The following is a 54131-nucleotide window of genomic DNA, read 5'->3' as shown; positions in this document are numbered from 1 at the left end:
CGGGTCGGCTGCAGGGTGAAGCGGTCGCCGGCAGCCGGGAGCTGGTCGAGGGTCAGGTTGAAGCCCTGGTCGACGCCGTTGGCATCCTTGAACGAGAGGGTGTAGGGACCGGTACCGCTGACCGTGACCTGCATGCTTGCGTCGTCGCCCAGGCGCCGCGCGGTGAAACTGGTGCCGTCGAAGTCCAGGCGGAAATCGCTGGAATTCAGCTTGCTGGTATCGGTGATGTTCAGGTTGGCGTGGACATTACCGGTGTTGCCGTTCTTCGCCAGGACCCGCAGCGCGGTGATGTCCGGATCGTTGATGTCGCCGAACAGGTTGGCGCCGGCCTTGCCGGCCAGGTCGAGGCCCTGCCCCAGCTGCTTGTTGATGGTATCGGCGAGGGTGATCGCCAACTGCCCGAGCTTGTTGTAGCTGCTGTCCAGGGCGCTGTTGCGGTAGGCCAGCAAGCCACCCATCTCGCCGCCGGACACCAGGCCGGTGACGTTCTGTATGGAGTTGCCGTTGCTCAGTTGCACCTGGTAGCGGGTCGGGTCATCCAGCCCGGGCACCACGCTCAGGGTCGACACAGTATTGCCCACCACCAGCGGCTGGCCGCTACCGATGAACAGGCTGACGCTGTTGTCGTCCTGGGTGACCGCGGTCACCCCGATCATCTCGGACAGCTTGCGCACGGCTTCGTCGCGCGCATCCATCAGGTCGTTGGGCACCGCGCCCGCCGACTTGGCCTTGGCGATGGCATCGTTGTAGCTGGCCACGCTCTGCGACAGATGGTTGACCTGCGAAGCCAGCGCGCCCAGTTGCTGGTTGATCAGGCTGTTCTGCTTGTCCAACTGGTCGTAGAGGGTATTGAAGGTCTTGCCCAGCCCCTCGGCCTGGGCAAGCACTGCCTCGCGCGCTTCGGTCGAGGAGGGATTGTTGGCGGCGGCCTGCAGTGCGGCGAAGAAGCGCTGCATGGCCGGGCTGACGCCGGTGGTGGTGTTGGACAACAGGCCGTCGAGCTGCTCGATCTGGCTACGGAATGCGCTCAACTCGCTGTTCTGGCTGGTGGCGTTGCGCAACTGGCCGGTGAGGAAGTCACTGGCCAGGCGGCGCACGTCGACGATCTGGCTGCCCGAGCCCATGTAGCCGGCACCGCTGAACTGCGGGACCTGGGTCTGCTGGATGGCATCCTGGCGGCTGTAGCCCGGCGTCTTGACGTTGGTGATGTTGTGCCCGGTGATGGTCAGCCAGGTCTGGCTGGTGCCGAGGCCGGACAGGCCTATCGAGAGTAGGTCGGACATGGGTCAGTTCCTCCTTGCTCAACCCAGAGGCGGCGTGCCGGCGGCGGCCACGGCCTGGTAGGTCTGCATCTGTCTGGCGATCTGCGCCACCTTGCGGGCGTACTGCGGATCGGTGGCGTAGCCGGCGCGCTGCAGTTCCTGCATGAAGCGCTCGGGGTTGGCGGCGCTGTCCAGGGCATTCTGGTAGCGGTCGTTGCCCTGGAGGAAGCTGACGTAGTCGTGGAAGCTCTGCTCGAACGACGAGTAGGAGCGGAACGCCGCGACTTCCTTGACCGCCTTGCCGCCTTCGTATTCGGTGGTGAGGGCGCGCGCCGAGGCACCATCCCAGCGGCTGCCGGTCTTGATGCCGAACAGGTTGTGGCTGCTGCCGCCATCCTGCTGGCGGATGATCGATTTGCCCCAGCCGGTCTCCAGCGCGGCCTGGGCCACCAGGTAGCGGGCATCGACGCCGATCCGCTCGGCGGCCTTCTGGGCCATCGGCAGCATGGTGGCGATGAATTCGTCGGCCGAGGCGAACATCGACTTGCCCCTGGCCAGCGGCGGCTGGGCGATGCGCCGGCTGCCCTGGCTGTCGACGCCATCGGTGGAGAAACCGCGGCGGCTCGCCGCCGGGTAGCTCTGCGCCGGCAGGTAGCTGTCCTGGCCCAGGCTCTGCATCTGGCTGGCGGCCGGCGAGGCGGAGGGAACGATGCCGGCGAGCATACGCTCGGCCAGCTTGCCCGGCAGCGCCAGGCGCCGCTGGTTGAGCAGCTTCGAGTCGTCGCGCCCGGCTTCCGGCATCGGCAGGGCCTTGCCGGCCTGCGCGCCGGGGTTGCTCGGCCAGCGACCGGCGCCGTTCTCGGCGACCCGGGCGAACGGGTTCTCGCCGTTGCCCCTGGAGCCTTGCTTCATCTTCGACAACTGGCGCACCAGCACGTCGGCCAGGCCGATGCCGCCGGCATTCTTCGACAGGCTCACCGACAGTTGCTGGTCGTACATGTCCTGGTACTGCTTGGTGGTCTGGCTGTTCATGAAATTGCCGTCGCCCAGCGCTTCGTTGGCCGAACGCATGGACTTGAGCATCTCGTTGAGGAACAGCGATTCGAATTCCTGGGCGACCTTGCGGATGTTCGCCTCGCCGTCGCGGTCCTTGCCGACCTTGAGCTGGTTGAGGCGGTTGAGATCGGTATAGGAGCCGCTGTCGGGGCCTGCGCCGATACCGCTGAGCAAACGGGAATCCATGGCGTCGTCCTCAGATCACGATCAGGTCGGCCTGCAACGCGCCGGCCTGCTTCAGGGCTTCGAGGATCGCCATCAGGTCGCTCGGCGCGGCGCCGACCTGGTTCACCGCGCGGACGATGTCGTCCAGGGTGGTGCCGGGGCCGAACTTGAACATCGGCTTGGTCTCCTCCTCGGCGTTCACCCGCGAGCGTGGCACCACCGCGGTCTGGCCGTTGGAGAAGGCACCGGGCTGGCTGACGATCGGGTCTTCGGTGATGCTCACGGTCAGGCTGCCGTGGGTGACGGCGGCCGGCGATACCTTGACGTTCTGGCCGATGACGATGGTGCCGGTGCGCGAATTGATGATGACCTTGGCCACCGCCTCGCCCGGCTGCACGTCGAGGTTCTCCAGGATCGACAGGTAGTCGACCCGCTGGTTCGGGTCGAGCGGCGCGCTGACCCGCACCGAGCCGCCGTCCACCGCATGGGCGACGCCCGGACCGAGCAGTTCGTTGATGCGGTCGACGATGCGCTTGGCAGTGGTGAAGTCCGGGCGGTTGAGGTTCAGCGTCAGGCTGTTGCCCTGGTCGAAGCCGCTCGGCACCGCGCGCTCGACGGTGGCGCCGGCCGGGATACGTCCGGCGGACGGTACGTTGACGGTGATCTTCGAGCCGTCGCGGCCTTCGGCGTCGAAGCCGCCGACCACCAGGTTGCCCTGGGCGACCGCGTAGACCTGGCCGTCGATACCTTTCAGCGGAGTCATCAGCAGGCTGCCGCCGCGCAGGCTCTTGGCGTTGCCGATGGACGACACGGTGACGTCGATCGGCTGGCCCGGCTTGGCGAACGGCGGCAGGTCGGCATGCACCGATACCGCGGCGACGTTCTTCAACTGCACGTTGCCGACGTTGGCCGGCACCTTGATGCCGAACTGCGCCAGCATGTTGTTGAAGGTCTGCAGGGTGAACGGCGTCTGCGTGGTCTGGTCGCCACTGCCGCTCAGGCCGACCACCAGGCCATAGCCGATCAACTGGTTGGTCCGCACGCCCTGGATGCTGGCGATATCCTTCAACCGCTCGGCCTGGGCCGCGCCGGCGGCCAGGAGCAGCGCGGCGAGGGCCAGCAGGTGCTTGAACTTGGTCATCGCGAGCGTCCTCAGAACGGCCACAGCGGGCTGAGGAAGAAGCGGTCCAGCCAGCCCGGCTGACTGGCATCGGCGAAGGCGCCGGTGCCGGAATAGGTGATCCGGGCGTCGGCCACGCGGGTCGAGGACACGGTGTTGTCGGTGGCGATATCGTCGGCGCGGACCAGGCCGGCGATGCGCACCAGCTCGTTGCCGGTGTTCAGGGTCATCCACTTCTCGCCGCGCACGGAGAGGATGCCGTTGGGCAGCACCTCGGCCACGGTCACGGTGATCGAGCCGGTCAGGCTGTTACTCTGCCCCGCCTGGCTGTCGCCCTTGGCGTCGCGCGAGCCGCCGTATTCGGCACTGAGGCTGAGGTCGCCGCCGCCGATCGGGTTGTTGGTGGTCATGCCGCTACCGAACAGCGAGGTCAGCCCCATCTTGGTCTTGCTGTCCTTCTGGATATCGGAGTTGGCTTTCTTGCTCGCCTGGGTCTTCTCGTTGAGGGTGATGGTAATGATGTCGCCCACGCGGAAGGCCTTGCGGTCGTCGTAGAGGTTCTGCTCGAAGCCGGCCTGGTAGATCGCGCCGTTGTTCTGCGCGGCGGGCAGCGGGGTGCGCGGCAGCACCGGCGCGTAGTACGGATCGTTCGGCTTCGGCGGTGGGCTGACGCACCCGCCCAGGGCGGTGGCGATGCCAAGCAGGGAGACGATCATCAGCCGGTTCATATCAAGCTACCTCGCGGCGTACAGCCAGGGCCCGGTCAGGGCCCGTCAAAGATTCTGGGTGACGAAGGACAACATCTGGTCGGCGGTGGAGATGACCTTGGAGTTCATCTCGTAGGCGCGCTGGGTGGTGATCATGTTCACCAGTTCCTCGACCACGTTGACGTTGGAGTTTTCCAGGGTGTTCTGGGCAACCGTGCCGAGGCCGTTGAGACCCGGCGTGCCGACCTGCGGCGCGCCGCTGGAGCCGGTTTCCAGGAACAGGTTGTTGCCGATGGCCTGCAGGCCGGCCGGGTTGATGAAGTCGGCGGTCTGGATGTTGCCGATCACCTGCGGCTGGGCGTTGCCGGTGGTGGTCACCGAGACGGTACCGTCCTGGCCGACGGTGAAGGTCTGGGTCTCGTTGGGCACCACGATCGCCGGTTCCAGGGCGAAGCCGTTGGAGGTGACGATCTGCCCGTCGGAGTTCAGGTGGAAGCTGCCGTCGCGGGTGTAGGAAACGGTGCCGTCCGGCAGCAGAACCTGGAAGAAGCCGCGCCCGTTGACCGCCATGTCCAGCGGCTGCTCGGTGGTCTGCAGGCTGCCCGGGGTGAAGATCTTCTGGGTGCCGACGACGCGCACACCGGTACCCAGCTGCAGGCCCGAAGGCAGCTCGCTGTCCTGGGTCGACTGGCCGCCCGGCTGGCGCCGGATCTGGTACAGCAGGTCCTGGAACTCCGCGCGGTCGCGCTTGAAGCCGGTGGTGGATACGTTGGCCAGGTTGTTGGAAATGGTGGTCAGGTTCATGTCCTGGGCGGACAGACCGGTCTTGCTGACCCACAGTGCCGATAACATCGTCGTGCTCCTCGGGTGCCGGTTTTATGGCACCACGCTCAAGTGATTAGCTGATTTGCAAAACCCGCGCCATGGCCGCCGAATCGTCCTCGGCGGTGCGCATCATCTTCACGTGCAGCTCGAATTGACGGGACAGCGAGAGGATCGCGGTCATCTCTTCCACCGCGTTCACGTTGCTGCTTTCCAGGAAACCGGAGACCACCTTCACGTTGGCGTCGGCCAGCGGCGCCTGCTCGCCCGGCTGCGGCTTGTAGTGCAGCAGGCCGTCGGTACCCTTCTCCATCTGCTTCAGGTTCGGGTTGACCAGCTTGATCCGGTCCACCACGGCGACCACGTTGGGGTTCTCGCCAAGGGCGCGGATGCTGATGGTGCCGTCCTGGCCGATCTCCACCTTTTCCTCCGGCGGCACGGCGATCGGTCCGCCGTTGCCGAGCACCGGCAAACCGTCGCCGGTGCGCAGCATGCCGAGGGCGTCGATGTGCATGCCGGCGGTACGCACGTAGGCCTCGCTGCCATCCGGCGCCTGGACCGCGACGAAGCCGTCGCCGTCGATGGCGATATCCAGCTCGTTGCCGGTTTCCTGGAGGCTGCCATGGCTGAAATCGGTCCCCGGCCGCTCGCTCATGGCGAATACCCGCGCCGGGAAGCTGTCGCCGAACACCTGCATCGAACGCGCCTGCTCGAAGTCGCGACGAAAGCCGCTGGTCGAGATGTTCGCCAGGTTGTTGGCATGAGCGCGCATCGCCAGGGTGTTCTGGCTGGCCCCGCTCATGGAGACGTACAGCATCTTGTCCATCGAATCCTCCAGGCACCGGCACAATCCGCCGGGCTTTCTTGCAGGTTATCCAGCAAGCGCCGTGCCAGAATTCGAAAAACAAATTAAGTTATTGATTTAAATGGATTTTACAAAAAAGAAAGCCTCCTTTCGGAGGCTTCGGGGGCAACCCCTGGCCAGGGGTTGCCGCTGGCGGCAAGGGCCTTGCCGGTGCCCGGACGGCACCGGCTCGCCGTCATCAGCGCAGGTTGATGATGGTCTGGGTCACCGCATCCTCGGTCTGGATGGTCTTGGCGTTGGCCTGGTAGTTGCGCTGGTGGACGATGAGGTTCACCAGTTCGTTGGAGATGTCCACGTTGGACGCTTCCAGCGCGCCGGATTGCAGCGCCCCCAGGGTGCCCGAGCGCGGCGCGCCGACCGCCGGCTCGCCGGACTCCGCGGACTGCACCCAGGAGGTCTTGCCGATCGGCGTCAGACCCTGGATGTTGGCGAAGTTGGCCAGCACCACCTGGCCCTGCACCTTGGACTGGCCATTGGTGTAGCGGGCGAAGATCACCCCGGTGTCGTCGATTTCCAGGCCTGCCAGCTGACCGGTGGTGTAGCCGTCCTGGATCGGGTTGCTCTGGGCGAACGCGGTGGAGTACTGGGTGGTCTTGCGCATGTCGAAGGAGATGCCGCTGGCGGCACCGGTCGCGCCGTTCCAGGCGTAGGTCGGCGGGGTCTTGCCGTCCGAGGCCGCCGGAATCCAGCCGGTGCCGGGAGTCGGCGGATTGCCGGTGGCCGGGCTGAACTGGATCACGTTGGTGGTCGCGTCGATGCTGAAGCCCGGCCCGCTGGTGCTGCCGTCCGGCGCCCGTACCGAGGTCATCTGGCCGCTGGCGTCGAAGGTGACGTTGAAGCTCATCGGCGTCTTGTTCGACGGGTCGAGCGGATTGACCCCGTCGATCAGCACTTTCATGGTCCAGCTGTTCTCCGGAATCGGCGGGGTCGCATTCGGATCCGGCTCGTTCTTGATGAAGAACTGGCTCATGGTGTGGGAATTGCCCTGGCTGTCATAGATGCCCAGCGAAGAGGACGAGTTGTAGGTGGCGGCGTCGGACGGATCGAACGGCGTCACGGTCGGCGGCTTCAGCGTCGAGTTGAGGTTGTACGACTGCTGGATGCTCGAGGTGGCCTGCGGCGCCTGGTTGGCGCGCTCGACCTTGAGGTCGGTGACCACGCCGTTCTGCAACTGGCCGTTCGGCCCGACGGCATAGCCCTGCAGGCGGTAGCCGTTGTTGTCGACGATGAAATCCTGCTTGTCGGTATTGAAGTAGCCGGCGCGGGTGTAGCTGATCGCCCCGTTGTTGCTGGTGACGAAGAAGCCGTTGCCGTTGATGGCCAGGTCCAGCACGCTGTTGGTCGAGTCGATGTTGCCCTGCTTGAACATCTGCGAGACGTCCGAGAGCAGCACGCCGCTGCCCTGCGGGTTGCTGCCCGAACCCAGCACCGAGGCGGCGTAGACGTCGGCGAACTCCGCGCGGGATTGCTTGAAGCCTACGGTGCCGGCGTTGGCGATGTTGTTGCCGGTGACGTTCAGGCCGCTGGAGGCCGCCTGGATGCCGCTCAGGCCGATGTTGAAACTCATGGATAGCTCCTTGCCGGAAACGCCGGCTTACTGGCCGATGATCTGTACTTTGGACAGCGCGATGCTGCCCAGGCCTGCGAGGTTGAGCATCAGCTCGCCGCCGTTCTGCCCCAGGGTGACGCTGTCGACGTTGGCCGGCAGGTAGGTCTGGAGCCCGTAGGTCTTGCCGTCGATCGAGGTCTGCGCCTCGAACTTGTAGGTGCCCGGCGGCATGATGTTGCCGCTGCTGTCCTTGCCGTCCCACATGAAGCTGACGCTGCCGGCAGCCTGCTGGCCGAGGTTGATGCGGTTCACCACGGTGCCCTTGTCGTCGTAGACGTTGACCCAGACGTTGCTGCTGGAAACCGGCAGGTTGAGGGACGCCTTGAAGGTGTCCTTGGTGTCCACCACCGACTTGTCGGTCGCCACGATGACCTTGCGCCCCACCAGCGACGAGGCTTGCAGGGCCTGCGACGACTGGTAGTTGGAGAGAATGCTCTCCATGCTCTTGTTCAGCGACTGCACGCCTTCCACGGTGCTGAACTGGGCCAGTTGGGCGATGAACTCGCCGTTCTGCTGCGGCGACATCGGGTCCTGGTTCTTCAACTGGGCCACCAGCAGCTTGAGGAATTCGTCCTTGCCCAGGTTGCTGCTGCCCTTGACGCTCTGCCCGGTCTCGGTGGCGCCGCTGCCGGCGGCGCGATTGCTGCCGTTGACGTTGCCGGTGTTGCTGCTGGTGCCGCTGACGTTATCGATGCTCATGCTCTACTCCGCTCACTGACCCAGGGTCAGGACCTTCTGCATCATCTGTTTGGCGGTATTCATCATTTCCGCGTTGGTCTGGAAGGCACGGCTGGCGGAAATCATGTCGGCCATTTCCTCGACCACGTTCACATTGGGGTAATACACGTAGCCGTTGGCATCCGCGGCCGGATGGTTCGGCTCGTAGCGCGGCATCAGCGAACTCTGGTCCTCGACGACGCCCAGCACCTGCACGCCGGCGCCGGAGCTGTCCTGGTCGGCGAACAGCGAGCCGCTGTCGCCCTGGGCCTGCTGGAACATGGTGGAGAACACCGGATGGCGGGCGCGGTAGGTCTTGTCGACGCTGGAGGAAACCGTCTCGGCGTTGGCGATGTTGCTGGCCACGGTGTTCAGGCGGGTGCTCTGGGCGCTCATGCCGCTACCGGCAATGTTGAAGACACTGGCGAGGGACATGGCGGTTACTCTCCACGCAGGGCGCTGACCAGCCCTTTGAATTTGCTGTTGAGGAAGGTGAAGGACGCCTGGAAGTGCATGGCGTTCTCGGCGTAGTTGGCCTGCTCGATCTGGGCGTCGACAGTGTTCTGGTCGATCGACGGCTGGACCGGGATGCGGTACTGCAGGCTGCCCTCGCCCATGCCGAAACCTTCGGCGGCGATATGCCGCTCGTTGGTGATGCGGGTGGCGAAGGTACCCTTGGCGGCCTTGTCCTTCTGCTCGGCGAGAACCGCGGCGAAGTCCAGGTCGCGAGCCTTGTAGTTCGGGGTATCGGCGTTGGCCAGGTTGTTGGCCAGCACTTCGGCGCGCTGGGCGCGGAAGCTGAGGGCCTGCTGGTGGATACCGAGTGCTCTGTCGAAACTGATGCTCATGGCTGCGAACCTGTTTGCCGGTGTGGCTTTCGTCGCCAACACTTCAGCAAGGCCCGTGCCAGATTATTAAAATCCTTTATATTCAATAACTTGAGTTTATTTCAGGACAACCCGGAAGCGGCAAGCGGCAAGCCGTTTCCGCTTGCCGGCAAGGGTGGCAAGCCCCTGGAACGGCTTCTCCGGCAAACGAAAAAAGGCCCGATATCGTCGATATCGGGCCTTTCCCATGCTTCCGGCCGCTGGGGACTCGGCTCACTCGTGGCGAATGATCCGCTCGAGATCCACCGGTTCGCCGGGATGGGCATGCAGCTTGGCGCGAATGTCCTCGAACATCGCATCGTATTCCTTGTGCACCCGGGTGATCGCGCCGAACTTCGGGTGCAGGCCGTGCTTCTGGGCGACCCGCGTGGCATCGCTGGCGAAGTTGAAGGCGGTATCGCGCGGCAGCTCGAAGGAGTCGCTGAACGACTTGCCATCGATCTCGCCGTCCATGTCGAAGTGCACATAGGCGCCGGATTCGGCGTTCTGCCGCACCTCGTAGCGGATATGGATATTGATGTCCTGCTGGTCGAGGCCGGGCAGGCTGACCAGATGGAGGTGGCCTGGTTCGAACATGACGAATCTCCTGGTGGGAATCGGAATCAGTCTAGCCAGGGTCGAGCGAAAGAAAACCGCCCTGGATCAGTGCAACGTCGCTTTTTCCGCGCGTTCCTGAATGACCACCCAGGGCGCCACCACCACCGCCCAGAGGGTCGGGTCGCGTTCGAGGAAGTCCTTGGCCGCGTCCTCCCCGACCTTGCTCAGGCCGCCGCCGGAAAGCCAGGCGGCGACCTTCTCGCGGGCGTCCCCGGCCAGGGCCTCGGCGACTTCCACCAGGTCCAGCGCGGCATCGACCTGGAGCAAGGCGCCACGGGCGAAGAACGGTTGCAGCTCGGCCCAGGAAATGACCGCGGTCTCGCCGAGCAGCTTGGCATAGAGGGTGCTAGTTTGTTCTGTCATGGGATCTACCTGGATTGCATGGGCGCCATGATAACGCCCGCCGGTAGCCCACGACAGCCGAAGGGAAACCGGGCCCAGGGAGGTGAGGCAGGTCCGCGCCGTTTTTCTATACGTTTATGTCAACCAGGCGACACGACTCACGGGAGCTCGCCGTGCCGTGCTTTTCAAGCGACGAAGCGCCGCTCTACACTGTACCGGTACAGTTCCCGGGGTCCGTCCATGACGATCACCCGGTCTCCTCCGGCCCCCGCGGCCGCGAGACTACAACAATGACAACACACAAGAAGAGTGGAGCACTATGAAGAAGGGTACTCAGCGTCTATCCCGCCTGTTCGCCGCGATGGCCATTGCCGGGTTCGCCAGCTACTCCATGGCCGCCGACACCATCAAGATCGCCCTGGCTGGCCCGGTCACCGGTCCGGTAGCCCAGTACGGCGACATGCAGCGCGCCGGTGCGCTGATGGCAATCGAACAGATCAACAAGGCAGGCGGCGTGAACGGCGCGCAACTCGAAGGCGTGATCTACGACGACGCCTGCGATCCCAAGCAGGCCGTGGCGGTCGCCAACAAGGTGGTCAACGACGGCGTCAAGTTCGTGGTCGGCCATGTCTGCTCCAGCTCCACCCAACCCGCCACCGACATCTACGAAGACGAAGGCGTGCTGATGATCACCCCGTCGGCCACCGCCCCGGAAATCACCTCGCGCGGCTACAAGCTGATCTTCCGCACCATCGGCCTGGACAACATGCAGGGCCCGGTGGCCGGCAAGTTCATCGCCGAACGCTACAAGGACAAGACCATCGCGGTACTGCACGACAAGCAGCAGTACGGCGAAGGCATCGCCACCGAGGTGAAGAAGACCGTGGAAGACGCCGGCATCAAGGTTGCCGTCTTCGAAGGCCTGAACGCCGGCGACAAGGACTTCAACGCGCTGATCAGCAAGCTGAAGAAAGCCGGCGTGCAGTTCGTCTACTTCGGCGGCTACCACCCGGAAATGGGCCTGCTGCTGCGCCAGGCCAAGCAGGCCGGGCTGGACGCGCGCTTCATGGGCCCGGAAGGGGTCGGCAACAGCGAAATCACCGCGATCGCCGGCGACGCCTCGGAAGGCATGCTGGCGACCCTGCCGCGCGCCTTCGAGCAGGATCCGAAGAACAAGGCCCTGATCGACGCCTTCAAGGCGAAGAACCAGGATCCGAGCGGCATCTTCGTCCTGCCCGCCTACTCCGCGGTCACTGTGATCGCCAAGGGCATCGAGAAAGCCGGCGAGGCCGATCCGGAGAAGGTCGCCGCGGCCCTGCGCGCCAACACCTTCGAGACTCCCACCGGGAACCTCGGGTTCGACGAGAAGGGCGACCTGAAGAACTTCGACTTCACCGTCTACGAGTGGCACAAGGACGCCACCCGGACCGAGGTCAAGTAAGCATCGTTGCAGTACGGAGCCCACGTCACCCACCGTGGGCTTTGTTTTAGTACCCGCATGATTCCGCGAGCGGCGGCCCGGCAAGGGCAGGCGAAGACCGGCAGCGTTCACTCCTGGTGGACGGGAGCGCGGCTTTCCCCTGCCTCCCGCCGGCCCGCCGCGCGCCGGATCGTGACGGGTCTCAGCAGCGTTCCGGCCCCACACCCGCGAGCCGAACGTCTACCTGCCGTACAACGGCGGGCGTTTAGCGAGAGAGTCCCATGCCCGAGATTTATCATTACCTACAACAATTGGTTAACGGCCTGACCGTCGGCAGCACCTATGCGCTGATCGCGATCGGCTACACCATGGTCTACGGCATCATCGGCATGATCAACTTCGCCCACGGCGAGGTGTACATGATCGGCTCGTACATCGCCTTCATCGCCATCACCCTGCTGGCGATGATGGGGCTGGACAGCGTTCCGCTGATGATGCTCGCCGCGTTCGCCGCCAGCATCATCGTCACCAGTGCCTTCGGCTACAGCATCGAGCGGGTCGCCTACCGCCCGTTGCGCGGCGGCAACCGCCTGATCCCGCTGATCTCCGCGATCGGCATGTCGATCTTCCTGCAGAACGCCGTGATGCTCTCGCAGGACTCCAAGGAAAAGGCCATCCCGACCCTGCTGCCCGGCAACTTCGTGTTCGGCGAAAGCAGCATGAACGGCGTAGTGATCTCCTATATGCAGATCCTGATCTTCGTCGTCACCTTCCTGGTGATGTTCGGCCTCACCCTGTTCATCTCCCGCTCCCGCCTGGGCCGCGCCTGCCGCGCCTGCGCCGAGGATCTGAAGATGACCAACCTGCTGGGTATCAACAGCAACAACATCATCGCCCTCACCTTCGTCATCGGCGCCGCCCTGGCCGCCGTCGCCGCGGTGCTGCTGGGCATGCAGTACGGCGTGATCAACCCCGGAATCGGCTTCCTCGCCGGGATCAAGGCGTTCACCGCCGCGGTGCTCGGCGGCATCGGCAGCATCCCCGGGGCCATGCTCGGCGGCCTGCTGCTGGGCGTCGCCGAAGCCTTCGGCGCCGACGTGTTCGGCGACCAGTACAAGGACGTGGTGGCCTTCGGCCTGCTGATCCTGGTGCTGCTGTTCCGACCTACCGGCATCCTCGGTCGTCCGGAGGTGGAAAAAGTATGAGCCAGTCCCTCAAGCGCGCGCTGTTCAGCGCCCTCCTCGTGATCCTGGTGTCCTATCCGATCCTCGGCCTGAAGCTGCGCACCGTCGGCATCAAGCTCGAGGTCCTCGGCGCCGATGCGCAGACCCTCTGGACCATCGCCGCGGCCGCCCTGGCCATGTTCGTCTGGCAGCTGTTCCGCGACCGCATCCCGCTCAAGCTGGGTCGCGGCGTCGGCTACAAGGTCAACGGCAGCGGCCTAAAGAACTTCCTCAGCCTGCCATCGACCCAGCGCTGGGCGGTCCTCGCCCTGGTCGTGGTGGCTTTCGTCTGGCCGTTCTTCGCCTCGCGCGGGGCGGTGGACATCGCCACCCTGATCCTGATCTACGTGATGCTCGGCATCGGACTGAACATCGTGGTCGGCCTGGCCGGCCTGCTCGACCTCGGCTACGTCGGCTTCTACGCGGTGGGTGCTTACACCTACGCGCTGCTCGCCGAGTACGCCGGGTTCGGCTTCTGGACCGCGCTGCCGATCGCCGGGATGATGGCCGCGCTGTTCGGTTTCCTCCTCGGTTTCCCGGTGCTGCGCCTGCGCGGCGACTACCTGGCGATCGTGACCCTCGGCTTCGGCGAGATCATCCGCATCCTGCTGCGCAACATGACCGAGATCACCGGCGGCCCCAACGGCATCGGCTCGATCCCCAAGCCGACCCTGTTCGGCCTGACCTTCGAACGCCGCGCGCCGGAAGGCATGCAGACCTTCCACGAGTTCTTCGGCATCGCCTACAACACCAACTACAAGGTCATCCTGCTCTACGTGGTGGCCCTGCTGCTGGTGCTGCTGGCCCTGTTCGTGATCAACCGGCTGATGCACATGCCGATCGGTCGCGCCTGGGAAGCGCTGCGCGAGGACGAAGTGGCCTGCCGCGCTCTCGGTCTCAACCCGACCATCGTCAAGCTCTCCGCCTTCACCATCGGCGCCAGCTTCGCCGGTTTCGCCGGCAGCTTCTTCGCCGCCCGCCAGGGCCTGGTGACGCCTGAGTCCTTCACCTTCATCGAGTCGGCGATGATCCTTGCGATCGTCGTGCTCGGCGGCATGGGTTCGCAGCTCGGCGTGATCCTCGCCGCGGTGGTGATGGTGCTGCTCCAGGAAATGCGCGGGTTCAACGAATACCGCATGCTGATCTTCGGCCTGACCATGATCGTGATGATGATCTGGCGTCCCCAGGGACTGCTGCCGATGCAACGCCCGCACCTGGAGCTGAAGCCATGAGCCGACCGATTCTCGAAGTGAGCGGCCTGACCATGCGCTTCGGCGGCCTGCTGGCCGTCAACGGCGTCAACCTGAAGGTCGAGGAAAAGCAGGTGGTCTCGATGATCGGCCCGAACGGCGCCGGCAAGACCACCGTGTTCAACTGCCTGACCGGCTTCTACCAGCCCACCGGCGGCCTGATCCGCCTCGACGGCGAGGAGATCCAGGGCCTGCCCGGTCACAAGATCGCTCGCAAGGGCGTAGTGCGGACCTTCCAGAACGTCCGCCTGTTCAAGGAAATGACCGCGGTGGAGAACCTGCTGGTCGCCCAGCACCGCCACCTCAACACCAACTTCCTCGCCGGCCTGTTCAAGACCCCGGCGTTCCGCCGCAGCGAGCGCGAGGCCATGGAGTACGCCGCGCACTGGCTGGAGGAAGTCAACCTTACCGAGTTCGCCAACCGCAGCGCCGGTACCCTCGCCTACGGCCAGCAGCGACGCCTGGAGATCGCCCGCTGCATGATGACCCGCCCGCGGATCCTCATGCTCGACGAGCCGGCCGCCGGCCTCAACCCGAAGGAGACCGACGACCTCAAGGCGCTGATCGCCAAGCTGCGCAGCGAGCACAACGTGACGGTATTGCTGATCGAGCACGACATGAAGCTGGTGATGAGCATTTCCGACCATATCGTGGTGATCAACCAGGGCGCCCCCCTGGCCGACGGGACGCCGGAGCAGATCCGCGACAACCCGGACGTGATCAAGGCTTATCTGGGGGAAGCGTGAGCATGCTGAGTTTCGACAAGGTTTCCACCTACTACGGCAAGATCCAGGCGCTGCACGACGTCAGCGTGGAAGTGAAGAAGGGCGAGATCGTCACCCTGATCGGCGCCAACGGCGCCGGCAAGTCGACCCTGCTGATGACGCTCTGCGGCTCGCCGCAGGCGGCCAGCGGCAGCATCCGCTACGAAGGCGAGGAACTGGTCGGCCTGCCCTCCTCCACCATCATGCGCAAGAGCATCGCGGTGGTCCCGGAAGGCCGCCGGGTATTCTCCCGCCTGACGGTGGAAGAAAACCTGGCGATGGGCGGCTTCTTCACCGACAAGGACGACTACCAGGTGCAGATGGACAAGGTGCTGGAACTCTTCCCGCGCCTGAAGGAACGCTACGAACAGCGCGCCGGGACCATGTCCGGCGGCGAACAGCAGATGCTCGCCATCGGCCGCGCGCTGATGAGCAAGCCAAAGCTGTTGCTGCTGGACGAACCTTCGCTCGGCCTGGCGCCGATCATCATCCAGCAGATCTTCGAGATCATCGAGCAACTGCGTCGCGAAGGCGTCACCGTGTTCCTCGTCGAGCAGAACGCCAACCAGGCGTTGAAGCTCGCCGATCGCGCCTACGTGCTGGAGAACGGCCGGATCGTCATGCACGACACCGGCGCCGCCCTGCTGACCAACCCGAAGGTGCGCGACGCCTACCTCGGCGGCTGAGCACCGTCCCGCCGTAGACTTCAGCGCCTACGAAAACGGCCCTCACGGGCCGTTTTTTTATACCGAGGCGTACCGGCTACAGGCCGTAGCGCTCGATAGCGTCCAGGTGCGGCTGGGTGTCGACCTCCGCCGCTTCCGCCAGGCGCAGCCAGCACATGCGGTGCGGCCATTGCCCGGTGGCCTCCTGCAACGCCTGGTGCAGGTCGCGCGGCGCCTGCTGCGCGGGTGTCGCGACGGTGAAGTAGATCGCCCGCAGTTCCTCGCCGCTGCTGGCATCGGTGACCTGGTAGTCGCGGTTGCTGTGCACCCAGACCTTCCAGCCGCGCGCGTCGAGCGTTTCGCGGAAGGCGTCGAAGGCCTCGTCGCCCGGATAGACGCCGTCCACCAGCCAGCTCGGCGAGTAACCACCGCTCTCGAGGACGTGCACCACCGCATAGGTGGGAACGAAACGCTTGCGCTCCTCCTCGTCTTCCGGAGCCGGATAGATCAGGCCGGCGTCGAACACCACCCAGTCACCGACCCGCTGGCTGCGATTGCCCGGCGCGTTCTCGAGGACCCGCGCGGTCACCGGGCCGGTGCGCCGGGCGTAGTAGTCGAGCGCTTCGCCATCCTCGATGTAGCGGACGATCACCCAGCCCCAGTCTTCCTCGATCGGTCCGTCGCCGGCGGCGAACTCCATGCCCATGCCGGCGGCGACCTCGCGCAGCATCGTCCAGTCGCGCGCGGCGCTGGCGGCGGTCATCTGGTCCCACTGCACCGACTGCGGTTCCTCCAGCTTGCCGGCCAGTCGCTGGTAGGCCAGCGCCGCCTCGGCGAAGCGATCCTGCTCCATCAGCGCCTTGCCCAGCAGGCTGTGGGCCCCCAGCGAGCCGGGAGAAATCTCCAGCACCGATTGGCAGGCGCGCTCCAGCTCCGGCCAGTCGTTGAGCTTCTCGGCCAGCTTGACTTCGCTCCACAGCGCGATCAGCGGCACACTGTCGGCGTAGAGCCGGCCGAGGCGCTTGACCTGGTCGTACTCGCCGCGCGCCAGCAAGGCATTGAGCAGGTAGTAGGCCAGTTGCTGCTCCTCGTCGGTATGGCGCTCGACGTATTCCCAGAGCAGGTCGATGGCCTCGTCGTCGGCGGAGCAGGCCTGTAGCGCCGAGGCGGCCACTTCGCGCAAGGCGGTGTCGTCGGGCCGCTCGGCCAGCGCCTGGAGCAGCCACTGCACTTCTTTTTCCGGGTTGCGCGGCGCGTCTTCGCTGCCCTGCGCAGCCAGCCAGTCGAGCAACTCCGCAGCCGGCACCGGCAGCTCCTGCTGCTGCGGCGCGGCATCGATTTCGGCCCTCAACCCGGCGAGCAACTGGCTGGCGCCCCGATCACGCTGCAACTGCTGCGCATGCTGTTCGGCCAGCGCCAGGTGGCGCCTGGCGCTCCACACCGAACCGCGTTGCAGCGCGAGGCGGATGGCCTGGCTGGCAACATCGATGACCACCCGGTGCGCACCCTTCTGCGAATAGTGTTCGAGCATCTGCTGCAAGCGCCCGCCGAAGTCCCAGGTGTTGCGCTCAGGGGTCCGTTGCAGCAGCAGGTAGACCGCGCGCAGCCAGATCGTACGGTAGCGCGGGGCAATCTCGGAGAACGGCAGCAGCGCCTCCAGGGCCTCCTCGTCGCGCCCCAGCAACGCCAGGCCGTGGGCCTTGTACAGACGCCGCGGCTGGCTGATGTTGTTCCACTCCGCGCCCTCGACCTTCTCCTCCATCTCGCCGATCAGGGCCAGCGCCTGTTCCGCGCGCCCCAGGTTCAGCAGGATCGCCACGCGCATCTCCAGGAGGCTGTCGAATACCTCCTCGCCGGCGGCGAGGATCTTCTTCTCCTGTTCGGCCAGGAAGGCCAGGGCATCTTCGCCGCGCCCGTCGTCGAGCAGCGCCTCGGCCTTCTCGTTGCTCAGGCAGTGGAAGCAGGCCCAGGTCGGGTCGATCCGCGCCAGGGTCTCGTCGCACACCTCGATGCGTTCCTCCACCCAGCCCGGGCCGTCGACGTTGGCGTAGCACGACGCCAGGTCCTGGGTCACGCAGACCGACTGCGGGCAGGCCTGGGTGTCGTCGCGGTTGGCCAGTTCGAACAGGGAAACGGCGTCGGCCAGGGCGGTCTCACCCTCCAGCTGGTTGCCGACCCGGTTACGCATTTCCCAGTGGCGGACGAAGATTTCCAGCCACGGGTTGTTCAACGTCCGGCTCAGCGCCTTGACCTCCGGCAACAGCGCCTCGGCGCGCTCCACCTCGAGGTCGCAGACGTACGCGGTGAGTTCGTCGATCAGCCGCGCACTCTGCTCCTGGCCGGCCTCACGCAGGTCGGCGCGGAGCTTCTCCACCCAGTTCCAGATATCCATATGCTTCAGTCTCCATCAGGCGTGTTGCGAATTTTCTTATTGCCCCAGCAGGCGCTTCACCGAATCGGCGAGTCCGGCCAGGGCCTGGTTCAGCGAGGTCGCGGGCTGGCCGCGTCCCTGTCCGGCGATGATCACTTTGAACGAGCGCAGCAGCAACGCTGCATGGGCCGCTTCGCCGCGTTCCTCGCCGACGGCCGCGAGCAGCGCCTGCACCGCCGGATTGTCGAGGTTGACGTAGAGCCGGCTCGGCTGGCGATTGTCGAGCTTGCGGGTGAACTGCCGGGCCAGGCGCAACGCCGCGGTGGAAATACGCTTGTCGGCCTCGTCGTCCTCCAGTCGCCGCTTGAGTTCGGCGTCGCGGTCGGGCACCACCACAAGCGGCAATTCCTCGGGGCTGAAGCGGGCGATCACCAGTTGCTCCTCGGCGCCGCCCAGGTGTTCGGCCAGCCAGCCGGTCTCGCGCTCGGGCAGTCGGTCGAGGCGGAACAACTGGCGGTTGCCCTGCTCGGTGCCCAGCTCCACCAGGCGCATCCCCTTGGCCTGCGCCCAGCGACGGAGGAAGGGTACCACCGCATAGCGATTGCCATGGGCCACCGGTACGCCCATGGCACGGAACAGCATTTCCTCGAAGCCGCTGTCGTTGTCCAGCAGCACATGCACCGCTCCGCGCGAAAGGAGTTCGGAAGCCGGGAGGTCGCCCTGGGAGGTGGGTACGCGCAGGCTGTCCATCATCAGCGTGAACAGACGCTCGTCGCACAACGCCGCTCCCAGCAGGGCCTCGTTGTGCCGCAGCAGGACCCGCCGCCAGGCCTCCGGCTGCTGCCGCGCCACCTCGCCGAGCCCGGCGATCAGCGCCTCGGCCAGCGCATGCTGGATCGCCGCGTAATGGTCGTCACGCTGCAGGTCCTCGCGGCTGGCGGTGGGCGTCAGGCGGTTCGACTCGATCACCCCGCCGACGAACCCGGCCCAGGACGGCAGCAGGTCGCGGGCGTCATCGTCGAGCAGCATGCCGCGAAGGAATACCGAGAGATTGCGGTTGTCGCTGGTGCCATAGGTGCCGCCGTCCTGGATCCACAGCAGACCCTGCACGTCGACCCGCTCGTCCGGGCGCACCGGCAGGCAGCAGATCGGTTCGAAGTCATGTTCGAAACGCGCGGCGAACTCCAGGTCGCGGCGCTGCCGTTGCAGCGGGTGCAGCGCGGCGTCGGCGGCCAGCCGCCACGGCGGCGGCTCCGGGTTGATCGGCTGGGCGTCGCCGCCGACGTGGATCGGCTCGCGCAACAGCACGCAGTAGCGTTCGAGGATCTCGCGCAGGCGCGCGGCCTGGGTCAGCGCACTGTATTCGTCCTGCAGTTCGAGGGTGATCTCGGTGCCTACCGGGCGCGCCGGCATCGGCGTCACGCTGTATTGCTCGGCGTTGCTGGAGACGTAGCAGAAGCCCAGCTCCGGCTGCTGGTAGGACGTGGTCCGCACGCTGACCCGGCGGGCCAGGACGAAAGCGGAGAGGAAGCCCAGGCCGAACATGCCGATCAGCCCGCTGTCCTCGTGGCCGGACTGGCGCAGTCCGCGGGTGTAGCCGACGCCGACGGTGGCCAGGTAGGCGTGGATTTCGTGTTCGGTGAGGCCGGCGCCGGTGTCGACGATGCGCACGGTGTTGCTGGCGCTGTCGCCGATCACCTCGATTCGCGACGGCCCTTGCCAGTCGGGCTGCTCCAGGCGGCGACGGAGGATCGAGTCGTGGGCGTTCTGCACCAGCTCGCGCAACGCCACGGTGGGCGTGGAATAGAGGTGCTTGCTGAGCACCGACATCACGCCGTTGAGGTCGACTCCAGCGCGACGGATCTGGGGAGTGTTCGATTGCGGAAAGCTGCTTTGCATGTCCCTATCCAAGCGTTCGATGAATGGCGTCCGCTCGCGCGCGAGCGGTCCGGTGCGGGATTCTGCCACGTTCCGTCACGTTCCTTGTGCAACGGCGTGCCCGCGATGAGCTTCAGGCCGCATGGAAGCGGCCCGGAGTGCAATAGAGCCGCGTCGCGGCGAAATGTTCAACCCTCCAGGCCGATCAATTGTCGCCGGCTGCGCTCGAACCAGTCGAGCAGGTAATCGGCGAGCACCTGGGTGCGCCGCGGCAGGCCGCCCTGGAACGGATGGACGAGGAACATCGGCGTGCTGCGCGTCTGGTAGTCGCGCAGCAACCAGGCCAGGCGGCCGTCGCCCAGTTCGTCGTGGACCATGTATGACGGCAGCCGGGCGATGCCGGTGCCGGCCAGCGCGGCCTTCTTCAACAGGCTGTAGTGGTTGCTGGCGAGAAAGCCGGAAACCCGTACCCGCTCCAGCCGATGGCGGCGGTGATAGAGCCACTCCTCGTGGCCGCTGTAGTGCGAGTTCAGCAGGCACTCGCGCTCGGCCAGCTCGGCCGGGCGTTGCGGCTCGCCATGTCGCGCCAGGTAGGCGGGACTGGCGCAGGTGATTTCCTGCAGGACGAACAGCGGCCGCGCCACCAGCCGGGCGTCCTGCTCGACCCCAGAGCGGATCGCCAGGTCGAAGCCCTCGCCAACCAGGTCGCGCAGGCCGTTGTACAGGTCCAGCTCGACGCGCAGCCGCGGATGGCGCTCCTGGAAGTCCTCCAGCAGCGCGTCGAACAGGGTCTCGCCCAGCGAGACCGGGAGGGTCACCCGCACCCGTCCTTCCGCTCGCTCCTGCAGGCGCGCCACCGCCTGCCGCGCGCGCTCGGCCTGCACCAGCAAGGCCTGCGCCTCGGGCAGCAGCGCGGCGCCGGCGGCGGTCAGCGAAAGACGGCGGGTGGTGCGGTGCAAGAGGGTCACGCCGAGCTTCTGCTCGAGGACGCCAATGCGCTTCGACAGTTGGCCCTTGCTGCAACCGAGACGCTCGGCGGCGCGGGTGAAACTGCCCAGGTCGTGGAGTACGGCGAAGGCGGCGAGATCGTCCAGGTCCTTCACGATTGTTTCCCTATGAAAACGGTAGGTTGTCGATTGACAGGATTATCCACAGCAAAGGCGACTCTACACTGGAAACCACTCACCTTCACGCAACGAGAGGCCTGTATGAAAATCATCCTGATCGGCGCCAGCGGCACCCTTGGCAAGGGCATCGACAAAGAACTCGGCGAGCGCCACGAGATCGTCCGGGTAGGCCACAGCAGCGGCGATTTCCAGGTCGACATCAGCGACGCGGACTCCATTCGCGCCCTGTTCGAGAAGACCGGTCGCTTCGACGCGCTGGTCGCCGCGGTCGGCAAGGTGCACTTCGGCGCCCTGGAGGAAATGGGCGAGGCGCAATACCAGCTCGGCCTGCGCGACAAGCTGATGGGCCAGGTCAACCTGGTACTGCTCGGCCGCGAGTACGCCAACGACGGGGGCTCCTTCACCCTCACCAGCGGCGTGCTCGCCGAGCAGCCGATCCGCTTCGGCAGTTCGGCGAGCATGGTCAACTGCGCCGTCGAGGGCTTCGTCCGCGGCGCAGCCCTGGAGTTGCCGCGCGGCCTGCGCATCAACGCCGTCAGCCCGACCGTGGTCAGCGAGGCGCTGCCCGGCTACGCGCCCTACTTCCGTGGCTTCAAGCCGGTTCCGGCGGCGGACGCCGCGCTGGGCTACGCACGCAGCGTGGAAGGCGCGCAGACCGGCCAGGTGTACCGCATCTGGTAAGCGATATTTCTCAGGAGAGGCGGTCGGCGTAGCAGGTCGGCGAACTGCCCGGCTGCTGGCGGTCCAGCTCCTCCTCGAGGAACTCGGCCAGCACCACGGCATTGTTGTGCTGCTGGTCGTGGGCGCCGTAGAGCAGCGTCAGGGTGCCCTCGCGAGCGCAGTCGAGCAGGCCCCACCAATGTTCCGGGTGCGCCTGCAACTCGGCGCGGTAGTGTTCGCGGAAGCTGTCGAAGAGTGCCGGATCGTGGCAGAACTGCTTGCGCACCTCGTTGGAGGGCGCGACTTCCTTCAGCCAGTCGTCCATGGCCAGGGCTTCCTTGCGGATACCGCGCGGCCACAGCCGGTCCACCAGTACGCGCCGGCCATCGGCGGGCGACGCCGGTTCGTATACACGCTTGCATTGGATCATCGATCGACTCCCTGGTTGCGATGAAGTCCGATCCGGACTTGAGCTAGGCCCGGACGCTCGGTAACGTGGGCGCATTTTCGATGGAGTCTTCCCTATGCGCCCTGCCCGTCTGCTGGTCTACAGCCTGCTCCCCTTGTTCGCCGCCTGCCAGGTGTGGAAGCCCGAATCGCCGAGCACCAGTGTAGACACCCGCTTCCAGGGCGAACTGGTGAAGATCAACGGCGCGCTGCAATTCCGCCCCTGTACCGAGAAGCGCCTGTTCAGCATCGAGGACGTGGCCAATACCGGCCTGCGCCGCGAAGCCGACAGCCTGTTCGACGACGGCGCCCAGGGCCTGTTCGTCGACCTGCGCGGCACCATGGGACCGGCCAAGGTCCGCGGTACCGACGGCAAGCTGGAGGTCAGCCGACTGTACCGCGTGCAGAACGAGGGCCCCGGCTGCGACGACCCGAACTTCAAGCTGCTGACCTTCGCCGCCAACGGCAACGAACCCTTCTGGAGCGCCAGGGTGAACAACCAGGGCCTGCGCCTGGACCGCCCGGAACACGAAACCCTGGCCTTGCCTTACGTCGCCGAGGAACTGCCGAACGGCAGCACCAGCTATTCCAGCGAGGCGAACGGCAAGAAAGTCGAACTGTGGATCGCCCCGTCGTCCTGCACCGACAGCATGAGCGGCGCCTTCAGCAGCTACTCCGCCGAACTGCGCATCGATGGCGAGACGCTGCGCGGCTGCGCCTATCCGGGCGCACTGGGCAAGTGAAGCGAGGGGCCGCGCGACGGCCCTTTCCCTACAAGAGCAATCCGGCCTGCTCCAGGCGCCGCCGCAGCGCCGTCAGGCCGCCCTCGTACTCCCAGTAGGCGACGCGCCCGTGGGAGGCGCTGACCAGCAGGTATTTCTCGCTGATCGACTGGATCCGTTCGATGCGCAGCAGTTTCTCGACGAAGCGTTCCTCGCCGATCTGCTCGACGATTTCCCGGTTGTCCGCGTCGTAGCCGTGGACCATGAAGGCGGCGCGCACCTTGAGGCGGATGAAACTCATCGCACGGCTCTGCGCTGGAGGGAAAGATTGCGATGGCACACTGTCGAGCGCCCCGAGCCGTTCGGCCGCCGCGCCGGATTGGCGTAGGTCTCCAGCTCGACGAAGCCGGCCTTGCGCATCATTCCCGCCGACGCCAGGTTCTCTTCGTGACGATCGATATAGACGTCCTCGATGCCTTCGTCGGCCAGTTGGGCCAGCACCGCCTCCAGCAACGCGCTGCCGAGCCCCTGGCCGGCCGCCGCCGGATGCACTACCGCCTCGCAGATGTAGGCCCGCGGCGCATCGGCACGCTGCGGCTGGTAATGGGCGAAATCCTCGGTGCGGCGGAAGCTGGCGAACCCCAGCAGCCGATCGTCGCGCTCGGCCAGGACGGCACGTACCTCGCCGTCGGCGATGGCTCGCAGATGCGCACGCACCCCCTCCTCCGGCAAATGGTTCCAGGGATTCGGCCCGTGGCTCAGCAGCAGGTCGGTCATGGCCTCGATATCGCCGGTTTCGGCAGCTCGCAAACGGTGCATATCCACTCCTTCAAAGTCCAACCACCAGCAGCCCGTCGGGCAACGCCACGCCGCGCTCGACGCAGGCAGCCAGCGCCTCGACCAGGGGTTCCAGTGCATAGCCCTGCCTGGCCAGCCAGACCGGATCGTAATAGGTGGTCGCATAGCGTTCGCCGCCATCGCAGAGAATCGCCACCAGCGAACCCTTCTCGCCGGCCGCGACCATTTGCCGTGCGGCCACCAGGGCGCCGATCAGGTTGGTTCCGCTGGAACCGCCGACCCGCCGCCCCAGGCGCCGGGCCAGGTAATGCATGGCCGCCAGCGACCAGGCGTCCGGTACCTTGACCATCGCGTCGATCACTTCCGGCAGGAAGGACGCCTCGACCCGCGGCCGGCCGATGCCCTCGATCCGCGAACCGCAATCCAGGGTCAGGCCACGGTCGCCGCTGACATAGGCGTCGAAGAACACCGAACGCTCGGCGTCGGCGCAGAGCACCCGGGTGCAGTGCTGGCGATAGCGCACGTAGCGGCCGAGGGTCGCCAGGGTGCCGCCGGTCCCAGGGCTGGAGATCAGCCAGGTCGGGGTCGGGTACGGCTCGTGGCGCATCTGCTGGAAGATCGACTCGGCGATGTTGTTGTTCGCCCGCCAGTCGGTGGCGCGCTCGGCATAGGTGAACTGGTCCATGAAATGGCCCCCGCTCTCCCGCGCCAGGCGTTCGGACTCGGCGTAGATCTGGGTGGGGTCCTCCACCAGGTGGCTCTGGCCGCCGTAGAAGGCGATCTGGGCGATCTTTTCCTTCGAGGTGCTGGCCGGCATCACGGCGATGAAGGGCAGGCCCAGCAGGCGTGCGAAATAGGCTTCGGAAATCGCCGTGGAGCCGCTCGATGCCTCGATCACCGGCGCGGCCGGCCTGAGCCAGCCGTTGCACAGCGCATAGAGGAACAGCGAGCGCGCCAGGCGATGCTTGAGGCTGCCGGTGGGGTGGCTGGACTCGTCCTTGAAGTACAGTTCGACGCCAGGCAGGCCGGGAGTCTCCAGGGGGATCAAATGGGTATCGGCGCTGCGCTGGAAATCCGCTTCGATGATGCGGATCGCCTCGCGGGCCCATTGGCGTTGGTCGACGGTCATGGAAACTCCTTCAGTTCAGGACGCCGGCCGGAGGCGGCGGCGGAGCGCTGCGCCACTGGCTGATGGCGACGCCGATGAAGACCAGGCCGGCAGCGAGCATCTGCGGGCCGTTGAGGGTTTCGCCGAGGAACAGCGAGGCGAATACCAGGGTGAAGACCGGGATCAGGTTGATGAATCCCGAGGCCTGGCTGGCCGGCAGTCGACCGACGCCGAAGTTGTACAGGCCGTAGGCGCCCACCGTGACCACCACGCCGAGATACACCACCGCCTGGATCCCCAGAGCGCTGGGCTGGCTCGGCAGGTCGGCGCTGGCCAGCGCCAGCGGCAGGAAGAACAACGTGCCGACGAATGCCTGCATGGCGGTCAGGGCGAATGCCGAGTAGCGCGCCGACAGGTGCTTCAGCAACAGGGTATAGCCGGTGGCGCAGAGCATCGCGAGAAGTTCGAAGAAGTTGCCCAGCAGCGGCTGCGGCGCGTGCAGGTCGGGCTCGCCGGCGAGGCTCAGCCAGATCGAACCGAGCACCGCCAGGCCGAAGCCGATCCAGGTCATCCGGCCGATCCGTTCGTGCAGCAGCAACCAGGCCCCCACCGCCACCAGCAACGGCAGCAGCGCGGTGATCATCCCGGCCTGGGCCGCGCTGGTGTATTGCAGGGCGAAGGATTCGCAGAGGAAGTACAGGCAGGGTTCGCAGACGGCCAGGCCGAGCAGGTACTTCCAGTCGCCCGGGCGGTAGTCGATGCGTCCCCGCCAGCGCCAGGCGACGAGGAACACCAGGCTGCCGAGGGCCATGCGACCGAAGATCACCCAGAGCGGCGGCAGTTCGCGGAAAGCGACCTTCAGCACCACGTACGAACTGCCCCACAGCGCCATCGCCAGGATCAGGCAGGCCAGGGCGAACCAGCGCGTCCGAGTCAAGGGAATCTCCACCACGGGCGCCGTCGCGGCGCCGGAAAAAGGACTCCCAGTATAGGCAGCCGACTAGCCGCGCCGACAGGCACAGAAAGCGGGCAAAACTGTTGCGCCGTGCCTCACTGCTCCCAGGGCTTGCCGCGAGTCTTCTTCTCCAGCGGCAACTGCTGCAGCACCGCGGCCTTGGCCAGCATGTAGGCGCTGACCGGAGCGCTGATGAAGAGGAACAGGCTGATCAGCAGCTCATGCAGGCTGATGCCCGCCTGGCGGTTGGAGAAATAGATCAGCGAGGCGACGATCACCCCGCCGACCCCGAGGGTGGTGGCCTTGGTCGGCCCGTGCAGGCGCATGAAGAAGTCCGGCAGGCGGTACAGGCCGATCGCGCCGATCAGGACGAAGGCGCTGCCCAGCAGGAGGAACGCCGAGACGAGGATTTCCACCCACAGGCTCAGGGGTTCGCCAGTCATTCGATGATGTCTCCGCGCAGCATGTATTTGGCCACCGCCACCGTACCGACGAAACCGAGCACCGCGATCAGCAGCGCCGCCTCGAAGAACAGGTCGCTGTCGCGCCAGATGCCGTACAGCACCAGCAGGGCGATGGCGTTCACGTAGAGGGTGTCCAGCGCCAGCGCCCGGTCCGGCAGGCACGGCCCCTTGACCAGGCGCGCCAGGGTCAGCAACAGGGCCAGGCCGAGCAGCGCCAGGCACAGCGGGATCACGTAAGCGAGCATGGGAAGATCTCCTTCAGCGGCGCTTCGTAGCGTTGCTTGATCTCGGCGATCAGCGCCGCCTTGTCCGGCACGTCGAGGCCGTGCACCAGCAGGGTCTTGCGGTCGTCGCTGAGGTCCGACGACACCGACCCCGGGGTCAGCGAGACGATGCTCACCAGCACGCTGATGGCGAGGTCGTTCTCCAGCTCGATCGGCACCTCGACGAAGGCCGGACGCAAGCGCTCGATCGGTCCGAGGGTCAGACGGGCAACCTGGACATTGGCGACGAGGATGTCCCACATCACCAGCACCAGCAGCTTCAACAGCAGCAACGGATGCCACTCCTGGCTGCGCCCGACCAGCAGGCGGTTGGTCAGCAGCGGAATGCACACGCCGAGGAAGGCGCCGAGCAGCCAGTGGCCGATGGCGAAGGAATCCACCAGCAGCAACCAGACCAGCAACAGCAGGACACTAAGCACGGGATGAGGCAATACGCGAAGAAGCGGACGCGGCAACGAACGGCTGATCATGCGGCACCTCCGCGGGTGATGATCTGGCGATACAGGTCGAGGTCGTGCAACTGCGCCGCGGTGGCCTGGACGTAGGCCAGCAGCGGCTTCGCAGCGAACACCAGCAACGGGCCGGCGGAGAGCAACAGGATGCAGGCGAACAAGCGGCCGTGGTCCAGTTCGGCGCTACCGAGCACGGTATGCCCGGTGCGCCAGAACAGTGTGCTGCCGGCCCGGCTCAACGCCACCAGCGCCACCAGGCCACTGCCCAGTACCACGCTCCACAGGGCCAGCGCCTGGCTGCCGGGAGCGACCGACTGCAAAAGCATGATCTTGCCGAAGAACCCCGACAATGGCGGCAGACCGGCGACGGCGATGGCACCGATGAAGAAAGCCCCGCCGAGCAACCGAGGGTTCTGCAACGCCGGGCCCTGGACCAGGTCGCCGGCCTTGTCGCCGCGCTGGCGGGCGACCAGGTCGGCGAGCAAGAACAGGCCACCGGCGATCCAGGTACTGTGCAGCAGGTAGTACAGCGACGCCGCCAGCGCCCGCTCGCTGCCCAACGCCACGCCAGCCAGGAGGGTTCCGGCGGAGACCACCACCAGGTAGGCCAGCAGGCCTTGCAGGGTCCGCGCCGCCAAGGCACCGATCGCGCCCAGGCCGAGGGTCGCCAGGGCCAGCGGCCAGAGCCAGGCCTGCGCCAGGTTGGCCAGCTCGCCGGCGGCCTCGCCGAAGACCAGCGTGTAGACCCGCAGGATCGAGTAGATGCCGACCTTGGTCATGATCGCGAACAGCGCCGCCACCGGCGCGCTGGCCGCGGCATAGGCGCGCGGCAGCCAGAAGTACAGCGGCAACAGCGCCGCCTTCAGGGCGAACACCACCAGCAGCAGGAGCCCGGCTGCCGCCAGCAGCGGCGCGCGCTCGGCATCGGCCATGGCGATCTTCTGCGCCATGTCGGCCATGTTCAGGGTGCCGGTGAGGCCATACAGGGTACCCACGGCGATCAGGAAGAACGCCGAGCCGACCAGGTTGAGGATCACGTAGTGCAGGCCCGAGCGGACCCGCTCCGCGCCGCCGCCATGCAGGAGCAGCGCGTAGGAGGCGATCAGGAGTATCTCGAAGAACACGAACAGGTTGAACAGGTCGCCGGTCAGGAAGGCGCCGTTGATACCGAGCAGCTGGAACTGGAACAACGCGTGGAAATGCTTGCCCAGGCGGTCGTCGCCACGCAGCGCGTAGATCAGCGCGGCGCTGCCGAGCACCGCGGTGGCCAGCAGCATCAGGGCGGCGAGACGATCGAGCATGAGCACGATGCCGAACGGCGCCGCCCAGTTGCCCAGGGCATAGACGCTCAGGTCGCCGCTGGCGGCCGTGCGCATCAGCAACAGACTCAATGGGATCAGCGCCAGCGCCGCGAGCAACGACAAGCCGCGCCGCCAGCGCTCGGCCAGCGGCAACAGCAACAGGCTGCCGGCAAACAGGGGGAGCAGGATCGGCAGGATCAGCCAATGGCTCATGGGCGCGGCTCCTCCTCGTCCGGGCGTCCATCTACGTGGTCGCTGCCGAGGTCGCCGAGGCCACGCAGGGCCAGGACCACGACGAAGGCGGTCATGGCGAAGCCGATGACGATGGCGGTCAGCACCAGCGCCTGCGGCAGCGGGTCGCCATACTCGCCGGGAGTGCCGATCACCGCGACGCTGCCGCCGAGCCGGCCCATGGCGAACAGGAACAGGTTGACCGCGTAGGAGATCAGCGTGAGACCGAGCACCACCGGGAAGGTCCTCGCCCGCAGCAGCAGGTAGACGCCGCTGGCGGTGAGCAGGCCGAGGGTGATGGCGAACAGGGCTTCCATCAGAGCGCCTCCTCTTGTGCGACGGGTTCAGGCATCAGGCTGAGCTTGCCGAGGTAGGACAGGATCAGCAGCGCGGCACCGACCACGGTGAGGTACACGCCGAGGTCGAACAGCATCGCCGTGGCCAGCTCGATCTCGCCGATCAGCGGCAACTCGAAGTGGCCGAACGCGGAAGTCAGGAACGGATAGCCGAACAGCCAGCTGCCAAGCCCGGTGAGCCCGGCGATCAGCACTCCGGCGCCAGCCATGGCCGCATAGTTCAGCGGCAGGCGCTGCTCGACCCACTGCGAGCCGCTGGCGATGTACTGCAGCACCAGGGCGATGGCAGTCACCAGGCCGGCGATGAAGCCTCCGCCCGGCAGGTTGTGGCCGCGCAGGAAGATGAACACCGAGATCAGCAACGCCAGCGGCAGCAGCACCCGCGACAGGGTTTCCAGGATCAGCGGGTGCTTGGCGTGGGCCCAGTTGCGACCCTGCGGGTCGCAGGTCGGCTTGTGCAGGGCGAAACCGGCGAGCATCGCGTAGATGCCGACGCCGGCGATCGCCAGCACGCTGATCTCGCCGAGGGTATCGAAACCACGGAAGTCCACCAGGATGACGTTGACCACGTTGTAGCCGCCGCCCCCGGAGACGCTGTTCTCGACGAAGAATCCGGCGATGCTCTCGTAGGGCCGGGTCAGCACCGCGTAGGCCAGCAGCGCCACCAGCATGCCGACCCCGCCGGCCAGCGCCACGTCGCGCAAGCCGCGCAGGCTGGAGGACTCCGCCGGAGTGCGCGAGGGCAGGAAATACAGCGCCAGCATCAGCAGGACCATGGTCACCACTTCCACCGACAGTTGGGTCAGCGCCAGGTCCGGGGCCGAGAAGCGAGCGAAGGCCAGGGCCACCAGCAGGCCGGCGACGCTGAGGATCAATAGCGCGACCAGGCGCATGCGATGGAACAGCGCCGTGGCCAGGCCGCTGAAGGCCAGCACCAGCATGCCCAGGGCGGTGATACCGTCCAGCGGGGTCAGCCCGCGCGAGCCGGTCAGCCTCGCCAGCGGCGCCAGCTCGACCGCCACCACGACCAGCGCCGCGCCCAGCAGCCAGGCCAGGTAGCGCTGCAGCGACCCGTTCTCCAGCCAGGCGGTCAGGCGCGCGGCCAGGGCCACCACACGTTGCACCTGCTGCTCGAAGACCAGCTTGGCGTCCACCTCCGGCAATCCGGCATACCAGTTGAACAGCGGCTTGCGCAGGACATAGACCAGCACACCGCCAACCAGCGCCACCACGCTCATCAGCAATGGCAGGTTGAAACCGTGCCAGATCGCCAGGCTGTATTCCGGCAGTTGCCCGCCAAGGCTGGCACTGGCGGCGGCGGCCAGCAGCGGCGCCACGGTGTAGGCCGGCAGCATGCCGACCAACAGGCAGAGGAACACCAGGATCTCCACCGGTACCTTCATGTAGCGCGGCGGCTCGTGGGGCGGGAACTTCGGCAACCGGGCCGGCTCGCCGTTGAAGAACACGTCGTGGATGAAACGCAGCGAATAGGCCACCGAGAACACCCCGGCCAGGGTCGCCACCGCCGGCACCAGCCAGTTGAAGCTGCCCAGCAGGTTCTGGCTGAGGGTTTCGCCGAAGAACATCTCCTTGCTGAGGAAGCCGTTCAGTAGCGGCACCCCGGCCATCGCCAGGGAGGCGACGATGGCCAGCACCGCGGTATGCGGCAGGTACTTCCACATCCCGTTGATCAGGCGCATGTCGCGACTGCCGGTCTCGTGGTCGATGATCCCGGCGGCCATGAACAGCGAGGCCTTGAAGGTCGCGTGGTTGATGATGTGGAACACCGCGGCGACGTTCGACAGCGGGGAGTCGAGGCCGAACAGCAGGGTGATCAGGCCCAGGTGGCTGATCGTCGAGTAGGCCAGCAGCCCCTTCAGGTCATGCTGGAACAGTGCCATGCCGGCGCCCAGCAACAGCGTTACCAGGCCGCTCAGGCTGACCAGGTAGAAGAACCACTCGGTGCCGGCCAGCGCCGGATACAGCCGGGCCAGCAGGAACACGCCGGCCTTGACCATGGTCGCCGAGTGCAGGTACGCGGAAACCGGGGTCGGCGCCGCCATCGCGTGGGGCAGCCAGAAATGGAAGGGGAACTGCGCCGACTTGGTGAACACGCCGAGCAGGATCAGGATCAGTACCAGCGGATACAGGGCGTGGGCGCGGATCAGCTCGCCAGCCGCGAGGACCTCGGTGAGTTCGAAGCTGCCGGCGATGTGGCCGAGCAGCAGCACCCCGGCCAGCAGCGCCAGGCCGCCCCCTCCGGTAACGGTCAGGGCCATCCTCGCACCCTTGCGGGCGTCGGAACGGCTGCCCCAGAAGCCGATGAGCAGGAACGAGGACAGGCTGGTCAGCTCCCAGAAGAGCATCATCAGCAAGAGATTTTCCGCGAGCACCACGCCGAGCATGGAGCCCATGAACAGCAGCAGGAAAGCGAAGAAACGCCCCATCGGCTCCTGTTCGGAGAGGTAGTAGCGGGCGTAGAGGATCACCAGCAGGCCGATGCCGAGGATCAGCAGGGCGAAGAGGAAACCGAGGCCGTCCAGGCGCAGGCTGAGGTTGATGCCGATTTCCGGCAGCCAGGAATAGCTGGCGGTCAGGGTCTGCCCGGCGAACACCGTGCCGCGCTGCCCGAGCAACAGGATCAGGCCGATCAGCGGCGCCACACCGGCGGACGCCGCGCACAAGGTGCGGCCGCCACGCTCGGCGAGCAGGGGCAACAACGCCCCCATGAACGGCAGCGCGATGATCAGCGCCAGAATCATGGGCTACTCCTCTTCGGTGGCGGAGCCCCCGGCATGCCTGGCCGGCGGTGCTTCCCCGCGGTTGTCGGTGCGCGGCCGGATCGCCAGCAGCTCGAAGCCCCGCCCGCCACCGGCAGGCGCGGCGCAACGGAGCTGCGATTATCGCAATCTATCGAACGAACGTCATGGATTGAATTATTACAAAATTCAGGCGTTCCGACTGCTGGAAAGCCGAAAAAAACTCTGCAACGGCAACGACTTGAAGCTTAGCAAGACAACCCCGGCAGTGGCTCGGCGACACAACGAAAACGGCCGGCGAAGTGCCGGCCGTGGGACAACGAGGGAAGAATCAGTGAGCGACGCGGCTGGTGCCGTTGACGGTCAGGATGCGCACGCGCTCGCCGACGCGGAAGATCTGGCCCTGATCGACCTGCTGGACGTAGGCGCGGGTGCTGCCGTCGTCTTCGCGCACGGTGATCTCGACGCCCTGGGTGCGCGTCAGGCCTTCTTCGGTAGCCGCGCCCAGCAGGCCGCCAGCGACCGCGCCGATGATGGCCGCGACGTAGCTGCCCTTGCCGCCGCCCACCGCGCTGCCGGCGACACCGCCGACGCCGGCACCGGCGATGGAACCGATCGGGGTCTTGGTGCCTTCGATCTTGACCGGGCGCAAGGCCTGGATGGTGCCCATGCGTACAGTCTGCACGGTACGGGCTTCCTCACGGCTGTAGGTATCGCCGGTGAGGCTGGATTGGCAGCCGCCAAGAGCCAGGGCCATGGCGGTGAAGGAAGCAACGATCAAGGCAGACTTGCGCATAACGGCATCTCCGAAAGGGATAACTGACGAATATTAGACTCTCCCGCAGCCGCTCCTGTCACCTGGCCGGCGCGAGATAATCGAATCGATTCAGCAATGGTACAGGTTCGTTCAGTTTCGACCGAACCCTCCCGCTTTCATCGGCGGGACCGATCGGCTAGGGTGAGCGCCCGCAGAAGGAACAGCCATGGACTATTTCATCATCGTCGTCACCACCGCCGCCGGCCTGTATTTCCACTGGTGGATCTACTGGCGCATCCGCCGCTGGATGGACCGCGACCTGGCGCTGTCATTCGCCGGCGACGACCCGCAAAAGCGTGACTATCTGTTACAGCGACTGGCCGAGGCCAAGGCCAGCAAGGTGAAGCGGCGCGACCTGCCGGCCTGGCTGGAGCGCGCCGCCGCCGACTACCCTTCCCGCGAAGCCTGAGCCAGGCGCCAGAGCCGGGCGATCTGCTCGGCGCGCGCCTCCAGTTCCGCCGCCGCTCCGGCACAGGCCTGCTCCAGGCTGATCGGTCCCGGCGCCAGGCTGAACGCCGCATCGATGCCGGCGTCGTGCAGGCGCTGGTAGCCGTCGCCCAGGCTGCCGGCCAGGGCTACCACGGGAACGCCGGCCTGGCGCGCGATCCGCGCCACGCCCACCGGGGTCTTGCCGTGCAGGCTCTGCGCATCCAGGCGGCCCTCGCCGGTCAGCACCAGGTCGGCACCGACCAGCGCATCGGCCAGCCCGGCCAGCTCCGCCACCAGTTCGATGCCTGGGCGGAAACGCGCACGGAGGAATGCCCTCGCGGCGAAACCCAGGCCGCCGGCGGCGCCGACGCCCGGCACCCGGCTGAAGTCCTCGCCCAGGGTCGCCGCGACCACCTTGGCGAAGTGCGCCAGGGCGGCATCCAGTTGCGCCACCTGTTCGGCGCTGGCGCCCTTCTGCGGGCCGAACACCGCCGACGCGCCGCGCGGCCCGCATAGCGGGTTGTCGACGTCTGCGGCGACTTCCACCGCGACATCCACCAGGCGCGGATCCAGCCCGCCCAGGTCAAGACTGTGCAGGCCAGCCAGCGCGGCGCCGCCGGGCGCCAGTTCCTCGCCGTCGGCAGCCAGGAAACGCACGCCGAGCGCGCTCAGCAGGCCGGCGCCGGCATCGTTGGTAGCGCTGCCGCCGAGGCCGAGGATGATCTTCCGCGCCCCGGCGTCCAGCGCCGCACGGATCAGCTCGCCAGTGCCACGGCTGCTGCTGCGCGTGGCGTCGCGGCGGTCGCGCGGAACCAGGTGCAAGCCGCTGGCGGAAGCCATTTCGATCACTGCGGTGGCGTCGTCCAGCCAGCCCCAGTGCGCCAGGGTCGGCTCACCGAGCGGGCCTTCGACCCGGCATTCGCGACGTTCGCCGGCGGTGGCGGCGAGTACCGCATCGACCGTGCCTTCGCCGCCGTCCGCCAGTGGCCGCAGCAACACCTCGGCCTGCGGGAAGACTCGCCGCCAACCGCGGGCGATAGCCTCGGCGACGTCGGGCGCGGACAGGCTTTCCTTGAACGAATCAGGAGCAATCACGATTTTCATCAGTCACCTCACAGGGCCGGGAGTCCCCGGCCCCGCTTCAATCAGAGCAGCACAAGGCTGAGCAGCCATACCGCGAGCATACCGGCGAGACCCTGGACCAGGGTCGCCAGGGTCTGGGCGCGATAGGCAGTGGATACGGTCATGCGGCTGAACTGGGTGACCACCCAGAAGAAGCTGTCATTGGCGTGGGACACCGTCATCGCCCCGGCACCGATCGCCATGACCGTCAGCACCCGGCCCATCTCGCTGTCCAGGCCGAGCTGCGGCAGCAGCGGAGCGACCAGCGCCGAGGTGGTGACCAGCGCCACGGTGGTCGAGCCCTGCGCGGTCTTCAGCGCGGCCGCCACCACGAACGGCATGAACAGGCCGATGCCCAACGCGGACAGGGTGCTGCCCAGGTAGTCGCCGAGCGGAGTGATCTTCAGCATCGCACCAAAGGCGCCGCCGGCGCCGGTGATCAGCAGGATCGGCGCGGCCGACTGGATGCCTTCCACCACGCGCTCATGGAATTCCTCGCGCTTGCTCTGGCCCTTGAGCAGGGTGCAGGCCAGCGCCAGGCCGACCAGCAGGGCGATCACCGGTTGACCGAGGAAGTTCAGGCAGGCGAACAGTACGCCCTCGCCCAGCGGCTTGCTCGGGAATACCGCGACCGAGCCAAGGCAGATCAACAGGATCGGTACGAAGATCGGCGCGAACGCCTGGGTCGCGCTGGGCAGCTTGCCGTAGCGGGCACGCAGCTCGCTGAAATCCTCTTCGGTCTGGACGACCTGGCCGTCGTCGACCAGGGGAATGTCCTTGCCGACGAAGCGATTGGCCCACCACATGCCGGCCATCGCGGTGACGAAGGCGACCACCAGGCCGACCACGATCACCAGGCCAAGGCTGGCGTCCAGGCCGAGGTTGCCGGCCGCGGCGATCGGTCCCGGGGTCGGCGGCACGAAGGTGTGGGTGGCGTAGAGACCGGTGGCCAGGGCCACGCTCATGGCGATGGTGGATATCTTCATCCGCGCCGCCAGGGCGTTCTTCAGCGAGTTGAGGATGACGAAGCCGGAATCGCAGAACACCGGGATCGACACCAGGTAGCCGATAATCGACATGGTCAGGGTCGGGAAGCGTTCGCCGAGCAGGCGGATCACGCTTTCCGCCATGGTGATCGCCGCACCGCTGCGCTCGAGGATCACCCCAATGATGGTGCCGAGCACGATGACGATGCCGATGTAGCCGAGGATGCTGCCGAAGCCGCCGGTAACGGTCTTGACGATTTCCGCCGTGGGTACCTGGTAGGCGAAGCCGGCGATCAGCGCGGCCGCCAGCAGGGCGAGGAACGGGTGCAGCTTGAGTCGCGTGGTGGACAGGACGATAAAGGCGATCAACGCCAGCAGGATCAGGACCAGGGTCATGAGCCGCCTCCTTGTTGTTATGGGTGTGGGATGGGCGCCCAGGGGCGGGTCATTTTCGCTCCGTCGGGACCGGCCACGCCTTGTGCAACGGCCAGAGGAAGACGGCGCTGGAAGGGGAACATTTTGTGCGACTGCACAGTGAATCGATTGATCCGCCCGTTACCCGCGGCGCGGAACGAGCAATTGCAGCCCCAGCAACAATTGCTGGCGGTGCTCCAGGCGAGCGAGATCGAGCCCGCTGATCGAAGCGATGCGCTCCAATCGGTAGCGCAGGCTGTTGCGATGGATTCCCAACGCCTGGGCACAGGCCTGGGCGTGCCCGTCATGGGCGCACCAGGACTCCAGGGTAGCGGCCAGCGAACCTTGCGGATCGTGGTCGAGCAACCGCTGCAAGGGCGCCAGCAGCTGCCGCACCTGCCAACTGTCGCGCTGGCTGAACAGCAGGCTGGCGAGGCGGTGTCCGTCCAGGGTCACGACCCGCCGACCGGGCAACCGGCTGCGCGCATAGTCCAGCAGGTCGCGCGCGGCGCAGGCCGAGGCGCGCAGCTCGGCCAGGTCATGCGCCGGGTCGCCGGCACACAGGCGCGCCACGCCCCAGCCGCGCGCGTCGGCGCGCTCCAGCCAGTGCTCGAGCGTATCTGCGTGGGCTACCGGCCGGCACCAGAACACCAGGCGCTCGCCCAGCGCCGCGCTCCAGTGCTCCGCCCGGCCGCCGAGTGCCGCCAGCAGGCGAGCCTGGCAAGGCAGCGGATCGGCATGCTCGGGCAGCTCCAGGAAGACCGCCTGGCGCGGCCAGTGCATGGCCAGCCCCAGGTGTTCGGCATCGGCCGCCAGCGCCCCGAGGCCGTGGCCGGGATCGAGCAACTGGCGCAGCCAGGCTTCGTGACGCTGGCGTTGCCAGTGTCGCTCGTCCTGCATCTGGCGCTGTTCCATGAGCATTTCCGCTGCCATCCGCACCAGCTCGGCATAGGGCCGGACCACCTCCGGCGCGCCGGTGATGCCGAGCACGCCGACCAGCCGCTCGGCGTGCAGCAACGGCAGGTTCACCCCTGGCCGCACCCCGCGCAGGCAGGCGGCGGCCTGCTCGTCGATTTCCACCACCCGCCGGTTGGCCAGCACCAGTTGCGCCCCTTCGTGGCGGGTATGCAGGCGCGATGGATCGCCGCTGCCGATGATCATGCCCTGGGCATCCATCACATTGATGTTGTGCGGCAGGATGGCCATCGCCCGATCGACGATGTGCTGCGCCAGCGTCGAATCCAGTTCGAACATGGAGGACTCAGGGCGCCAGGCGTTCGCGCGACCAGCCGCCGTCCTGGCGTCGATAGTCGAGACGGTCGTGCAGGCGGCTCGGCCGCCCCTGCCAGAACTCGATGCGCTGCGGCAGGAGACGGTAGCCGCCCCAGTGCTCGGGACAGCTCGGCGGCTGGTCGGCGAAACGCCGCTCGGTGTCCGCGAGCAGCCGTTCCAGCTCGGCGCGATCGGCGATGACCCGGCTCTGCGGCGAGGCCCAGGCGCCCAGGCGACTGCCCAGCGGACGCACCTGGTAGTAGGCGGCGGATTCCTCGGGAGTGACCTTCTCGACGCTGCCTTCGATGCGCACCTGACGCTCCAGCGCCGGCCAGAAGAAGGTCATGGCCGCCCGCGGATTGGCCGCCAGTTGCTGGCCCTTGGCGCTTTCGTAGTTGGTGAAGAAGGTGAAGCCGCGCTCGTCGAGGCCCTTGAGCAGGAGGATACGGCAATGCGGATAGCCGTCGGCGTCGACGGTGGCCAGGGTCATGGCGTTGGGTTCGACCGGCAGGCGCTCGGTCTTCACCGCGTCGTCGAACCACTGGCGGAACAGGCTGAAGGGATCGCTAGGGGCGTTGGCCTCGCTGAGGCCATCGCGGGTGTACTCGCGGCGCATATCGGCCAGGGACTGGGTCATGGCGCATCTCCAGGGGGAAATGCGCCATAGCTTAACCGCAGACTCCGCCTCGCGCTTGATCCGGGACAATGGCGCCAAGCGCCCTGCCCCGGTTCGGCTCAGTTGCCCTGGGCCAGGGACAGCAGGCTGGCGCGCTGGGTATAGAGCACTTCGACGCGACGGTTCTGGGCGCGGCCGGCGGCGCTGGCGTTGTCCGCGCGCGGCATGTCGGAACCGACCCCCTTCAGGCGCAATTGGTCGCCTTTCAGGCCGCTGAGGCGGAAGATCGCCGCCACCGACTGGGCACGCTCGAAGCTCAGCTTGTCGTTGACCGCCTTGCTGCCGGTGCTGTCGGTATGGCCGAGCACCAGGATACCGCTCTGCGGATCGGCCTGGGCCATCTTGGCGACCTTGCCCAGCGGGTTGAGGGTGATCGGCATCAGCATGGTGTGGCGCTTGGGATTGAACGAGTAGTCGGCGGGGGCGATGACGATCAATGCGTTGTCGCGGCGTTCGAGGGTGAACTCGCTACCGGCGATCGCTTCGCGCAGGGCTTTCTCATGAGTATCCAGCCACTCCTTGGTGACCTTCTGCTGGACCAGTGCCGGCTTGCCCGACGCCTTGCTCGCCGAGCTGGCGCCGAACGGCCACCACCAGGGGTTGGCGGCCTTCGGCTCGGCTGCGGCGGCGATTTCTTTCTTCGCCGCGGCGATCTCGGCCTTCTGCTCCGCAGCCTTGGCGGCTACGTCCCGACCGCCTTCGTCCTTGCCGAACGGCCACCACCAGTGGCTGGAGCCGACATGCTCGGCTTCGGCCTTCTGTTCCGTGGCCTGCTTGGCGACGGTCTGTCCGTCGTCCTTGCCGAACGGCCACCATGAATGGCTGGAAGCCTGCTCGGCCGGAGCCTTGGCTGGCTGCGAGGAAGCATCCTGGGTCTGGAAATAGCTGCAGCTGGAGGCGGTCATGCAGAGAAGAAGCGTCGAGGTCTTAAGCAGTTTCATACGTCGGGGTCCGTTGGAAGTGAAAGAAGGCGAGCCCGATGGAACATTCGGCTCAACCGCCGGTCACATCGCAGCGATGCCGGAGTCGATCCACTGCCCCGGCAACGCCCTATCTCATACGACGCTTTAGATTGTGTCGCTAAGCCATTATTTGGCAATGAAATTTAGCGTCGAGCCGACAAGCGGTTAAAAGTTAACCAACGGATTACAGACACTCCCCCGCGACACGCGCCAGCTGTTGCGCCCGCGGATCCATCAGCACGTACGGCCCCAAGGCGTTGCTGACAAAGGAAAAAGCCAGGTCGCGCTCGGGATCGGCGAAGCCGATCGAGCCACCCGCTCCAGGGTGGCCGAAGGCCTTGGGGCCGAGTCCGTAGGTCGCATTGGCCACGCCCGGTTGGTCGAGCATGGTGCCGAGGCCGAAGCGGGTCCGGGTCAGCAAGGTCCGATCCTCGCCTACCGCGTGTTCGTGGGCCAACTGGCCCAGCAGTTCATCCTCCAGCAAACGTCCCTGCAACAGGCCGCTATAGAAGCCGGCGAGCGCGCGCGCGTTGCCATGGCCATTGGCGGCCGGCTGCTGCATGCGTCGCCATTCCGGCTTGTTGGTGCTGGTGAGGATCGACGGCGGATTGGTGAAGGCACGGGTGGTCAGCGCCAATGGCTCGCTCATCATGGTCTTCAGCATGCGCTGGGCGGCAGCGTCGCCGAGGCTGCCCTTGCTCCGCGCCATGTGGGCGACGCGGTCGAACTGGCTGTCGTCCAGGCCGATATGGAAATCCAGGCCCAGCGGTGCCGCGGTGCGCGCCACGATGGCCTCGCCCGGCTCGCGGCCGTCGACCCGGCGGATCACCTCGCCGAGCAGCCAGCCATAGGTAATCGGTGCATAGCCGTGCGCTTCGCCAGGCGTCCACCAGGGCTCCTCGGCGGCCAGTGCCGTGGTCATCGCCTGCCAGTCGTAGAGTGCCTCGGGCGGCATCTGCTCGCGCAGCGCCGGCAGGCCGGCGCGATGGCAGAGCAACTGGCGCACGCTGATCGCTGCCTTGCCGGCCGCGGCGAACTCGGGCCAGTAGCGTGCCACCGGCGCGTCCAGTTCGAGCTTGCCCTCGGCCACCAGTTGCAGCACGGCAACGGCGGTGAAGGTCTTGGTGCAGGAGAACAGATTGAGGATGGTGTCGCGCTGCCAGGGCTGCTCGCCGTCCTTGTCCGCGACGCCGCCCCAGAGGTCGACCACCGTCTCGCCACCGACCTCCAGGCACAACGCCGCGCCGCGCTCCTGCGGATTGTCGAAAAGCCGGGCGAAGGCCTCGGCAAGCGGGGCGAAACGGCTGTCACAGTGGCCTTGGGGCGTCATGGGCAAGTTCCGGTGGGAAAGTGGTCGGAGCATTCTTCCAGCCCTCGGCGGCCTTGTGAACCCTGACATAAGAGGGGTTCGCCGCAAGCGGGCGGCGGTGAATGCGCGCTCATGAACCGGCTGAATCCTCGCGCGGCGGCGGAGGCTCGACGGCAGGCATGGAGCTGGCCATCGCCGACAGTCGCGACAAGGCGGCAAGGTTGCTTCGGCGCACCGTGTCGACGAAACCGGCGAACGGCAAGCCCGTGATCCCGACCAGGCCAATATGACCGTTCTCGCCGTCCTGCAGGCGCCCGCTGGCCGGCTGGTCGAGGTACTGGAACCAGTGGGCGCCGACGATATACGGACGCTTCAGCGCCGCCTCCAGGAACGTTCGGTAGGAGTCGCCGCGCGCCCGCTCATTGGCCGCCTCGCTGACGCCACCCCAGAACGGACCGCGATCCCGCGAGCCGAAGTGGAACTCGCTGATCAGCACCGGCTTGTCCAGCCGCGCCAGCAGGGAGTCGTCCAGGCCCTGCCCGGGCAACGGCGTATAGAGGTTGAAACTGAGCAGGTCGCAATACCGGGCGCAGGAGGTGATCGCCTCGGGAGTGCTGACGGCGAAGCGGCCGCCGAGCAGGAGGTGGTTCGGTGCGTGCCATTGCAGGGCGTCGCGCAGGGTCTTGAAGTAAGCGTCGGCATACAGCCGGAGGAAGGCGCTGTAGTCCTCGGCGATGGCCGGATGCCCCTCGCCCGGCAGCGGAGCCGCGTAGCCCGGCGCCTCCAGGGCCTCCCAGGCGGCCAGCTCGATGCCCCAGGCCTGGGCCAATGCCTCATGGCGCAGGTACTTGGCTTTCAATTGCTTGACGAAGGCGCGCTTCGCCGGACTGTCCATGGACAGCCTCAAGGCTCCGAAAGCGAGGCCGTAGCGCGCCTGGGCCGAGCCGTCGCGCCCGGCCCAGGCCAGTTCGTTGTCGGCGTAGTAGCCGAACAGCCAGGGATCGTCGCGGTGGTCGCGAGCAGCGATGGCGATGACGCGCTCGGCGGCCATGGCGAAGCGCGGGTCGAAGGGATCGGGCATGGCTCCCCACCAGTCGAAACCGCTGCTGACCGTGGCGTAGTCGCCGGCGATCGACAGCGGCAGGCTGTAGGGCATCCGCGCCTGTGCGGCGAGCGCCGGATCGCTCCAGTTGCCGAGGCTGTTGAAACCCCATGCCGAGAGGCGCTCCAGAGTGCGCTGGCGCCATTCGCCGGCGAGCTGGTCGGCGCTCGCCTGGGGAGCGATGCGCTGGCGATTGGCACCGAGGAAATCGAACCAGCGGCCATGCCCGAAACGCCGCCCGGCCTGCGCAGCGACGCCGCGGCGGTCGTCGCCCTCACCGAAGAATGCGGCCAGCGGCTCACCCTCCGCCGGCAGTTCGGCGAACATCGGCTCGCGTCCTTCGACGTAGGTCCGGCCGTCGTCGGCGGTCACCGCATTAACGCCCAGCGACCAGAACGGATGTCCTTCCGGAGTAACCAGCCACCAGCGCCCGCCACGTTTTTCCGTGCGGAAGAAACCGCTGGCTTCGAACACCGGCCCACCCAGCAGGCCGCCGAAACGGTCGCGCGCCGGTGTCTGCCGTTCCCAGTCGCGGAGCTGTGCGGCCTCGGCCGCATAGGCGCTGCGCAACTGTTCGTCGGAACGAATCTTTTCCGGCCAGTCGGCGCGGCTGTACTGGCCATAGCGATCGATCAGGCCGGTCAGGATGCTCCGCTCCACCGCTCTCCCTGCGCGTATGCCGAAACGTCCGAGCAGGATGCTCTGGGGAGCTTGCGGCGAGCGCAGGGACAGGCTCAGCGCCCCGACCCTGGCGCGGTCCAGCGAGCCCTCCACGCGTGGCGCCAGCAGCACCCGCTGGCCTTCGACCATCTGCGGCATCGGCGGCCCCGCACGCATGCCCAGAGCCTCTGGCGAAACCGCCCGCAACGGCACCAGCAGGGTCTGCGGCGGGCCTGCCGGAAGCTCGATGGATGCCTGCAACCCCGGCGCACCCTGCTCGCCCTCGATCGCGACCTCCAGGGTCATGTCCCAGCTCATGGCGTTCTGGATGCGCAGGCTCACGTAGTCCGCTGCGGACCAGTCCCAACGGCCCTGCGCCGGACTCATGCGCAAGGTGGGCCGTTGCGCCGGGCTGAAGGTGACGCGACGGAGAATGTCGCCCTCCGGGGTGGCCTCCGCCGTCACGCTGGGCAGGTCGGCATCCTCCAGGGTGATGCCGACCACGGCCATCGGCTTGACGAAGTTGAACAGCACCTGCTGGGTGTCGTTCGCCGCCAGCGGCGCGGCCACCGCGAGCAGGCCGAGAAGCAGGGGAAGATGCCAACGCGAACGGATCATGAAGCCTGTTTTCCTTAACTCCATCCCGGCATGGACAAATGCCGGGAATTTCCCGATGCGGCTCGGACGTGAAGGCTGGCGCCCTCCGCGCAGATCAGCGCGTCAGGCGATTTCCCGCCGGAACGGCGGCAATGCATTGAGGATAGCCTTGCCGTAGCGCTGGGTGACCACGCGGCGATCCAGCAGGGTGATGGTGCCGCGGTCCTGCTCGGTGCGCAGCAGCCGCCCGCAGGCCTGGACCAACCGCAGCGAGGCGTCTGGCACGGCGATCTCCATGAACGGATTGCCGCCGCGCGCCTCGATCCACTCGGCCAGCGCCGCCTCCACCGGGTCGTCGGGTACCGCGAAGGGAATCTTGGCGATCACCACGTGTTCGCAATAGGCCCCCGGCAGGTCCACGCCTTCGGCGAAGCTGGCGAGGCCGAAGAGCACGCTGTCCTCACCGTCGTCGACTCGCGACTTGTGCTTGTTCAGGGTTTCCTGCTTGGACAGGTTGCCCTGGATGAACACCCGCTTGCGCCAGTCGCGGTCGAGACCATCGAAGACCTCCTGCATCTGCTTGCGCGAGGAGAACAGCACCAGGCTGCCGCGCGCGCCCTTCACCAGTTCCGGCAGCTCGCGAATGATCGCCGCGGTGTGCTCGGCGGCGTTGCGCGGATCCGCCTTGAGGTCGGGGACCCGCAATACCCCGGCCTCGGCATGATGGAAGGGGCTCGGCACCACCGCGGTGACCGCGTTGCGCGGCAGGCCGGCGCGCATGCGATAGCGGTCGAAGGTGCCCAACGCGGTCAGGGTCGCCGAGGTCACCAGCACGCCATAGGCGACGTTCCACAGGTTGCGGCGCAGGGTCTCGGCGGCGAGGATCGGGCTGGCGTTGGCTTCGATGTCGTAGAAGCTGCCGCTCTCGGCGAGGGTCAGCCAGCGCGCCATCGGCGGGCTGTCCTGCGGGTCCTCGCAGGTGAAGGCGGTCCACAGTTCCCAGTTGCCCTGGGCGCGCGCCAAAAGACTACCGAACAGCGGGTACCACTCCTCCGCCTGGTGGCTGGCGATGCCGCCGGCGCCTTCGCCGTCCATCGCCTCCTTGAGGATATCGGTGAGGCGGGTGAACAGGTCGGTCAGCTTGGAGAAGCCTTTCTTCAGCTCGATGCCCATCTCGCGGATATGCTCGGGGACCACCCCGCCGACGAAACGGTGACGCGGCCGCTCGCGACCTTCCATGTCCTCGCCGGCGCGGAAATCGCCGATCTCTTCGCAGGCGGTGAACATGAACTGCTGCTGGGTCTTGATCTCCCGGGCCAGCTCCGGCACCTGTTCGATCAGGCGGCCGAGGTCGCCCGGCAGCGGGTGCTGGGCGAGCAGCTTGGTGAGGTTCTTGGCGATCTGCTCCAGCCAGTCGGCGGTAGCGCGCAGGCGGGTGAAATGGGCGAAATGGCCAATCGCCTTGTCCGGCAGGTGATGGCCCTCGTCGAACACGTAGAGAGTCTCGCGCGGATCGGGCAGGATGGCGCCGCCGCCCAGGGCCAGGTCAGCCAGGACCAGGTCGTGGTTGGTGACGATCACGTCGACCTTGGTCATCCCTTCACGCGCCTTGTAGAAGGCGCACTGCTGGAAGTTCGGGCAATGTCGGTTGGTGCACTGGCTGTGATCGGTGGTGAGCTGCGCCCAATGCGCGTCGTCGATCGCCTCCGGCCAGCTGTCGCGGTCGCCGTCCCAGCGGTTGCCGGCCAGGCGTTCGATCATCTGATTGAACAGCTTGCTGCTGGTCTCGTCGACGTCGATGTTGAAACCGTCGTCGGCGAACAGTTGCGCCGTCGCGCTTTGCGCCTGGCCTTCCTGCAGCAGCACGTCGAGCTTGGACAGGCACAGGTAGCGCCCGCGGCCCTTGGCCAGGGCGAAGCTGAAGGCCAGCCCGCTGTTGCGCAGCAGGTCGGGAAGATCCTTGTGGACGATCTGCTCCTGCAGGGCGACGGTCGCGGTGGCTATCACCAGGCGCTTGCCACTGGCCTTGGCGCAGGCGATCGCCGCCAGGCTGTAGGCCACGGTCTTGCCGGTACCGGTTCCGGCCTCCACCGCGACCACCGCCGGCTCGCCCTCGCGGTGCCCCTCCTCGTCCTCCTTGATCGCGCCGAGGGCCTTGGCCACTTCGGCGATCATCAGGCGCTGGCCATAGCGAGGCTTCAGCTCCTTGGCTTCGAGAAAGCGGGTGTAGGCACCCTGGATCTGGGACTTGAGTTCGGCGCTGAGCATGGAATTCCTGGGCCCGGCGCGCAGCGGAAGGCGAATCCGCCGGCGCGCCATAGCTGGATAAATTTTCAGTGGTTCGACAGGGCGGCTATGATAACGCGCTTCGTCACAACCGCCAGCGGAGATCGCCGAATGACCCCCTACGCCCTCGTCTACGCCCTGCATGTCCTGGCCGCCCTGGTCTGGGTCGGAGGCATGTTCTTCGCCTGGACGATACTTCGTCCGGCGGCCGTCGCCGCGCTGGAGGCCCCAGCCCGCCTGGGCCTGTGGCTGGAGGTGTTCCGCCGTTTCTTCCATTGGGTCTGGGCGGCGGTGATCCTGCTACCGATCAGCGGCGTCGGCATGCTGCACCTGAGCTTCAACGGTTTCGCCGGCGCGCCGCGCTACGTACAGGTAATGATGGGGCTCTACGTCGCCATGCTGGCACTGTTCCTGCGGGTGCAGGCGCTGCAAGTGCCGGAACTGCGCCGCGCGGTGCAGGCCCAGGACTGGCCGGCAGGCGGGCAGGCGCTGGGGAAGATCCGCCGCACCGTCGGCTTCAACCTGCTCCTCGGCCTGTTGCTGATAGCCCTGGTAGCGGCACGCCCGAGCCTCTGAACCGGCGATGCGCCGGCAGCCGTGCTGCCGGCCGCTCCTCAGAAGCGCACGACGTCGAGGCTGCCGTCGCTGCCGTTGGCGCCGTTCGCGCCGTCCTCTCCGCTGCGCCCCGCACGACCGGCATCCACCGAGTAGATCCAGCAACCGGTGTCGTTATCCGCCGCACCCGGTTTGCCGGCCTTGCCTCCGGCGCCGCCGACGCCGCCTTGCAGACGGGTTTGCAAGCGCTCCAGAGGAAAATCGCCCGGCACTTCCAGACGAATCCGACCGCCCGCCCCGCCCGGACCGCCGTCGCTTCCGGATTGGCCGTCGCCACCTTTCAGCGCGCTGCCCCAGAGGCAGCCGGAGGCCTTGCCGGAAGCCCCGTCCAGGCCATCGTAGCCTGGCGCGCCGACGCCACCGCGGGCGTCCAGCAGCAGGCTTTCCACCTCCACCGCCTGCAAGCGCAAGGTCAGGTCGCGGCCGTTACCGGCGCTTTGCCGGAAGGTGCCGGTCGCGCCGGGCGCGGAAATGATGCTGCCATCGGCCAGGCGGCCGCTGACGACTTCGATGCTGATTCGCTCTTCGCCCGGCGCCACGCCGATCCGGGCGTTCTTCGCCATGTGCAGTTCCTCGATGCGCAGGACGCTGACCTCCAGCGGAATCAGCAGGGCGGCATCCTCGCCGATCTCCACTCTGCGCAGGCGCAGCTCCTGGGCCCGCTTGGGCAGGCGCATCACCGAGTTCGCCTGAACCTTCACGGTTCCGCCGATACCCTGCTGGCGTGCCGTCGGCGCCTCGGCCGAAAACGCGGCGCCAGCCCAGGCCAGGGGAACGACCAGGAACAATCCGAGCATGGCCTTACGCATGATCGTCCTCCTTGTCCTGCGGCAACTCGCTGGCCGGGCTCAGCGCCGGCAACGCAAGCATGTGGAAGACCCCGAACAGCAAGACCTGGAGACGGTCCAGCCAGGGATGCGCACGCGCTTTCAGGCGTCGTCCGAGGACGAGAATCTCGATCAGGTGGATCAACAGGATCAGGCCGCCGGCTATCGACAACAGCCAGTTCAGCGGATAGGCGAACGGATGCAGCAGATTGACCAGCACCGCGCCCCAGAACACCAGGGTCACGAGCTTGCCCAGCCCGAGAAACGCTTTCATGGAACTCCCCCCAAGACATCGTGTGCGGGGGAACATACTCGCCAGCCCGCCGCGGCGCCAGCCATGAACGAAAACGGGGGCTTCGACGCCCCCGTTCTGCTCCGTGCCGCCAGCGTCATTCGCGCTTGATGAGGATTTCCACCCGGCGATTCTCGGCCCGCCCTTCGCGAGTCTTGTTGTCGGCGACCGGCTGGCTTTCGCCCAATCCCTGCACGCCGACGATGATGCTCGAAGGCACCCCGGCATCGATCAGATAGTTCGCCACGGCATTCGCGCGCCGTTCCGACAGCTTCTGGTTGTAGGCATCGGAACCGACGCTGTCGGTATGCCCGGTGATACTCAGGCGCGTACTGGCCGCCTCGCCTTTCAGGCGTTCGGCGATGCCGTTGAGCTTCTCGCTGTCGGCGGCGTCCACCTTCGACGAATCGAAGGCGAAGTGCAGGTCGCGCACGACAATGGTTTCTTCCTTGACGACAGGAGGCGGCGGCGCGACTTCCTCGACCGGCTGCGGAGGCGGCGGCGCGACCTGTTCGCCGGCACCGTGCACCCAGCAATAGGCGGCACCGACGCCACCGCCGATCAGGGCGCCCCAGCCGGCCCAGCTGCTGCTTTCGATCGCGCCCAGGCCGGCGCCGGTAACACCACCGACCGCCGCACAGGTCGGCCAGTCGCTTTTCTGCAACCCTGCGCAACCGGTCAGCAAGCCGCTGACCAGAATCAGGGGTAAAGCGGTCCTCGTGATGCTCATTGGAACTCTCCTCGTGGATCGGTTGTAACCGACAAATAGGGAGTAAAGACCCCAGCCGAAAAAAGCGCCAGCACTAGGCCATGCAGGCGCTTCAGGCTAGTCTTGGCGAATCCCAGGAGAGTGTTTTCCCATGAGCGAACCGATTTCTCCCCGCACCCCGCAGCAGGCCCTGGCCGCGTTGCTCGCCCGCTACGCGCCGAAGCGCTTGCTGCTGGTCGGCGCCAGCCGGCTGCCGGCGGTGGAGGCCTTCATCCACAACCATCCCCAGTGCCAACTGGCGCACAGCCCGGCGGCGGCATTGCCCGCCGAACTGGCCGGTCAGCGCTTCGACCTGGCGCTGTTCGTCGATTGCCTGGAACACCTGCCGCAGCGCACCGGTCTGCAGTTGCTCGCGGGCGTGCGCAACCTGAACGCCAGCCGGGTCGCCGTACTGGTCGACCTCGAGGCCAGCGACTGGCAGGAAACCGACTTCTTCGCCCTCGCCATGCAGAACAGCGAACGCTTCCAGCGCGAAGGCCAGACGCTGACCCTGTACACCTACGACCTGTACGAGTACAAGCAGGTCCCCGATTGGCTGAACGCCAAGTTCTGGGCCAACCCGGAAAACTTCGGCAAGTACTGGTGGTAACCATGACCCAACCCACCTGCCCCTGCGGTAGCGGCGACCCGCTCGACGATTGCTGCGGCCGCTATCACCAGGGACATCCCGCGCCCACCGCGGAAGCCCTGATGCGCTCGCGCTACAGCGCCTATGCCCTCGGACTGGTGGACTACCTGCGCGACACCACGCTGCCGGCGCAACAGGCCGGCCTCGATCTCGACGGCATCCGCGCCTGGAGCCACGGCAGCACCTGGCTCGGCCTGGAGGTGGAAAACCACGAGGTGCTCGGCGGCCAGCCGGAACATGCGCGAGTCACCTTCGTCGCGCGCTGGCACGACGCCGAGGGGGAACATGCCCATCGCGAATGTTCCGGCTTCGTCCAGCGCAACGGTCGCTGGTACTTCCTCGATCCGACCGTGGCCCTGAAACTCGGCCGCAACGACCCCTGCCCCTGCGGCGCCGGCGGCAAGCTGAAGAAATGCTGCGGTCCATGGATCACCTGATGCATTCGCTCGCCAGCTATATCCGCGCCATCCATGCCCTGCCCTCGCCAGTCTCGATAAGCGATGCGCAGGTCGAAGAGCAACAGCGCTGCGAGGACGGCGTCGAGATCCACAGCTGCGAAGCGCTCTACCGTTTCGACAACGGCGTGCGCCTGCGCCAGCACTGCGAGCGCGACCTCCTGCCGAGCAGCGGGGCCTGCGAGGAATGCTGGATCGGCTACGAAGTGCTGGATTCCGCCGGGCGGGAAATCAGCCCACGCCACAAGCACTTCGTCAACGCCTGCCAGGAACGCTTCTGGTTGCGCATGCACGCCTGAGATGCAGCGCCAGGCGGCGCGGTTTGGGCGTTGACGAGCGCTCGGGTAGAATGCGCAGCCTTTTCATCCGGGCCCCATCCCCATGCTGCTGACCGTGCTCTACATCATCGCCATCACCGCCGAAGCCATGACCGGTGCGCTGTCGGCCGGCCGGCGCAGCATGGACCTGTTCGGCGTGGTGCTGATCGCCTGCGTCACCGCCCTGGGCGGCGGCTCGGTACGCGACATGCTGCTGGGCCATTACCCGCTGACCTGGGTCCGTCACCCGGAATACCTGGCGCTGACCGCAGTCGCCGCGCTGGTGACAGTGTTCATCGCGCCGCTGATGCGCCACCTGCGCTCGCTGTTCCTGGTACTCGACGCGGTCGGCCTGGTGGCCTTCACCCTGATCGGCTGCCAGGTCAGCCTGGAAATGGGCCACAGCCTGCTGATCGCGGCGATCAGCGGGGTGATCACCGGGGTGTTCGGCGGCATTCTCCGCGACATCCTGTGCAACGACGTACCCTTGATCTTCCGCCGCGAACTCTATGCCAGCGTGTCCTTCGCCAGCGCCTGGTGCTACCTGATCTGCGTGGAGCTGGAACTGCCCTCCGAACAGGCGATGCTGATCACCCTGTTCAGCGGCTTCCTGTTCCGCCTGCTGGCCATCCGCTTCCACTGGGAAATGCCCAAGTTCGTCTACCAGGACGATTTCGACCACTGAAGCAAGCGCCTGCCCCTGGTCGACGCGTTCCTCCAACCCCTCGCCTGTTCCCGATGCCACGGCCCGCGACGCGGTTATCCGCCCCACGCCCACGCTTGTCGCAGGCCGCTGCCCGCCTCAGTCCTGCAGGCGCAGGTGGCTGGTGTCCGGAGCCGGAGCCGCTGGCTCGGGGCGTGCCTGGCCCATGTCGCTACCGACCGGGGCGACGCTGAAGCGGCTCAGGTCGAGCTTCGGCGCCTCGGCTTCGGCCTTGGCGTCCTGTAGGTCGGCGCCTACCGGAGCAAGGCCGAAATCCGGCGCATCGACCTCGGCGAACGCCGCCATGTAGCCGTCCCGCGGCGCTACCTGCAAACGCCCGGAGGGCGCGCTGTCCCGCGCAGCGACGCGGGCCTGTGGGGCTTCCACGGCGGCCTGCTGCGCAGGCGGCGGCGCCATGACCACCTCCTCGATCTCCATCTCGGCGACCACGGCGATCGCTCCCGCTCGCTCCAGCACGCTGCGGTATTTTTCCGCGGAGGCGGCATCGAGGTTGTTCTTGATCACCACCCGGCGGCCGGAGAACAGCAGCTCGATACGCTGCGCGTCGGCCTGGAACAGCTTGGCCAGGTTGGCCTTGACCACCTCGGGCCGGGCGCCGGCGACCAACTGGCCGGAAAAGGCGATTTCAAAGCGGCTCATTGGCATCTCTCCGAGTGAAGGGCCGCTCGGCATGGCGGCCCTGGCGTTTCGTCGAACGATTGTACCCATCGACAGCCACGCGTGGAGTGACTGGGTCCGGCAAATTGGCCGGCGGGTCCGTTCAGGTTAGCCGAGCCGGTCACGCCAGCCGACGGGAAGACTTGCACGGGCGTACGCGCTTCTCCATGCTCCCCCGACTGCGCTACGGGAAACATATGGACACAGGCCTGTACCTGAAACATCTTTCCTCTATACAACAATAAGTTGCAGCACAATCACTGCTTGTTAAACTGGGGCGTCTCGGGGGGAATAGCATGAATTACCAGGCGCAAATGATAAGAATTATCAGCCTAATAATGGCGTGGGGAGTTCTCTCCAATCTCTCGGGCTGCAGCTGGATGACCGGCAGCTTCGAAGACCCCGACGTCAAGCTGCTGAAGGTGGAAGTGGTCAAGGCCCGCTTGCTGGAACAGGAGTTCGTGATGCGCTTCCGCATCGACAACCCCAACGATTTCAGCCTGCCGGTACGCGGCCTGCAGTACGCCGTGCAACTGAACGACATCCAGCTCGCAGAAGGCGAGTCCGGGCAGTGGTTCACGGTTCCCGCCCACGGCCACGAGGTATTCGACGTGCCGGTGCGAACCAATCTCTGGCGCCACATGAAATACATCGTCAAGCTCCTCGAGCGTCCCGAGGAGCCGATCCGCTACCGCCTGCAGGGCGAAGTGAAGACCGGACTGATGTTCGGCCGCAGCGTGCACCTGAGACGAAATGGCGAGATAATTCCCGGCGATTTCATCCCAGAATAGGTCCACCATGAGTCAGGAACCCCACGTACACGGCCCGAACTGCAACCACGACCACGATCATCATCACGATCATGGCCATGGTCATGTCCACGGTCCGCACTGCAACCACAGCCACGAGCCGGTGCGCAATCCGCTCAAGGCCGTAGGCCGCAACGATCCCTGCCCCTGCGGCAGCGAGAAGAAATTCAAGAAGTGCCACGGCGCCTGACCCTTCGCACGCGCCGGCATCCGAAGGCCCGCTGAGCAGCGGGCCTTTTCGTTGGCGCGCCACCAGCCCTGCCGGGGCGTCATGCGCGACAGCGGTTTGCATCGAACCTAGGTTCCTGGCGTAGAGTCTTCCGTTCGTAGCCCATCGACGAGCCGGAGACGCACCGATGATCGACCTGTACTACTGGACCACCCCGAACGGCCACAAGATTACTCTTTTCCTGGAAGAAACCGGCCTGCCCTACGCCATCCATCCGATCAACATCAGCCAGGGCGACCAGTTCCAGGCGGATTTCCTGAAGGTGTCGCCGAACAACAAGATTCCCGCCATCGTCGATCGCCAACCGGCCGACGGCGGCGCTCCCCTGCCGCTGTTCGAGTCCGGCGCCATCCTGCTCTATCTCGCGGAAAAGACCGGACGCTTCCTCGCCAAGGACCTGCGCGCGCGCCAGGAAACCCTGCAGTGGCTGTTCTGGCAGATGGGCGGGCTGGGACCGATGGCCGGGCAGAACCACCATTTCAACCGCTTCGCCCCGGAGAAGATTCCCTACGCCATCGACCGGTACGTCAAGGAAACCGCGCGCCTGTACGGCGTTCTCGACCAGCGCCTGGCGGACCGCGCCTTCGTCGCCGGCGACGACTACAGCATCGCCGACATGGCCATCTATCCGTGGATCGTCCCGCACCAGTGGCAGGAGCAGGATCTCGCCGACTTCCCGCACCTGCAGCGCTGGTTCGAGAGCATTCGCCAGCGTCCGGCGACGCAACGCGCCTATGCTTTGGTGGAGCGCATCAATCCGCCGCAGTAGCGAGTCCCGAGCCGGCCTGCGGACGTCCTCGCGGACGACCGCAGGCGGAGCTTGCGCAGCCCTGCGCTCCTCACTAACGTAGCGCCTCTCGACGCGACCACTCCCGCAGGAGCCCCCACCCCATGGCCTCGCCAGCCTTCATGCGTTTTCTTCCCCGTTGCGGCGCCGCCGCGGCCTTCGGCACCCTCCTGGGCCTGGCCGGTTGCCAGTCCTGGCTCGACGATCGCTACGCCGACAGCCTGCCGCCGACCTCCGGCGTGCAACCGATCAAGGGCCTGGCGCAAAACGTATCGATCCGGCGCAACGCGCTGGGCATGCCACTGATCGAGACCGGCACCTTCCATGACGCGCTGTTCGCCCTGGGCTACGTACACGCCTCCGACCGCCTGAGCCAGATGGTCAGCCTGCGCCTGCTGGCCCAGGGACGGCTGGCCGAGATGGTCGGCCCCGGCGCGCTGGAGATCGACCGTTTCATGCGTACCGTGAACCTGCGCCAGGCCGCGGAGATCCAGTACAGGAACGCCTCGCCGCGCCTGCAACGCTTCTTCGAGGTCTACGCGCGCGGGGTCAACGCCTACCTGTATCGCTATCGCGACAAGCTGCCGATGGACCTGGCCCAGTCCGGCTACCGTCCGGAATACTGGAAGCCCGAGGACTCGGCCCTGGTCTTCGCCCTGCTCAACTTCGGCCTGGCGGTGAACCTGCAGGAAGAAATCGCCTCGCTGACGCTCGCGCAGAAGGTCGGCAGCGACAAGCTGGCCTGGCTGACGCCGACCTATCCCGACGAAAACCTGCCGTTCGACGAGGCGGAAAAGCTCAAGGGCCTGCGCCTGGACGGGCAGATTCCCGGCCTGGCGGGCGTCGAGGGCGCGGCGCGGCAGGTCGCAGCGCTGAGCATGCTCGGGGTCGCCGCCTCGAACAACTGGGCCATCGCGCCACAACGCAGCCGCAGCGGCAAGAGCCTGATGGCCAACGACACCCACCTGCCACTGAGCATGCCGTCGGTGTGGAACTACGTGCAGATCCGCTCGCCCAAGTACCAGGCCGCGGGCGTTTCCATCGCCGGTCTGCCGGGCGTGGTGGCGGGCTTCAACGGCAAGCTGGCCTGGGGCATGACCATGGTCCTGGGCGACAACCAGGATCTCTACCTGGAACAGTTGCGACGCCAGGGCAACCGGCTCTATTACCTGGCCGACGGCAAGTGGCAGCCAACCCGCGAACGCCAGGAAACCTTCTTCATCAAGGGCCAGCGGCCGATCCGCGAGGTCATCCACGAAACCCGCCATGGCCCGCTGCTCAACAGCGCCCTGGGCGAGCGCAAGAACATCCTCCAGCCGCTGCCGCTGAAGAGCGGCTACGGACTGGCCTACCGGAGCATCCAGCAGGAAGCCGACAAGACCCTGGACGGCTTCTTCGACCTGTCGCGGGCCAAGACCATCGAGCAGGCCTTCGACGCCACCCGCGAGATTCGCGCGATGCCGCTGAACATCGTGTTCGCCGACGAAAAGCACATCGGCTGGCAGGTCACCGGACGCTATCCGAACCGCAAGGAGGGTCGCGGCCTGCTGCCCTCCCCTGGCTGGGACGGCCGCTACGACTGGGATGGCTATGCCGACCCGATCCTCCACCCGTCCGACCAGGACCCGCAGCAGGGCTGGCTGGGTACCGCCAACCACCGCACCGTGCAACCCGGCTACGGCGCCCAGTTGTCCAACTCCTGGTACTACCCGGAGCGCGCCGAGCGCATCGCCCAGCTCGCCGGTGCCAGCAAGAGCCACGACACCCAGAGCATGATCCGCATGCAGTACGACCAGACCTCGCTGTTCGTCGCCAAGCTGCAAGCCATGTTCGACAATCCCGGCATGGCGGCGCCGCTGCGCCAGGCCATCGACGCCTTGCCGGAGGCGCAACGCAGCCGGGCGCGGGAGGCCTACGACCGGCTGATGGCGTTCGACGGCAAGCTGACAGCCAGCTCCAGCGACGCCGCGCTGTACGGCGCCTTCCTCCACGAGAGCGCCAGGCAGATATTCCTCGACGAGCTAGGACCGGAGGACGGCCCTGCCTGGAAAGCCTTCGTCGAGACCGCCAACCTCTCCTACTCGGCGCAAGCCGACCACCTGCTCGGGCGCGACGACAGTCCGTTCTGGGACGATACCCGCACTCCGCAGAAGGAGGACAAGCCGGCAATCCTCGCGCGCAGCCTCGCCGCCGCCGTGGAGTTCTGCGAACAGCGACTGGGGAGCGAGCGCAAGGCCTGGCAATGGGGCAAGCTGCACACCTACGAATGGCAGAGCGACAGCTCGAAAATGGCCCCCTACCTGGGCGCCGGCGAGCGCGCCGGACTCGGCGCGATCAAGGGCTATCTCGATCGCGGGCCCTATCCGGCCGGCGGCGACCACACCACGCTGGACGTATCGGCCTACGGCTGGGGCCAGGACTTCGACACTTGGCTGATCCCGGCGATGCGGCTAATCGTCGACTTCGGCCAGAGCGAACCGATGATCGGCGTGAACAGCAGCGGCCAATCCGGCAATCCGGCCAGCCCGCACTACGCCGACGGTATCGACGCCTGGCTCAAGGGGCGCTACGTTAGCTTCCCGTTCCAGCCACAGAACCTCGATCGCGTTTACGGCAACAAGCGGCTGACGCTCACTCCCGCTCGCTGAACGGACGGCGCGGAACTTTCCTCCGCGCCGTGGCTCTGAACAGCCGACTTACTCCATGATCATCTTCAGGGCGTCCTTCCGGACGCCCTTCTTTTATCCCCCTCCCGGAAAGCCTCCGTTTTCTCGAAAGCCCGGGCACGGGATCGAACTGATCTCACTCCTCTCCGGCCTCTTCCACGGGCGCCACCAGCGCCCGGTCCAGCCAGTCCGTCGGCAGGCTCTTGCTGGCGCGGGCACCGAGCAGCTTGAGTTGCTCGCTGCGACTGATCAGGTTGCCACGTCCCTCGGTGAGCTTGTTGCGCGCCGCGGCATAGGCCTTGTCCAGTTGCTGCAGGCGCGAACCGACCTCATCGAGGTC

57 protein-coding genes (2 of these 57 cut by a window edge) are annotated in these 54131 nt (G+C 66.6%); 17 read left to right on the top strand and 40 right to left on the bottom strand.

Annotation, left to right across the window (positions count from 1 at the left end; all coding sequences use genetic code 11):
• From flgK to AC4OR5_RS20605, 12 genes are all read right to left on the bottom strand, one after another.
• Positions 1–1283, bottom strand: the 5' portion of a protein-coding gene (gene flgK / locus AC4OR5_RS20660; protein WP_023084524.1) for a flagellar hook-associated protein FlgK. 766 nt of this gene lie to the left of the window's left edge; the window shows 1283 of its 2049 coding nt (coding positions 1–1283); the start codon lies at positions 1281–1283; its stop codon lies off the left edge, out of view.
• Between the two features lie 18 nt (positions 1284–1301).
• Positions 1302–2504 (bottom strand): flagellar assembly peptidoglycan hydrolase FlgJ, encoded by a 1203-nt coding sequence (gene flgJ / locus AC4OR5_RS20655; protein WP_003133938.1) that lies wholly within the window; start codon positions 2502–2504, stop codon positions 1302–1304.
• 10 nt (positions 2505–2514) lie between these two features.
• Positions 2515–3624: a flagellar basal body P-ring protein FlgI gene (locus AC4OR5_RS20650; RefSeq protein WP_003082169.1), complete on the bottom strand. Its 1110-nt coding sequence runs from the start codon at positions 3622–3624 to the stop codon at positions 2515–2517.
• Between the two features lie 11 nt (positions 3625–3635).
• Complete coding sequence (flgH, locus tag AC4OR5_RS20645) at positions 3636–4331, bottom strand: flagellar basal body L-ring protein FlgH (RefSeq protein ID WP_003086407.1); 696 nt, start codon at positions 4329–4331, stop codon at positions 3636–3638.
• Between the two features lie 45 nt (positions 4332–4376).
• Positions 4377–5162 carry a flagellar basal-body rod protein FlgG gene (gene flgG / locus AC4OR5_RS20640; protein WP_003082164.1) on the bottom strand — a complete coding sequence of 262 codons (786 nt, stop codon included), beginning with the start codon at positions 5160–5162 and terminating at the stop codon, positions 4377–4379.
• Between the two features lie 46 nt (positions 5163–5208).
• A complete protein-coding gene (gene flgF / locus AC4OR5_RS20635; protein ID WP_003082159.1) occupies positions 5209–5958 on the bottom strand; it encodes a flagellar basal-body rod protein FlgF in 750 nt (249 codons plus the stop codon).
• A gap of 217 nt (positions 5959–6175) precedes the next feature.
• Positions 6176–7564: a flagellar hook protein FlgE gene (gene flgE / locus AC4OR5_RS20630; protein ID WP_003086405.1), complete on the bottom strand. Its 1389-nt coding sequence runs from the start codon at positions 7562–7564 to the stop codon at positions 6176–6178.
• Positions 7565–7591: 27 nt separating this feature from the next.
• Positions 7592–8305: a flagellar hook assembly protein FlgD gene (gene flgD, locus AC4OR5_RS20625; protein WP_003111390.1), complete on the bottom strand. Its 714-nt coding sequence runs from the start codon at positions 8303–8305 to the stop codon at positions 7592–7594.
• Between the two features lie 12 nt (positions 8306–8317).
• Entirely contained in the window at positions 8318–8758 is a 441-nt protein-coding gene (flgC, locus tag AC4OR5_RS20620) for a flagellar basal body rod protein FlgC (RefSeq protein ID WP_019395771.1), read from the bottom strand.
• A 5-nt stretch (positions 8759–8763) separates the two neighbouring features.
• Entirely contained in the window at positions 8764–9171 is a 408-nt protein-coding gene (gene flgB, locus AC4OR5_RS20615) for a flagellar basal body rod protein FlgB (RefSeq protein WP_003133966.1), read from the bottom strand.
• Between the two features lie 252 nt (positions 9172–9423).
• A complete protein-coding gene (locus AC4OR5_RS20610) occupies positions 9424–9786 on the bottom strand; it encodes a DUF5064 family protein (RefSeq protein WP_003111391.1) in 363 nt (120 codons plus the stop codon).
• 66 nt (positions 9787–9852) lie between these two features.
• A complete protein-coding gene (locus tag AC4OR5_RS20605) occupies positions 9853–10170 on the bottom strand; it encodes a DUF2288 domain-containing protein (RefSeq protein ID WP_003133968.1) in 318 nt (105 codons plus the stop codon).
• Between the two features lie 298 nt (positions 10171–10468).
• Between AC4OR5_RS20605 and AC4OR5_RS20600 the strand changes: the two genes are divergently transcribed.
• From AC4OR5_RS20600 to AC4OR5_RS20580, 5 genes are all read left to right on the top strand, one after another.
• Positions 10469–11590 carry a branched-chain amino acid ABC transporter substrate-binding protein gene (locus AC4OR5_RS20600; RefSeq protein ID WP_003086396.1) on the top strand — a complete coding sequence of 374 codons (1122 nt, stop codon included), beginning with the start codon at positions 10469–10471 and terminating at the stop codon, positions 11588–11590.
• Positions 11591–11850: 260 nt separating this feature from the next.
• Positions 11851–12774, top strand: coding sequence for a high-affinity branched-chain amino acid ABC transporter permease LivH (livH, locus tag AC4OR5_RS20595; protein ID WP_003086391.1), 924 nt, complete (start codon positions 11851–11853; stop codon positions 12772–12774).
• A complete protein-coding gene (locus AC4OR5_RS20590) occupies positions 12771–14024 on the top strand; it encodes a high-affinity branched-chain amino acid ABC transporter permease LivM (protein ID WP_058159962.1) in 1254 nt (417 codons plus the stop codon). The genes livH and AC4OR5_RS20590 overlap by 4 nt, the downstream gene beginning before the upstream one ends.
• Positions 14021–14788, top strand: coding sequence for a high-affinity branched-chain amino acid ABC transporter ATP-binding protein LivG (gene livG, locus AC4OR5_RS20585; protein ID WP_003082125.1), 768 nt, complete (start codon positions 14021–14023; stop codon positions 14786–14788). The genes AC4OR5_RS20590 and livG overlap by 4 nt, the downstream gene beginning before the upstream one ends.
• 2 nt (positions 14789–14790) lie before the next feature.
• The gene (locus AC4OR5_RS20580; protein WP_003086389.1) at positions 14791–15492 is read left to right on the top strand and encodes an ABC transporter ATP-binding protein; all 702 of its coding nucleotides are present in this window, start codon (positions 14791–14793) and stop codon (positions 15490–15492) included.
• Between the two features lie 76 nt (positions 15493–15568).
• Here the strand turns inward: AC4OR5_RS20580 and AC4OR5_RS20575 are convergent, their stop codons facing one another.
• From AC4OR5_RS20575 to AC4OR5_RS20565, 3 genes are all read right to left on the bottom strand, one after another.
• A complete protein-coding gene (locus tag AC4OR5_RS20575) occupies positions 15569–17863 on the bottom strand; it encodes a tetratricopeptide repeat protein (RefSeq protein WP_009315439.1) in 2295 nt (764 codons plus the stop codon).
• 36 nt (positions 17864–17899) lie between these two features.
• Positions 17900–19810: an ATP-binding protein gene (locus AC4OR5_RS20570; RefSeq protein ID WP_079381392.1), complete on the bottom strand. Its 1911-nt coding sequence runs from the start codon at positions 19808–19810 to the stop codon at positions 17900–17902.
• Between the two features lie 98 nt (positions 19811–19908).
• Positions 19909–20823, bottom strand: coding sequence for a LysR family transcriptional regulator (locus AC4OR5_RS20565; RefSeq protein ID WP_003133988.1), 915 nt, complete (start codon positions 20821–20823; stop codon positions 19909–19911).
• Between the two features lie 105 nt (positions 20824–20928).
• Between AC4OR5_RS20565 and AC4OR5_RS20560 the strand changes: the two genes are divergently transcribed.
• Positions 20929–21528, top strand: a complete 600-nt coding sequence (locus AC4OR5_RS20560; RefSeq protein WP_003108693.1) for a short chain dehydrogenase — start codon at positions 20929–20931, stop codon at positions 21526–21528.
• Between the two features lie 10 nt (positions 21529–21538).
• Here the strand turns inward: AC4OR5_RS20560 and AC4OR5_RS20555 are convergent, their stop codons facing one another.
• On the bottom strand, positions 21539–21937 hold the full coding sequence (locus AC4OR5_RS20555) for a DUF488 domain-containing protein (protein ID WP_003086382.1): 399 nt from the start codon (positions 21935–21937) through the stop codon (positions 21539–21541).
• Positions 21938–22031: 94 nt separating this feature from the next.
• Between AC4OR5_RS20555 and AC4OR5_RS20550 the strand changes: the two genes are divergently transcribed.
• On the top strand, positions 22032–22697 hold the full coding sequence (locus tag AC4OR5_RS20550; protein WP_003082099.1) for a COG3650 family protein: 666 nt from the start codon (positions 22032–22034) through the stop codon (positions 22695–22697).
• 28 nt (positions 22698–22725) lie between these two features.
• On the opposite strand, the gene AC4OR5_RS20545 is transcribed toward AC4OR5_RS20550, so the two are convergent.
• The 11 genes from AC4OR5_RS20545 to AC4OR5_RS20495 all read right to left on the bottom strand — a co-directional run bounded on the left by AC4OR5_RS20545 (position 22726) and on the right by AC4OR5_RS20495 (position 32180).
• Complete coding sequence (locus AC4OR5_RS20545; RefSeq protein ID WP_003082096.1) at positions 22726–22977, bottom strand: hypothetical protein; 252 nt, start codon at positions 22975–22977, stop codon at positions 22726–22728.
• On the bottom strand, positions 22974–23495 hold the full coding sequence (locus AC4OR5_RS20540; RefSeq protein ID WP_058159961.1) for a GNAT family N-acetyltransferase: 522 nt from the start codon (positions 23493–23495) through the stop codon (positions 22974–22976). The genes AC4OR5_RS20545 and AC4OR5_RS20540 overlap by 4 nt, the downstream gene beginning before the upstream one ends.
• 10 nt (positions 23496–23505) lie before the next feature.
• Complete coding sequence (locus AC4OR5_RS20535; protein WP_003086377.1) at positions 23506–24603, bottom strand: PLP-dependent cysteine synthase family protein; 1098 nt, start codon at positions 24601–24603, stop codon at positions 23506–23508.
• Positions 24604–24613: 10 nt separating this feature from the next.
• Positions 24614–25519, bottom strand: a complete 906-nt coding sequence (locus AC4OR5_RS20530) for a DMT family transporter (protein ID WP_003134004.1) — start codon at positions 25517–25519, stop codon at positions 24614–24616.
• Between the two features lie 113 nt (positions 25520–25632).
• Entirely contained in the window at positions 25633–25980 is a 348-nt protein-coding gene (locus AC4OR5_RS20525) for a Na+/H+ antiporter subunit G (RefSeq protein WP_003086373.1), read from the bottom strand.
• Positions 25977–26246: a K+/H+ antiporter subunit F gene (locus AC4OR5_RS20520; protein WP_003082079.1), complete on the bottom strand. Its 270-nt coding sequence runs from the start codon at positions 26244–26246 to the stop codon at positions 25977–25979. The genes AC4OR5_RS20525 and AC4OR5_RS20520 overlap by 4 nt, the downstream gene beginning before the upstream one ends.
• Complete coding sequence (locus AC4OR5_RS20515) at positions 26231–26755, bottom strand: Na+/H+ antiporter subunit E (protein WP_003134007.1); 525 nt, start codon at positions 26753–26755, stop codon at positions 26231–26233. Before AC4OR5_RS20515 ends, AC4OR5_RS20520 begins: the two co-directional genes overlap by 16 nt.
• Positions 26752–28251, bottom strand: a complete 1500-nt coding sequence (locus tag AC4OR5_RS20510; protein WP_003086369.1) for a monovalent cation/H+ antiporter subunit D — start codon at positions 28249–28251, stop codon at positions 26752–26754. The genes AC4OR5_RS20515 and AC4OR5_RS20510 overlap by 4 nt, the downstream gene beginning before the upstream one ends.
• The gene (locus AC4OR5_RS20505) at positions 28248–28586 is read right to left on the bottom strand and encodes a Na+/H+ antiporter subunit C (protein WP_003082068.1); all 339 of its coding nucleotides are present in this window, start codon (positions 28584–28586) and stop codon (positions 28248–28250) included. Before AC4OR5_RS20505 ends, AC4OR5_RS20510 begins: the two co-directional genes overlap by 4 nt.
• Positions 28586–31387 (bottom strand): monovalent cation/H+ antiporter subunit A, encoded by a 2802-nt coding sequence (locus tag AC4OR5_RS20500; protein ID WP_003082059.1) that lies wholly within the window; start codon positions 31385–31387, stop codon positions 28586–28588. Before AC4OR5_RS20500 ends, AC4OR5_RS20505 begins: the two co-directional genes overlap by 1 nt.
• Before the next feature lie 328 nt (positions 31388–31715).
• Positions 31716–32180, bottom strand: coding sequence for an outer membrane lipoprotein (locus AC4OR5_RS20495; protein ID WP_003082056.1), 465 nt, complete (start codon positions 32178–32180; stop codon positions 31716–31718).
• Between the two features lie 187 nt (positions 32181–32367).
• Between AC4OR5_RS20495 and AC4OR5_RS20490 the strand changes: the two genes are divergently transcribed.
• A complete protein-coding gene (locus AC4OR5_RS20490) occupies positions 32368–32610 on the top strand; it encodes a hypothetical protein (RefSeq protein WP_003082053.1) in 243 nt (80 codons plus the stop codon).
• Here the strand turns inward: AC4OR5_RS20490 and AC4OR5_RS20485 are convergent.
• The 8 genes from AC4OR5_RS20485 to dinG all read right to left on the bottom strand — a co-directional run bounded on the left by AC4OR5_RS20485 (position 32589) and on the right by dinG (position 43998).
• Entirely contained in the window at positions 32589–33734 is a 1146-nt protein-coding gene (locus tag AC4OR5_RS20485) for a glycerate kinase (protein WP_003108682.1), read from the bottom strand. The genes AC4OR5_RS20490 and AC4OR5_RS20485 overlap by 22 nt on opposite strands.
• Positions 33735–33775: 41 nt before the next feature.
• Positions 33776–35134: a GntP family permease gene (locus tag AC4OR5_RS20480; RefSeq protein ID WP_033984938.1), complete on the bottom strand. Its 1359-nt coding sequence runs from the start codon at positions 35132–35134 to the stop codon at positions 33776–33778.
• Between the two features lie 159 nt (positions 35135–35293).
• Positions 35294–36406, bottom strand: a complete 1113-nt coding sequence (locus AC4OR5_RS20475; RefSeq protein WP_003112517.1) for a CdaR family transcriptional regulator — start codon at positions 36404–36406, stop codon at positions 35294–35296.
• Positions 36407–36413: 7 nt separating this feature from the next.
• Positions 36414–37061 carry a pyridoxamine 5'-phosphate oxidase gene (gene pdxH, locus AC4OR5_RS20470; protein WP_023107023.1) on the bottom strand — a complete coding sequence of 216 codons (648 nt, stop codon included), beginning with the start codon at positions 37059–37061 and terminating at the stop codon, positions 36414–36416.
• 98 nt (positions 37062–37159) lie between these two features.
• The gene (locus AC4OR5_RS20465; RefSeq protein ID WP_491952847.1) at positions 37160–38041 is read right to left on the bottom strand and encodes an OmpA family protein; all 882 of its coding nucleotides are present in this window, start codon (positions 38039–38041) and stop codon (positions 37160–37162) included.
• 205 nt (positions 38042–38246) lie between these two features.
• Positions 38247–39392, bottom strand: a complete 1146-nt coding sequence (locus AC4OR5_RS20460; RefSeq protein ID WP_023094150.1) for a serine hydrolase domain-containing protein — start codon at positions 39390–39392, stop codon at positions 38247–38249.
• Between the two features lie 109 nt (positions 39393–39501).
• A complete protein-coding gene (locus tag AC4OR5_RS20455) occupies positions 39502–41775 on the bottom strand; it encodes a glycoside hydrolase family 113 protein (RefSeq protein ID WP_079992392.1) in 2274 nt (757 codons plus the stop codon).
• 78 nt (positions 41776–41853) lie between these two features.
• Positions 41854–43998 carry an ATP-dependent DNA helicase DinG gene (gene dinG, locus AC4OR5_RS20450; RefSeq protein ID WP_003086351.1) on the bottom strand — a complete coding sequence of 715 codons (2145 nt, stop codon included), beginning with the start codon at positions 43996–43998 and terminating at the stop codon, positions 41854–41856.
• 129 nt (positions 43999–44127) lie between these two features.
• On the opposite strand from dinG, the gene AC4OR5_RS20445 reads away from it, so the two are divergent.
• A complete protein-coding gene (locus tag AC4OR5_RS20445; RefSeq protein ID WP_003082024.1) occupies positions 44128–44592 on the top strand; it encodes a CopD family protein in 465 nt (154 codons plus the stop codon).
• A 38-nt stretch (positions 44593–44630) separates the two neighbouring features.
• Here the strand turns inward: AC4OR5_RS20445 and AC4OR5_RS20440 are convergent, their stop codons facing one another.
• The 3 genes from AC4OR5_RS20440 to AC4OR5_RS20430 all read right to left on the bottom strand — a co-directional run bounded on the left by AC4OR5_RS20440 (position 44631) and on the right by AC4OR5_RS20430 (position 46480).
• Positions 44631–45440 (bottom strand): hypothetical protein, encoded by an 810-nt coding sequence (locus AC4OR5_RS20440; RefSeq protein ID WP_024947758.1) that lies wholly within the window; start codon positions 45438–45440, stop codon positions 44631–44633.
• A complete protein-coding gene (locus AC4OR5_RS20435) occupies positions 45433–45732 on the bottom strand; it encodes a DUF1145 domain-containing protein (RefSeq protein WP_003086345.1) in 300 nt (99 codons plus the stop codon). Before AC4OR5_RS20435 ends, AC4OR5_RS20440 begins: the two co-directional genes overlap by 8 nt.
• A gap of 115 nt (positions 45733–45847) precedes the next feature.
• A complete protein-coding gene (locus AC4OR5_RS20430; RefSeq protein ID WP_003082015.1) occupies positions 45848–46480 on the bottom strand; it encodes an OmpA family protein in 633 nt (210 codons plus the stop codon).
• A 130-nt stretch (positions 46481–46610) separates the two neighbouring features.
• On the opposite strand from AC4OR5_RS20430, the gene AC4OR5_RS20425 reads away from it, so the two are divergent.
• From AC4OR5_RS20425 to AC4OR5_RS20410, 4 genes are all read left to right on the top strand, one after another.
• Positions 46611–47108, top strand: coding sequence for a DUF6231 family protein (locus AC4OR5_RS20425; protein WP_003086343.1), 498 nt, complete (start codon positions 46611–46613; stop codon positions 47106–47108).
• Positions 47109–47110: 2 nt separating this feature from the next.
• On the top strand, positions 47111–47584 hold the full coding sequence (locus AC4OR5_RS20420; RefSeq protein ID WP_003123184.1) for a YchJ family protein: 474 nt from the start codon (positions 47111–47113) through the stop codon (positions 47582–47584).
• Positions 47584–47901, top strand: coding sequence for a hypothetical protein (locus AC4OR5_RS20415; protein WP_023095976.1), 318 nt, complete (start codon positions 47584–47586; stop codon positions 47899–47901). Before AC4OR5_RS20420 ends, AC4OR5_RS20415 begins: the two co-directional genes overlap by 1 nt.
• Positions 47902–47983: 82 nt before the next feature.
• A complete protein-coding gene (locus AC4OR5_RS20410; RefSeq protein ID WP_003081997.1) occupies positions 47984–48604 on the top strand; it encodes a trimeric intracellular cation channel family protein in 621 nt (206 codons plus the stop codon).
• A 117-nt stretch (positions 48605–48721) separates the two neighbouring features.
• Here AC4OR5_RS20410 and AC4OR5_RS20405 read toward each other — a convergent pair whose 3' ends face one another.
• Positions 48722–49282: a hypothetical protein gene (locus tag AC4OR5_RS20405; protein WP_003123185.1), complete on the bottom strand. Its 561-nt coding sequence runs from the start codon at positions 49280–49282 to the stop codon at positions 48722–48724.
• Positions 49283–49596: 314 nt separating this feature from the next.
• Here AC4OR5_RS20405 and AC4OR5_RS20400 point away from each other — a divergent pair, with 314 nt between their 5' ends.
• The 4 genes from AC4OR5_RS20400 (at position 49597) to quiP (ending at position 53773) form a co-directional block, all read left to right on the top strand.
• Positions 49597–50091: an LEA/WHy family protein gene (locus AC4OR5_RS20400; RefSeq protein WP_003123186.1), complete on the top strand. Its 495-nt coding sequence runs from the start codon at positions 49597–49599 to the stop codon at positions 50089–50091.
• Positions 50092–50098: 7 nt separating this feature from the next.
• A complete protein-coding gene (locus AC4OR5_RS20395; RefSeq protein ID WP_003081984.1) occupies positions 50099–50299 on the top strand; it encodes an SEC-C metal-binding domain-containing protein in 201 nt (66 codons plus the stop codon).
• 166 nt (positions 50300–50465) lie between these two features.
• Positions 50466–51107 carry a glutathione binding-like protein gene (locus AC4OR5_RS20390; protein ID WP_003134030.1) on the top strand — a complete coding sequence of 214 codons (642 nt, stop codon included), beginning with the start codon at positions 50466–50468 and terminating at the stop codon, positions 51105–51107.
• Positions 51108–51229: 122 nt separating this feature from the next.
• Positions 51230–53773, top strand: coding sequence for an acyl-homoserine-lactone acylase QuiP (gene quiP, locus AC4OR5_RS20385; RefSeq protein ID WP_023107026.1), 2544 nt, complete (start codon positions 51230–51232; stop codon positions 53771–53773).
• A gap of 154 nt (positions 53774–53927) precedes the next feature.
• Here the strand turns inward: quiP and AC4OR5_RS20380 are convergent, their stop codons facing one another.
• Positions 53928–54131 carry the 3' portion of a DNA recombination protein RmuC gene (locus tag AC4OR5_RS20380; protein WP_003134034.1) on the bottom strand. Its footprint extends 1158 nt past the window's final position, so only the last 204 of its 1362 coding nucleotides appear in the window; its start codon lies beyond the right edge, outside the window — the gene reads right to left on this strand; it ends in the stop codon at positions 53928–53930.

It is taken from the genome of Pseudomonas sp. YA1 (assembly GCF_058680555.1).
Note: the sequence above shows the minus strand (reverse complement) of the source record. Positions and strands in the feature narration are given on the sequence as shown.

Coding starts and splice junctions, on each gene's coding strand:
- flgJ (WP_003133938.1), bottom strand. CDS start 2,504: ATGGATTCCCGTTTGCTCAGCGGTATCGGCGCAGGCCCCGACAGCGGC.
- AC4OR5_RS20650 (WP_003082169.1), bottom strand. CDS start 3,624: ATGACCAAGTTCAAGCACCTGCTGGCCCTCGCCGCGCTGCTCCTGGCC.
- flgH (WP_003086407.1), bottom strand. CDS start 4,331: ATGAACCGGCTGATGATCGTCTCCCTGCTTGGCATCGCCACCGCCCTG.
- flgG (WP_003082164.1), bottom strand. CDS start 5,162: ATGTTATCGGCACTGTGGGTCAGCAAGACCGGTCTGTCCGCCCAGGAC.
- flgF (WP_003082159.1), bottom strand. CDS start 5,958: ATGGACAAGATGCTGTACGTCTCCATGAGCGGGGCCAGCCAGAACACC.
- flgE (WP_003086405.1), bottom strand. CDS start 7,564: ATGAGTTTCAACATCGGCCTGAGCGGCATCCAGGCGGCCTCCAGCGGC.
- flgD (WP_003111390.1), bottom strand. CDS start 8,305: ATGAGCATCGATAACGTCAGCGGCACCAGCAGCAACACCGGCAACGTC.
- flgC (WP_019395771.1), bottom strand. CDS start 8,758: ATGTCCCTCGCCAGTGTCTTCAACATTGCCGGTAGCGGCATGAGCGCC.
- flgB (WP_003133966.1), bottom strand. CDS start 9,171: ATGAGCATCAGTTTCGACAGAGCACTCGGTATCCACCAGCAGGCCCTC.
- AC4OR5_RS20610 (WP_003111391.1), bottom strand. CDS start 9,786: ATGTTCGAACCAGGCCACCTCCATCTGGTCAGCCTGCCCGGCCTCGAC.
- AC4OR5_RS20605 (WP_003133968.1), bottom strand. CDS start 10,170: ATGACAGAACAAACTAGCACCCTCTATGCCAAGCTGCTCGGCGAGACC.
- AC4OR5_RS20600 (WP_003086396.1), top strand. CDS start 10,469: ATGAAGAAGGGTACTCAGCGTCTATCCCGCCTGTTCGCCGCGATGGCC.
- livH (WP_003086391.1), top strand. CDS start 11,851: ATGCCCGAGATTTATCATTACCTACAACAATTGGTTAACGGCCTGACC.
- AC4OR5_RS20590 (WP_058159962.1), top strand. CDS start 12,771: ATGAGCCAGTCCCTCAAGCGCGCGCTGTTCAGCGCCCTCCTCGTGATC.
- livG (WP_003082125.1), top strand. CDS start 14,021: ATGAGCCGACCGATTCTCGAAGTGAGCGGCCTGACCATGCGCTTCGGC.
- AC4OR5_RS20580 (WP_003086389.1), top strand. CDS start 14,791: ATGCTGAGTTTCGACAAGGTTTCCACCTACTACGGCAAGATCCAGGCG.
- AC4OR5_RS20575 (WP_009315439.1), bottom strand. CDS start 17,863: ATGGATATCTGGAACTGGGTGGAGAAGCTCCGCGCCGACCTGCGTGAG.
- AC4OR5_RS20560 (WP_003108693.1), top strand. CDS start 20,929: ATGAAAATCATCCTGATCGGCGCCAGCGGCACCCTTGGCAAGGGCATC.
- AC4OR5_RS20555 (WP_003086382.1), bottom strand. CDS start 21,937: ATGATCCAATGCAAGCGTGTATACGAACCGGCGTCGCCCGCCGATGGC.
- AC4OR5_RS20550 (WP_003082099.1), top strand. CDS start 22,032: ATGCGCCCTGCCCGTCTGCTGGTCTACAGCCTGCTCCCCTTGTTCGCC.
- AC4OR5_RS20545 (WP_003082096.1), bottom strand. CDS start 22,977: ATGAGTTTCATCCGCCTCAAGGTGCGCGCCGCCTTCATGGTCCACGGC.
- AC4OR5_RS20540 (WP_058159961.1), bottom strand. CDS start 23,495: ATGCACCGTTTGCGAGCTGCCGAAACCGGCGATATCGAGGCCATGACC.
- AC4OR5_RS20535 (WP_003086377.1), bottom strand. CDS start 24,603: ATGACCGTCGACCAACGCCAATGGGCCCGCGAGGCGATCCGCATCATC.
- AC4OR5_RS20525 (WP_003086373.1), bottom strand. CDS start 25,980: ATGACTGGCGAACCCCTGAGCCTGTGGGTGGAAATCCTCGTCTCGGCG.
- AC4OR5_RS20520 (WP_003082079.1), bottom strand. CDS start 26,246: ATGCTCGCTTACGTGATCCCGCTGTGCCTGGCGCTGCTCGGCCTGGCC.
- AC4OR5_RS20515 (WP_003134007.1), bottom strand. CDS start 26,755: ATGATCAGCCGTTCGTTGCCGCGTCCGCTTCTTCGCGTATTGCCTCAT.
- AC4OR5_RS20510 (WP_003086369.1), bottom strand. CDS start 28,251: ATGAGCCATTGGCTGATCCTGCCGATCCTGCTCCCCCTGTTTGCCGGC.
- AC4OR5_RS20505 (WP_003082068.1), bottom strand. CDS start 28,586: ATGGAAGCCCTGTTCGCCATCACCCTCGGCCTGCTCACCGCCAGCGGC.
- AC4OR5_RS20500 (WP_003082059.1), bottom strand. CDS start 31,387: ATGATTCTGGCGCTGATCATCGCGCTGCCGTTCATGGGGGCGTTGTTG.
- AC4OR5_RS20495 (WP_003082056.1), bottom strand. CDS start 32,180: ATGCGCAAGTCTGCCTTGATCGTTGCTTCCTTCACCGCCATGGCCCTG.
- AC4OR5_RS20490 (WP_003082053.1), top strand. CDS start 32,368: ATGGACTATTTCATCATCGTCGTCACCACCGCCGCCGGCCTGTATTTC.
- AC4OR5_RS20485 (WP_003108682.1), bottom strand. CDS start 33,734: ATGAAAATCGTGATTGCTCCTGATTCGTTCAAGGAAAGCCTGTCCGCG.
- AC4OR5_RS20480 (WP_033984938.1), bottom strand. CDS start 35,134: ATGACCCTGGTCCTGATCCTGCTGGCGTTGATCGCCTTTATCGTCCTG.
- AC4OR5_RS20475 (WP_003112517.1), bottom strand. CDS start 36,406: ATGTTCGAACTGGATTCGACGCTGGCGCAGCACATCGTCGATCGGGCG.
- pdxH (WP_023107023.1), bottom strand. CDS start 37,061: ATGACCCAGTCCCTGGCCGATATGCGCCGCGAGTACACCCGCGATGGC.
- AC4OR5_RS20465 (WP_491952847.1), bottom strand. CDS start 38,041: ATGAAACTGCTTAAGACCTCGACGCTTCTTCTCTGCATGACCGCCTCC.
- AC4OR5_RS20460 (WP_023094150.1), bottom strand. CDS start 39,392: ATGACGCCCCAAGGCCACTGTGACAGCCGTTTCGCCCCGCTTGCCGAG.
- AC4OR5_RS20455 (WP_079992392.1), bottom strand. CDS start 41,775: ATGGAGTTAAGGAAAACAGGCTTCATGATCCGTTCGCGTTGGCATCTT.
- dinG (WP_003086351.1), bottom strand. CDS start 43,998: ATGCTCAGCGCCGAACTCAAGTCCCAGATCCAGGGTGCCTACACCCGC.
- AC4OR5_RS20445 (WP_003082024.1), top strand. CDS start 44,128: ATGACCCCCTACGCCCTCGTCTACGCCCTGCATGTCCTGGCCGCCCTG.
- AC4OR5_RS20440 (WP_024947758.1), bottom strand. CDS start 45,440: ATGCGTAAGGCCATGCTCGGATTGTTCCTGGTCGTTCCCCTGGCCTGG.
- AC4OR5_RS20435 (WP_003086345.1), bottom strand. CDS start 45,732: ATGAAAGCGTTTCTCGGGCTGGGCAAGCTCGTGACCCTGGTGTTCTGG.
- AC4OR5_RS20430 (WP_003082015.1), bottom strand. CDS start 46,480: ATGAGCATCACGAGGACCGCTTTACCCCTGATTCTGGTCAGCGGCTTG.
- AC4OR5_RS20425 (WP_003086343.1), top strand. CDS start 46,611: ATGAGCGAACCGATTTCTCCCCGCACCCCGCAGCAGGCCCTGGCCGCG.
- AC4OR5_RS20420 (WP_003123184.1), top strand. CDS start 47,111: ATGACCCAACCCACCTGCCCCTGCGGTAGCGGCGACCCGCTCGACGAT.
- AC4OR5_RS20415 (WP_023095976.1), top strand. CDS start 47,584: ATGCATTCGCTCGCCAGCTATATCCGCGCCATCCATGCCCTGCCCTCG.
- AC4OR5_RS20410 (WP_003081997.1), top strand. CDS start 47,984: ATGCTGCTGACCGTGCTCTACATCATCGCCATCACCGCCGAAGCCATG.
- AC4OR5_RS20405 (WP_003123185.1), bottom strand. CDS start 49,282: ATGAGCCGCTTTGAAATCGCCTTTTCCGGCCAGTTGGTCGCCGGCGCC.
- AC4OR5_RS20400 (WP_003123186.1), top strand. CDS start 49,597: ATGAATTACCAGGCGCAAATGATAAGAATTATCAGCCTAATAATGGCG.
- AC4OR5_RS20395 (WP_003081984.1), top strand. CDS start 50,099: ATGAGTCAGGAACCCCACGTACACGGCCCGAACTGCAACCACGACCAC.
- AC4OR5_RS20390 (WP_003134030.1), top strand. CDS start 50,466: ATGATCGACCTGTACTACTGGACCACCCCGAACGGCCACAAGATTACT.
- quiP (WP_023107026.1), top strand. CDS start 51,230: ATGGCCTCGCCAGCCTTCATGCGTTTTCTTCCCCGTTGCGGCGCCGCC.